At 34.1% G+C, this 45,256-nt stretch carries 49 protein-coding genes and 2 pseudogenes (1 of these 51 running past the window's edge); 33 read left to right on the top strand and 18 right to left on the bottom strand.

From position 1 onward, the window contains the following. The coding region (locus tag ABH966_RS16780) for a DUF1266 domain-containing protein (protein ID WP_370080310.1) at positions 1–678 on the bottom strand (678 nt) is incomplete at its 3' end. Positions 679–1,083: 405 nt separating this feature from the next. Between ABH966_RS16780 and ABH966_RS16775 the strand changes: the two genes are divergently transcribed. Continuing rightward, complete coding sequence (locus tag ABH966_RS16775; protein WP_370080308.1) at positions 1,084–1,929, top strand: MBL fold metallo-hydrolase; 846 nt, start codon at positions 1,084–1,086, stop codon at positions 1,927–1,929. A 108-nt stretch (positions 1,930–2,037) separates the two neighbouring features. Here the strand turns inward: ABH966_RS16775 and ABH966_RS16770 are convergent, their stop codons facing one another. Beyond that, a complete protein-coding gene (locus tag ABH966_RS16770; RefSeq protein WP_370080306.1) occupies positions 2,038–3,444 on the bottom strand; it encodes a sodium:solute symporter family protein in 1,407 nt (468 codons plus the stop codon). Continuing rightward, entirely contained in the window at positions 3,445–4,761 is a 1,317-nt protein-coding gene (locus ABH966_RS16765; RefSeq protein WP_370080304.1) for an aspartate aminotransferase family protein, read from the bottom strand. Between the two features lie 244 nt (positions 4,762–5,005). On the opposite strand from ABH966_RS16765, the gene ABH966_RS16760 reads away from it, so the two are divergent. The 4 genes from ABH966_RS16760 to ABH966_RS16745 all read left to right on the top strand — a co-directional run bounded on the left by ABH966_RS16760 (position 5,006) and on the right by ABH966_RS16745 (position 8,232). Next, positions 5,006–5,905 carry a LysR family transcriptional regulator gene (locus ABH966_RS16760; protein WP_370080302.1) on the top strand — a complete coding sequence of 300 codons (900 nt, stop codon included), beginning with the start codon at positions 5,006–5,008 and terminating at the stop codon, positions 5,903–5,905. A 300-nt stretch (positions 5,906–6,205) separates the two neighbouring features. Beyond that, positions 6,206–6,754 (top strand): PadR family transcriptional regulator, encoded by a 549-nt coding sequence (locus tag ABH966_RS16755; RefSeq protein WP_370080300.1) that lies wholly within the window; start codon positions 6,206–6,208, stop codon positions 6,752–6,754. Between the two features lie 63 nt (positions 6,755–6,817). Beyond that, positions 6,818–7,513 (top strand): ABC transporter ATP-binding protein, encoded by a 696-nt coding sequence (locus ABH966_RS16750; protein ID WP_370080298.1) that lies wholly within the window; start codon positions 6,818–6,820, stop codon positions 7,511–7,513. 11 nt (positions 7,514–7,524) lie between these two features. Next, positions 7,525–8,232, top strand: coding sequence for an ABC transporter permease (locus tag ABH966_RS16745; RefSeq protein ID WP_370080296.1), 708 nt, complete (start codon positions 7,525–7,527; stop codon positions 8,230–8,232). Positions 8,233–8,857: 625 nt separating this feature from the next. Here ABH966_RS16745 and ABH966_RS16740 read toward each other — a convergent pair. The 3 genes from ABH966_RS16740 to ABH966_RS16730 all read right to left on the bottom strand — a co-directional run bounded on the left by ABH966_RS16740 (position 8,858) and on the right by ABH966_RS16730 (position 10,980). After that, positions 8,858–9,211 carry a cupin domain-containing protein gene (locus ABH966_RS16740; RefSeq protein ID WP_370080294.1) on the bottom strand — a complete coding sequence of 118 codons (354 nt, stop codon included), beginning with the start codon at positions 9,209–9,211 and terminating at the stop codon, positions 8,858–8,860. Between the two features lie 20 nt (positions 9,212–9,231). Next, positions 9,232–10,146, bottom strand: a complete 915-nt coding sequence (locus ABH966_RS16735) for a class I SAM-dependent methyltransferase (RefSeq protein WP_370080292.1) — start codon at positions 10,144–10,146, stop codon at positions 9,232–9,234. Between the two features lie 147 nt (positions 10,147–10,293). After that, complete coding sequence (locus ABH966_RS16730; protein WP_370080290.1) at positions 10,294–10,980, bottom strand: DUF421 domain-containing protein; 687 nt, start codon at positions 10,978–10,980, stop codon at positions 10,294–10,296. A gap of 368 nt (positions 10,981–11,348) precedes the next feature. Between ABH966_RS16730 and ABH966_RS16725 the strand changes: the two genes are divergently transcribed. The 14 genes from ABH966_RS16725 to ABH966_RS16660 all read left to right on the top strand — a co-directional run bounded on the left by ABH966_RS16725 (position 11,349) and on the right by ABH966_RS16660 (position 22,829). Next, a complete protein-coding gene (locus ABH966_RS16725; RefSeq protein WP_370080288.1) occupies positions 11,349–12,155 on the top strand; it encodes an aminoglycoside adenylyltransferase domain-containing protein in 807 nt (268 codons plus the stop codon). 232 nt (positions 12,156–12,387) lie between these two features. Continuing rightward, positions 12,388–12,945, top strand: coding sequence for a cysteine hydrolase family protein (locus tag ABH966_RS16720; RefSeq protein ID WP_370080286.1), 558 nt, complete (start codon positions 12,388–12,390; stop codon positions 12,943–12,945). A 379-nt stretch (positions 12,946–13,324) separates the two neighbouring features. After that, positions 13,325–14,128: a hypothetical protein gene (locus ABH966_RS16715; RefSeq protein WP_370080284.1), complete on the top strand. Its 804-nt coding sequence runs from the start codon at positions 13,325–13,327 to the stop codon at positions 14,126–14,128. 696 nt (positions 14,129–14,824) lie between these two features. Then, complete coding sequence (locus ABH966_RS16710; protein ID WP_370080282.1) at positions 14,825–15,298, top strand: GbsR/MarR family transcriptional regulator; 474 nt, start codon at positions 14,825–14,827, stop codon at positions 15,296–15,298. A gap of 11 nt (positions 15,299–15,309) precedes the next feature. Further along, positions 15,310–16,128: an alpha/beta fold hydrolase gene (locus ABH966_RS16705; RefSeq protein ID WP_370080280.1), complete on the top strand. Its 819-nt coding sequence runs from the start codon at positions 15,310–15,312 to the stop codon at positions 16,126–16,128. Between the two features lie 25 nt (positions 16,129–16,153). Next, a complete protein-coding gene (locus ABH966_RS16700) occupies positions 16,154–16,714 on the top strand; it encodes a DUF1697 domain-containing protein (protein ID WP_370080278.1) in 561 nt (186 codons plus the stop codon). 345 nt (positions 16,715–17,059) lie between these two features. Then, a complete protein-coding gene (locus tag ABH966_RS16695; RefSeq protein WP_370080276.1) occupies positions 17,060–17,827 on the top strand; it encodes a GNAT family N-acetyltransferase in 768 nt (255 codons plus the stop codon). 426 nt (positions 17,828–18,253) lie between these two features. Continuing rightward, positions 18,254–18,574 carry an ArsR/SmtB family transcription factor gene (locus ABH966_RS16690; RefSeq protein WP_370080274.1) on the top strand — a complete coding sequence of 107 codons (321 nt, stop codon included), beginning with the start codon at positions 18,254–18,256 and terminating at the stop codon, positions 18,572–18,574. Positions 18,575–18,659: 85 nt separating this feature from the next. After that, positions 18,660–19,568, top strand: a complete 909-nt coding sequence (locus ABH966_RS16685) for a DMT family transporter (protein ID WP_370080272.1) — start codon at positions 18,660–18,662, stop codon at positions 19,566–19,568. Positions 19,569–20,046: 478 nt separating this feature from the next. After that, complete coding sequence (locus ABH966_RS16680; RefSeq protein ID WP_370080270.1) at positions 20,047–20,319, top strand: hypothetical protein; 273 nt, start codon at positions 20,047–20,049, stop codon at positions 20,317–20,319. Between the two features lie 14 nt (positions 20,320–20,333). Next, positions 20,334–21,026: an ABC transporter permease gene (locus ABH966_RS16675; RefSeq protein WP_370080268.1), complete on the top strand. Its 693-nt coding sequence runs from the start codon at positions 20,334–20,336 to the stop codon at positions 21,024–21,026. Positions 21,027–21,132: 106 nt separating this feature from the next. Beyond that, the gene (locus ABH966_RS16670; protein WP_370080266.1) at positions 21,133–21,318 is read left to right on the top strand and encodes a hypothetical protein; all 186 of its coding nucleotides are present in this window, start codon (positions 21,133–21,135) and stop codon (positions 21,316–21,318) included. 197 nt (positions 21,319–21,515) lie between these two features. Further along, positions 21,516–22,259, top strand: coding sequence for an amidohydrolase family protein (locus ABH966_RS16665; protein ID WP_370080264.1), 744 nt, complete (start codon positions 21,516–21,518; stop codon positions 22,257–22,259). Positions 22,260–22,406: 147 nt separating this feature from the next. Further along, complete coding sequence (locus ABH966_RS16660; protein ID WP_370080262.1) at positions 22,407–22,829, top strand: hypothetical protein; 423 nt, start codon at positions 22,407–22,409, stop codon at positions 22,827–22,829. A 208-nt stretch (positions 22,830–23,037) separates the two neighbouring features. On the opposite strand, the gene ABH966_RS16655 is transcribed toward ABH966_RS16660, so the two are convergent. After that, positions 23,038–23,949, bottom strand: a complete 912-nt coding sequence (locus ABH966_RS16655; protein WP_370080260.1) for a DMT family transporter — start codon at positions 23,947–23,949, stop codon at positions 23,038–23,040. 119 nt (positions 23,950–24,068) lie between these two features. On the opposite strand from ABH966_RS16655, the gene ABH966_RS16650 reads away from it, so the two are divergent. Both ABH966_RS16650 and ABH966_RS16645 read left to right on the top strand, forming a co-directional pair. Beyond that, the gene (locus ABH966_RS16650) at positions 24,069–25,484 is read left to right on the top strand and encodes an aminotransferase-like domain-containing protein (RefSeq protein ID WP_370080258.1); all 1,416 of its coding nucleotides are present in this window, start codon (positions 24,069–24,071) and stop codon (positions 25,482–25,484) included. Positions 25,485–25,504: 20 nt separating this feature from the next. Further along, the gene (locus ABH966_RS16645; protein ID WP_370080256.1) at positions 25,505–26,131 is read left to right on the top strand and encodes a DUF3267 domain-containing protein; all 627 of its coding nucleotides are present in this window, start codon (positions 25,505–25,507) and stop codon (positions 26,129–26,131) included. Between the two features lie 335 nt (positions 26,132–26,466). Here the strand turns inward: ABH966_RS16645 and ABH966_RS16640 are convergent, their stop codons facing one another. After that, a complete protein-coding gene (locus ABH966_RS16640; protein ID WP_370080317.1) occupies positions 26,467–26,916 on the bottom strand; it encodes a putative iron-sulfur cluster-binding metallochaperone in 450 nt (149 codons plus the stop codon). Positions 26,917–27,513: 597 nt separating this feature from the next. On the opposite strand from ABH966_RS16640, the pseudogene ABH966_RS16635 reads away from it, so the two are divergent. Both ABH966_RS16635 and ABH966_RS16630 read left to right on the top strand, forming a co-directional pair. Beyond that, positions 27,514–28,001: pseudogene (locus ABH966_RS16635) on the top strand (dihydrofolate reductase). An 88-nt stretch (positions 28,002–28,089) separates the two neighbouring features. Beyond that, positions 28,090–28,566 (top strand): GNAT family N-acetyltransferase, encoded by a 477-nt coding sequence (locus tag ABH966_RS16630; protein WP_370080254.1) that lies wholly within the window; start codon positions 28,090–28,092, stop codon positions 28,564–28,566. Positions 28,567–29,384: 818 nt separating this feature from the next. Here the strand turns inward: ABH966_RS16630 and ABH966_RS16625 are convergent. After that, positions 29,385–30,290, bottom strand: a complete 906-nt coding sequence (locus ABH966_RS16625; protein ID WP_370080252.1) for a DMT family transporter — start codon at positions 30,288–30,290, stop codon at positions 29,385–29,387. A gap of 207 nt (positions 30,291–30,497) precedes the next feature. Here ABH966_RS16625 and ABH966_RS16620 point away from each other — a divergent pair, with 207 nt between their 5' ends. The 5 genes from ABH966_RS16620 to ABH966_RS16600 all read left to right on the top strand — a co-directional run bounded on the left by ABH966_RS16620 (position 30,498) and on the right by ABH966_RS16600 (position 35,139). After that, entirely contained in the window at positions 30,498–30,983 is a 486-nt protein-coding gene (locus tag ABH966_RS16620) for an Lrp/AsnC family transcriptional regulator (RefSeq protein ID WP_370080250.1), read from the top strand. A 76-nt stretch (positions 30,984–31,059) separates the two neighbouring features. Next, complete coding sequence (locus ABH966_RS16615; protein WP_370080248.1) at positions 31,060–31,629, top strand: histidine phosphatase family protein; 570 nt, start codon at positions 31,060–31,062, stop codon at positions 31,627–31,629. A 140-nt stretch (positions 31,630–31,769) separates the two neighbouring features. Then, on the top strand, positions 31,770–32,984 hold the full coding sequence (locus ABH966_RS16610; protein ID WP_370080246.1) for a phosphoenolpyruvate hydrolase family protein: 1,215 nt from the start codon (positions 31,770–31,772) through the stop codon (positions 32,982–32,984). Positions 32,985–33,092: 108 nt separating this feature from the next. Then, a complete protein-coding gene (locus tag ABH966_RS16605; protein WP_370080244.1) occupies positions 33,093–34,352 on the top strand; it encodes a Tm-1-like ATP-binding domain-containing protein in 1,260 nt (419 codons plus the stop codon). Then, on the top strand, positions 34,318–35,139 hold the full coding sequence (locus ABH966_RS16600) for a phosphoenolpyruvate hydrolase family protein (protein ID WP_370080242.1): 822 nt from the start codon (positions 34,318–34,320) through the stop codon (positions 35,137–35,139). The genes ABH966_RS16605 and ABH966_RS16600 overlap by 35 nt, the downstream gene beginning before the upstream one ends. Before the next feature lie 302 nt (positions 35,140–35,441). Here the strand turns inward: ABH966_RS16600 and ABH966_RS16595 are convergent, their stop codons facing one another. The 3 genes from ABH966_RS16595 to ABH966_RS16585 form a co-directional block, all read right to left on the bottom strand. Continuing rightward, positions 35,442–35,624, bottom strand: coding sequence for a hypothetical protein (locus ABH966_RS16595; protein ID WP_370080241.1), 183 nt, complete (start codon positions 35,622–35,624; stop codon positions 35,442–35,444). A 230-nt stretch (positions 35,625–35,854) separates the two neighbouring features. After that, complete coding sequence (locus tag ABH966_RS16590) at positions 35,855–36,316, bottom strand: hypothetical protein (protein WP_370080239.1); 462 nt, start codon at positions 36,314–36,316, stop codon at positions 35,855–35,857. A 65-nt stretch (positions 36,317–36,381) separates the two neighbouring features. Next, a complete protein-coding gene (locus ABH966_RS16585) occupies positions 36,382–36,543 on the bottom strand; it encodes a hypothetical protein (protein ID WP_370080237.1) in 162 nt (53 codons plus the stop codon). Positions 36,544–36,920: 377 nt separating this feature from the next. On the opposite strand from ABH966_RS16585, the gene ABH966_RS16580 reads away from it, so the two are divergent. After that, entirely contained in the window at positions 36,921–37,175 is a 255-nt protein-coding gene (locus ABH966_RS16580; RefSeq protein WP_370080235.1) for a hypothetical protein, read from the top strand. A 187-nt stretch (positions 37,176–37,362) separates the two neighbouring features. Here the strand turns inward: ABH966_RS16580 and ABH966_RS16575 are convergent, their stop codons facing one another. The 3 genes from ABH966_RS16575 to ABH966_RS16565 all read right to left on the bottom strand — a co-directional run bounded on the left by ABH966_RS16575 (position 37,363) and on the right by ABH966_RS16565 (position 38,954). Next, positions 37,363–37,512: a YjcZ family sporulation protein gene (locus tag ABH966_RS16575; RefSeq protein WP_370080233.1), complete on the bottom strand. Its 150-nt coding sequence runs from the start codon at positions 37,510–37,512 to the stop codon at positions 37,363–37,365. A gap of 435 nt (positions 37,513–37,947) precedes the next feature. Then, entirely contained in the window at positions 37,948–38,574 is a 627-nt protein-coding gene (locus ABH966_RS16570; RefSeq protein WP_370080231.1) for a LysE family translocator, read from the bottom strand. After that, complete coding sequence (locus ABH966_RS16565) at positions 38,538–38,954, bottom strand: hypothetical protein (RefSeq protein WP_370080229.1); 417 nt, start codon at positions 38,952–38,954, stop codon at positions 38,538–38,540. Before ABH966_RS16565 ends, ABH966_RS16570 begins: the two co-directional genes overlap by 37 nt. A 544-nt stretch (positions 38,955–39,498) precedes the next feature. Between ABH966_RS16565 and ABH966_RS16560 the strand changes: the two genes are divergently transcribed. Further along, positions 39,499–40,056 carry a helicase gene (locus tag ABH966_RS16560; protein WP_370080227.1) on the top strand — a complete coding sequence of 186 codons (558 nt, stop codon included), beginning with the start codon at positions 39,499–39,501 and terminating at the stop codon, positions 40,054–40,056. A gap of 207 nt (positions 40,057–40,263) precedes the next feature. On the opposite strand, the gene ABH966_RS16555 is transcribed toward ABH966_RS16560, so the two are convergent. Beyond that, positions 40,264–40,899: a GDSL-type esterase/lipase family protein gene (locus ABH966_RS16555; protein WP_370080225.1), complete on the bottom strand. Its 636-nt coding sequence runs from the start codon at positions 40,897–40,899 to the stop codon at positions 40,264–40,266. 336 nt (positions 40,900–41,235) lie between these two features. On the opposite strand from ABH966_RS16555, the gene ABH966_RS16550 reads away from it, so the two are divergent. Continuing rightward, positions 41,236–41,490: a hypothetical protein gene (locus ABH966_RS16550; RefSeq protein WP_370080223.1), complete on the top strand. Its 255-nt coding sequence runs from the start codon at positions 41,236–41,238 to the stop codon at positions 41,488–41,490. A 484-nt stretch (positions 41,491–41,974) separates the two neighbouring features. Here ABH966_RS16550 and ABH966_RS16545 read toward each other — a convergent pair. Further along, positions 41,975–42,259, bottom strand: a pseudogene (locus tag ABH966_RS16545) (MerR family transcriptional regulator); the annotation flags it as partial. Positions 42,260–42,650: 391 nt separating this feature from the next. On the opposite strand from ABH966_RS16545, the gene ABH966_RS16540 reads away from it, so the two are divergent. Beyond that, entirely contained in the window at positions 42,651–44,045 is a 1,395-nt protein-coding gene (locus tag ABH966_RS16540; RefSeq protein WP_370080221.1) for a hypothetical protein, read from the top strand. Positions 44,046–44,468: 423 nt separating this feature from the next. On the opposite strand, the gene ABH966_RS16535 is transcribed toward ABH966_RS16540, so the two are convergent. After that, the gene (locus ABH966_RS16535; RefSeq protein ID WP_370080219.1) at positions 44,469–44,729 is read right to left on the bottom strand and encodes a DUF7669 domain-containing protein; all 261 of its coding nucleotides are present in this window, start codon (positions 44,727–44,729) and stop codon (positions 44,469–44,471) included. 403 nt (positions 44,730–45,132) lie between these two features. On the opposite strand from ABH966_RS16535, the gene ABH966_RS16530 reads away from it, so the two are divergent. Further along, a protein-coding gene (locus ABH966_RS16530) for a DUF3953 domain-containing protein (protein ID WP_370080217.1) crosses the window boundary here: on the top strand, positions 45,133–45,256 show its 5' portion. The gene runs 107 nt beyond the window's last position; the window shows 124 of its 231 coding nt (coding positions 1–124); it begins with the start codon at positions 45,133–45,135; its stop codon lies off the right edge, out of view.

Below are 45,256 nucleotides of genomic sequence, written 5' to 3'. Positions count from 1 at the left end.
GTCGTAAATGTCACCCTCGTAAGCAATGGCTCGGCCAAATGCAAATGAAATAAAATAGTCCTTCCAGGATTGGAATGCATGGCTTCCGGCATCAGCTGCTCGCGTTATATAGCTCCATGTCTGTTCCTCGGTAATATAACCAACTATGTAGCTCCATCTTGCAACATTTACAGCTCGGTCAAAATCCCAGGCAGCAATAGTGTCCACCCGTTCAAAATCGGATTTCGTAAAGGAAAGTTTCTTCATCATCGCTTCTTGGGCTGATTCAAAGCATTCCTGCGATTTTCCCACTTCCTCTTCTGTAAAAGACTGGCCAGCTTTCAATGCCATAAAAAGCTGACCAAACTTCGTACGATGGCCTTCAGTAAGCAGCCATTCCAGGGTTTCTACAGCCTCTTCCGGATTATTAACGTCCCAATATGAAGAAAGGACCTCCCTCAAAGTTTCATTATCTACATCTATCGGCAGTATCCGTGGCGAATCAGTGCGGTAAAGAGCGAGATTGGCACCGTAGGCTAGTAAATGCTGTTTCTCCTTCGGTAAAGGGTTAGCCATCTCCATTTCTAATCGTAATTTTTTTTCATTTTTCTTAATTCGCTTGCTCGCTGTAATTAAACCTACAATAAGTAAAAACACAATCACTACGATAATTCCTACAATATACATAAGGATCTTCAAACTGGTACATTCCTTTCCATGCTTTTTATTTGTCGCAGTTTAAATCATGCAACACCAACTTTTAACAAATGATAGTAAAATTATACATTTACAGGTAATGTTATGCAATCAGACTATTTTATTACTTGTCTCTGATAGTTAGTATGTCAATAGTTGATGGGCGTAGAGGCTTCTGGAAGAACGATTAAAAGGAACTAAAGAAAGGGGACTGGAAGTTTCTTAATTCCTTATTTGAAAAGGGATAAAATGTTGGTTCATGCTGATATATATATTTATTTTGAAACCTCATAAACTGGATCAATCAATATAACTACTAGACACAATCCATTTTTTTCTTGCTTTATTTTTACTGTATAAAGGAAAAATATGATTGTCTATATTTCAATGAAGGAAGAAGGGTTTTCCATGCATAAAGATATGAATTATGGTAGCGACTTTAAATATATTCCAGCAACATCAATTTGGAGTGGAGATGGTGTAGAAGTATTACCAGATTTATACCAACATACGATTCAAATTGTTAATATCGTACTTTACGGTGAACCTCATAAGAAAGAGTTCGTATTAGTTGATGCAGGCATGCCAAAAAGTGCAAAGGAAATTATTTCAATAGTCGAGGAGAGATTTGGATCAAATTGTCGACCTAAAGCATTAATTTTAACGCACGGGCACTTTGATCATGTTGGAGCGATAATTGATCTAATTGAACATTGGGGTATGCCGGTTTATGCCCATCCTTTAGAATTACCTTATTTAACTGATATAAAAAATTATCCTGAACCTGATACTACTGTAAATGGTGGCTTAATAGCAAAAATATCATCCATTTTCCCGAATGAAGCTATTAACTTAGGAAACAACATTGAGGAGCTCCCGTCCGATGGGAGTATTCCATATATGGATGGTTTTCGTTGGATTCATACTCCGGGCCATACGCCAGGTCATATATCTTTATTTCGCGAAGAAGATCGAGCGTTAATTGTTGGAGATGCATTTGTTACGGTAAAACAAGAGTCTCTTTACAAAGTCGTGCTACAAAAAAAGGAAATTAGCGGACCGCCACGATATTTCACAACGGATTGGCAGGCTGCTTGGGATTCTGTAAAAAAATTAGAGGCATTAAAACCTTTAGTTGCTATTACAGGACATGGATTACCGATGAAGGGGGAAGAGCTTACTAGAAATTTGCATAAGTTAGCGACTGAATTTGAGCAGATTGCTTTACCTAATCACAGCAAATTCTTGAATTAATGATTCCGAATTATAAAAAACTGCATCTCCAATTGTTAGTTGTGTCTAACTATTGGAGTGCAGCTTAATTTAGATTGTCTTATAAACTTGAAGCTTTTTAATATTTACTTATAAATTGTCGTATTTTTCCTTGTTCACCTCAATGTTATTTTCGGGAATAATAAGTGTGAAACCAACAATAACGACGAGTCCAGTAATTAAACCATAAATAATCGGTAATGTAGAAGTAATTCCAAAAATTATAAATGAAATAAAGATAACTAGTGAACTAGCAATAATAGAATAGAAAGCAGCTTTACTTGTTACACGCTTCCAATAGAGACCGATGATGAGTGGTACGAAGATAGCACCTGATAAAATTGCGTAGGCCATATCTAATGCAACTAGTATGTTTTGAATCCATACTGAGAAAATGATGGCTAACATACCTAAGCCAAGTATGACAATTCGCGATGTATTGATGATATCTTTATCAGTCATATCTTTTTTTACGTATACCTTAATAATATCGTTAGTGATTAGGGTCGCAGAGGCAAAAATAGCACCCGAAGCATTTGACATAAGTGCAGAACAAACACTAGCAAGAACTAGCCCCAACAAGCCTGGTGGGAGAATTTCTAATGCAAGGCTAGTAAACGCTGATTGAGAGTCTCCTAAATTTGGAAGTAGCACAAGTGCGCACATACCTACAATGCTTAGTACTAAACCATATAAAACACTGTAAAGACCGGCCGATATGGCACTGCTTTTCGCTACTTTTTGATTTCTCGCTGTAAATACACGCTGCCAGATGTCTTGAGAAACCATTAAACCGAAGAAGTACAATAAAAAATATTGGAAGATACGATCCCAGCCGATATTTGTAAGGCTAAGATGCGCTTCTGGCACACTACTAAATAGAGCAGTTAATCCTCCAACACTGTTTACGCTAAACGGGAACATAATAAAAAATACGCCGATAGTCATTACTATAAATTGTATAATATCGGTTAAGGTAATACTCCACATTCCACCTAAGATTGTATAAAAGAGCACGATCCCTCCGCCAATAATCATAGAAGGAATAAGGGACCAGCCTAATAACACGTGAATAACATTTCCCATACCAATTACTTGTGTTACTACGACCATAAGGGTATAGATGGCTGTAACAATAGCACTGATAAGCTGAGTTCCTTCTCCAAAGCGCTTTCCGAGTAACTGACTAATAGTAAAAACCTCATAACCGCCAATTTTATTAACGACGAAAAGACCCAAGGCAGCTATACCAAAGCCCATCATCGAAACAAACCAAAGACCAGAAACCCCGTAATTATAACCTAATGACGTGGAACCCATAGTAGCCGCACCACCAATAATAACAGCTGCTAAACAGCCGACATGGCTGTAGTACCCTAAACGACTTCCTGCGAGGACAAAATCTTTTTCAGATTTCGCTTTTTTAACTCCTATTATTCCAATAATCATTAAGACACCGAAATATAGAAGAAGAACAAAAGTATCTAGTGTATTCATTTATTCACCCCCGAAACTTAACTCTAATTCGTATTCGGTAATCGCTTCGTCAAGCAAGGAAATTCCTAAGTCTAAATGTTCCTTATCTATATTTAATGGAGGCATCATTCGAATTACCTCTCCCTTATTACCGCTCAAATAGTAAATAACCCCTTTGTCCAGACACTTCTCGAGGATTTTCATTAAGCCCTGACCATTTGGTTCTAGGGTAACAGGATGAATAATTTCAATTCCTAGCATTAAACCAATTCCACGAACATTGCCAATCGTGTGATGTTTTTCTTTTAAGTGTATTAATTTATTTAATGCATAGTCACCTAATATTCTAGCATTTTCCACTAAACCTTCTTCTTCTAAAACGTCTATTGTAGCGCATGCAGCTGCACATGCGACAGGATTTCCGCCAAATGTAGTACTATGACTACCAATTGTCCATTGTTCCATTAACTCCTGTGAAGCTACAGTTGCGCTAAGGGGCAAGCCACTGGCAATTCCTTTTGCAATCGCCATAATATCTGGTGTCACACCAAATCGATTGGCCGCAAACCAGTCACCTGTTCGACCAAAACCAGTTTGAACTTCATCAAAGATTAGTAAAATTCCGAATCGGTCACAGATTTCTCTTATTTTTTGTAACCATGCTTTTGGAGGGATAACATAACCGCCTTCTCCGAGAACAGGTTCTAAAATAACTGCTGCCACTTCATCTGGAGATACTTGATGATTGAATAAACGTTCAAAATCTTTTTCAACATGTTCTGACCAATATTCTTCGTGGTTTAAACCCTCTGGTGTTTCCGTTATTTGAGCATATGGTAATTGATAGGTCATGTTTGCTCCAACCGGTAAATTCCTTCTGTATTTACTTTTCGATGTAGTAAGACTCAACGCTCCCATCGTTCTGCCGTGGAATCCTCCAAGGAAAGAAACAACGTAAGGTCTCTTGGTTACATGTCTTGCTAATTTTACTGAACCTTCGATTGCTTCTGCTCCGCTATTTCCAAAGAAAAAACAATCTAATGACTCTGGTAAAATCTTTTTCAATTTCTTAGCTAATAGAATAATTGAATCATAATTAATAATACCGATAGGACCATGAACTAAACGATCTACTTGATCTTTAATAGCTGTAATTACCTTTGGATGTCTATGCCCTGTATTTTCTGTAGCAATACCAGAAGTAAAGTCTAGATACTTTCTACCATCTACTCCTATATAAAATAATCCCTCAGATTTTACTACCTGCAGATTCGGAAAATCCTTCGCCATTGTGGGTGCTAATAGGCCTTCTTCGTTAATATTTTTCCAATCAATCATAATCTCATCCCCATTTCATTGGTGTTGAAGGAATTTTCTCTCAATTCAGAAAAAACGTCAAATGCCTACCATAAGAAATTTTAATAGTTGAAAAATAGTTGATAAAGAGGGATAGAAATAAAAACTTCTAATTCGACCTTGCATAACACTCATAATTTCTTAAATGGAAGAAGGGTAATTATTACTTTATAATAGAAATACAGATTTAATATGTAGGAATTAGGGGAAAGTAGACGGTGATTAAATGGAACTAAGGAATTTGAAAACCTTTCAAGTGGTCGCAGAAGAATTAAATATCACAAAGGCTGCCAAAAGATTAGGGTATACACAGCCAACTATTACGCTACAAATACAATCTTTAGAAAAAGAACTGAAGCACACTTTATTAACAAGAGTTGGTAAAAAGACTCTTCTAACAGCTGCTGGAAAAAAGCTAAAAGACCATGTCGATAACTTATTTATCTTTATAGATAAGTTAGAAAAAGACATGGAAGAGCTACATGGACCGTCTGGCATTCTGACCATTGCTGCCTCAGAATATTATTGTACTCAACATCTTTTACCGATTGTAAAAGCTTATTTGGAAATCTACCCGACTGTGAAAATAAGTCTTCTACCACTAAATAGTATACATGCTATTAAAAGTGTAAGAGACCACGTAGCGGATATTGCTATTATTGCGAATGAATGTAATGATATTGATATTAGTAAAACTTTTTTAGAAGAGGAAAAGGCTTATTTAGTTGCTTCTTCTAGAATTAGTAAAGAAAGAAGTTTTCAAGAAATTCTATGTGAAGATACCTTTATCTCCTATGACTATCATTGTAGTTTCAGTAATATCATTGAACAATACTTCAAAAAAGCCGAATTTCAACCTCAGTCCACTATTATGGTTGGTGGAAGTGATGAGATGATAAAGCGTGCCGTGTTGAACGGAACAGGCTATGCGATTTTAGGTCAAAATGCTATAGAGAATGAAATACAGGATGGTTCGATCAGCATCCTCCAACATGTTTCAGAATCTATCATTACATCAGCCATTAATTTAAAAGTTCGCTCAAATGAACCGAATATACTAACGTTTAATGAATTTTTACAAAACGCCTGGCCAGTTAATAATAATCTTAGTAAATCATTTGATTAAATTGAGAGAATAATTAGAAAATTATAGATGCAAGAGTGCAGTCCCATTTTTTATTTTTCTAATGCGGGATATATATCTAAATTTATTTAAAAAGAAAAGCTGTAGCAAATAAATTTGCTACAGCCTGAATTGGTTCATGCCCCTTGATGGCGCAATATCATATATTTTATCATAAAAAACGTTATTGTAATATATTTTGTTTTTTGCAACATTTCAATAATAAATAAAAAATTATTGACAAAAAAATGCAGAACCGTTATATTCAATTTATTCAACGTTGAATATAAAAAGGTGATTATTATGACAAGACTATTAGTTCTTGCTATGTTGGGGCTAAAACCAATGACTGGCTATGATATTAAAGTAATGCTTGAATTAAGCGACGCTGAACGCTGGGGTGGTGTGCTAATCGGCTCGATCTATAATGCTTTGAAGAAACTTGAAAAAGATGGCTATATAGAGGTGGCTAGTATTGAATCCACAGGTCACAGACAAAAAGCAATTTACCAAATTACTGAAAAGGGCAGGGCACATGAGCAAGAATTAATTATCGAGGCTCTTGAAAAATCCTCTGTAGTTTATCCTACAACTTTATATTCTGGTGTCTCTTTTGCATTTAAACTACCAAAAGCTAAAGCGGTGAATGCATTAGAAAAGCAGAAAATAATTTTGGAACAAGAAGAAAAGGCGATCAATGCTGGCTATGAGGCGAAATTAATTGCTATGCAAGGAGAACTACCAGCATTAACACAACTAGCATTTGATAATATGCTTGAAATTGTTCAAGTACAATCAAAATTTGTACATCAAGCTATTGAAATTATGAAAAAAAGTGACTCTCTCGAATGAGGGAGTTAAAAATTAGCCATATATTCAACGTTGAATATACAATGTTAAGTAAGGGGAGATAATGTGAAAGAACTCATTAGCGCTAGTCAATTAACGAAAAGTTATAAAGCTAGATGTGTCGTTGATCATATAAATATTGCCATTAAAGAAGGGGAGGTAATAGCTTTAGTGGGCACAAATGGTGCTGGGAAAACTACAACGATCGGTATGCTTCTTGGCATTATTCCGCAGGACAGTGGAACGATTGAATACTGGACATCCGACTACAAAAAGGAAATAGGTACGCAGCTTCAATCAACCCCTTTTTTTGAAGGTTATTCTGTAGAGGATAATGTGAAATTATTTGGGGCATTCTATGGAATTTCGCTCACAAAAAATGATATTGATGAAAAACTCGCTGCTTTTGATTTATTGCAGGTCAAAAAAACGCCTGCTATCAAACTGTCATTAGGACAGCAAAAACGGCTAGCTATTATCGTGACAACTTTGCATAACCCGAAACTAGTAATTTTGGATGAACCTTCTGCTGGATTGGATCCTAGAGGCCAAAGAGAAATTCAACAGATCATTAAACGATTGAAAAATAGCGGGGTTGCCGTGTTATTTTCTTCCCACGATATGTTGGAAGTAATGAATGTAGCTGACAGAGTGTTGGTTATGCATCACGGAAAAATAATGGCAAATGGCTCACCTGATAGTTTAATGGAGCACTACCAAACGCAAAATTTAGAAGAATTATTTTTTGAATTAACGAAGTGAGGAGCGAGAAGATGAAGGCTATTTTCGTATTAAATTTGAAATCTAGCGTAAAGGATATGTATTTACTCTTTTGGTCAATATTAATGCCATTTGCTGCGATTATTGCGTTAAGGATATTTTTACCGAGTTATGCAGGAAATTATGTAGAAGGAATCATTGCCATTAGTGTATTTTTCTATTCATTTATGACCACTGCTTTTATAGCATTATCGCAAAGAAAAAGAGGGGTTTATAATTTACTTCACGCTACACCAATGCCATTATGGAAATATATCGTCAGTATTTCTAGTGCATGGGCTATAGTAGCGATTATCTTATCTTACATCGTGCTTTTATTCGCTATCGTTATCAATCAACTGAATTTTACTTTTAAAATCCTCTTATATATGACACCGATTATCCTAATAGCTTCATTAAGTTTTGTTTTTTTAAGCTTTTTTATTTCAAGTCTCGTGAAAAACGAGGGGCATTTAAGTATGACTGCAAACGTACTGATGATACCAATGCTACTTTGTAGTAATGCATTTTATACAATGGAAAAAGCGCCAAACCTTATACAATATGTTAGTCTGGTAAATCCATTTGAATGGTTTGTAAATGGAATTAAAGCCGCGTTTCTAAATAATTTTAGTACATGGGGAGAATCTTTACTTCTTTTATCGGGATGCTTAGCCGTGACACTTATCATTTCCTTAAAAACATTCAAGTATAGTGAATAATAATTGAAATATAATAAATCAAGTGACTAGAACTCGAATTTGAGTCTAGTCATTTCCAACGTTACTTTACAAACCCAGCGTTCATGGAGAGTTACAAGGATGGAGAGTAAACCATATTGAAAGGAGTAGAAGTGATATTTATTCCGATTTCACTAAATTTTCCAGACAATTATTTGGAGTTGGGGAATGATAGAGAAGGAGAGACGAAATTTTATCTTGTATGATCGAGATAGAAATACTCTAAGAGTTTGTCAATAAACTATATAAAAACACTATTTCCTGAACAGAAAACTTATAGAGGGCCACTTAATATTATAAGTGACCCTTAGTAACAAAGCTTCGGAGGTGTAAGACTAAACCAATCTTACATTACTAACATATGATACGATGTTATTCTTGCATAGTTAATTGCCTGAGAAATAGTTTAACTTCCTTCAGCGGGTCGCTGAAAGAAGTTAAAGCCTCCGGCGGATGTCACGGAATCGGAAAGGAGTGCTTAAAGGATGTTAGCCTAAAACCATCGCATCCATGCGATAACGGCTAACTGACCTGCATCGTGCAGGCCCAAGCACAAAGCCGATTCCGGACGCAATTATGCCGAGGCATAATTGATAATATTAGTAAGTCACTTTAAAGGCATAAAAGCCGCGGGATTTAATTGTTCAGATTCTATCACGATGCCGGTTAATCCTTTATCCGTTTTAGTTTCATGCCATTCACCCTTTTCCCAATAAACTGCATCTCCAGGCTGAACTTGATAATATTGCTCCTGTTCATTTCTTACAAATCCTTCGCCTTCTATAATTAAGAGAAGCTGGGGAACTACCGCTTGATGATAGCCAATAACACCGTTTTCTTCTAAATACATACACCCGAGACTAGCTGATGCTTCAGTTTTGATAATACGAGACATAATAAAACTTGACTTAAACTGTGTTATATTTTTGCCATTTTCTTTGGACAATTGATAAAATTTCATTTGATTCCTCCGAACTTAACTTATTTTTTCACGGCATGGACGTAGTGAATCGTTTCAAAGGCTGTTAAATAATCTTTTCGATTGTCAAAATAAAGCTCATTAATTGTATCTGGCGATAGATGTTCGTAAATAAGCAGACCTGAGTTCTCTAACATTTTTTCCATTTCTTCATAAGTAAAACATGATTTCATCGGTTCACCACTTGCTGCAGCCATTTTTACCATGTTGTTTACTCGGTTTGATATTCCTTGTTCTTTAAATAGTTTTTCATCTGCATAGTCCAACACTATCGAACTTCCTGTTGGTACATTGGCAAACAAGTGATCAATTAAACTTGAAATTTCAACTTTCGTTAAATAATAGGAAACACCTAGTAGACTAAAGAAAGTTTTTTTATTGTCAAAGCCGCTATCCATTAGATTTTGATATGAAAACTTTTTTGTGAAATCCATCGAAACGAAATGTACATTACTTGGAAGCTTTAAATTAACTTTAGCTAATCTTTTCTTTTTAAATTCTTGCGTTGCAGGGTGATCAATTTCAAAGATTTCCAAAATGCTTTCAAATTCCGGGTGTCTTAAGCTAAATGTATCTAACCCTGCACCGAGTATGACGTATTGCTGTAAACCCAGCAAAACTTCATTCAGTAAAACTTTTTCACAATATGCTGCACGCGCCAAGGGTGTGGGGGAGAGCTGTGTTTGCACAATCCATTTTAATAGCTCTTCAGTTTGTCCATTTAGTTTTTCTGCGATTTCTTTGTTAAAAAACTGGATGCCTTGTACCATATTTGTTTGAATGTCATGGAACTCTTGTTGTGTGATTAATTTTTGAGCTAGATAGTCATCAAAAATTTTAGGGGTATCAAATTGACTATGATAGGCTCTACTAAAAGCTGAGATTAATGAAGTTAAACTGGATTCACCTTTGTTCATGCAAATACACTCCTTCAAAAAAAATAGGATTCCCCTGGCCAGGAGAATCCTATTGTACAGATAAATTATTTAAAAGTAAATTATTGCATAAATAACTTTTTTTGTCAAGTTTTCAGTACCGATAAGCCATTAGATTTAGAAATCTCCTTAATCAAATTTTTGGATAAATATTTTACCGTTCGGTTGAATTTCTGCATAAAATACTTCTTCGATTGTTTTTATATGTGCTTTTTTTAATTCGCTATCTAGCCATTCTCTACTTTTTCCAACTTCCAGTAAATTTCGTTTCAATAGCTTACCATCTGTGATCACTTCAATGGGGATAAAAGCTGGAGATGAAGGAGAGATATTTAAATCGATCTTCTGTGTGCCTAGAAATTCAGGCTTTTTCAAAATACTAAGCATGCCATTTGGTTCTAATATTGCATAGTCAATTTCTGTAATTGAAAAAACTTGATACTGTCTAATCATCATCGTCAGGTCATCAATATTAATTTTAGTGTTTGCTAAAGCTTTTCTATCTATTTTTCCCTTTTTAATAACGATTGTCGGTTGTCCATCAAGTAATGTTCTTGCTTTTCCGGATTTTAGAGCGATGTAACTAATTAAAGTAGTAAGCGCACACCAAACAATTAAGCTTACTAAAAATTTTGTGTATACAATTGTTTTTAAAACTACCATATTGGCTGCCATTGAACCAATTGTAATACCAGTTACGTAGTTAAAGAAGGTTAAGTGACTTAGTTGTTTTTTACCTAGAAACCTCGTAAGTGTCAGAAGAACAAAAAAACTAATAATCGTTTGAACAACTACTTGTATATAACCTGTGTACAAATTCTCCCACTCCTTATCTAATCACTAGAATACCCAATGAATTTCCAAAAGATACGTCGTTACAGGGCCGAGTTCGAATTGATTAGTGTTCTATTTAAGTTTTATAAGAAAATAAATGAATCGATACAATGTTGATTCATTATCAAAAGTATAGATAACCTTTGTATAAAACGTATGCTATGTAATTAAGTTAATTGAAGTGGGGAATGGGCGACTCCTTGAGGCTCATCGGACGTCCCCAAAGAAAGCGCCCAGTCGGAATGGAAATCAACAATACGTTTTGATGATAATCATATTAGTATCAATAATGGAAAATATAGTTGGTGTTTTGGTAATATAAGTATTATTTGATTAAAAGGAGAGTTTTTATGGATTCTAGAGTTTCTATTCAGGTTCAAAAAATTTTAAATGAATATACTACCCTATTTCAAAATAAAATACCGAATACGCTTGAAGGGTTCTATTTACATGGCTCAATTGCTCTTAACGCTTACATAAACGGTTCTAGTGATATCGACTTTATTGCAGTTGTTAATAGATCCTTAACCGAAGAAGATGCGAAAGTAATATCGGCTCTTCACAAAGAATTAAATCGAAAATACAAGAATACAGGGATGGATGGATGTTATTTACTTGTTGAGGATATTGGCAAGAAACAGAGTGAGGTAAATGGTTGTTTAAACGTCAACGAAGGTAAAACAAATTGGAGTAATGATCATATTAACCCAATTACTTGGTGGATATTAAAAAATAAAGGGATTACCATTTTAGGGGCAGATGTAGCTACATATAACTTCAGTGTAGATGAAAGAGTGCTTGATGATTATGTTTTAGAAAATATGAACAGTTATTGGTCGAGTAGATTGGAAAAAATTAAAAAATATAAAGCATTTTTAATACCAAAAAATTTAGTTGATTCAGAAGTAGAGTGGTCAATAACAGGGGTTTTACGGCAATTTTATACACTGCAAGAACATGATATTGTTTCGAAAGTTGATGCTTGTAAATATGCAATACATCATTTACCAGAAGAATATCACAATATTATTAACGAAGCCATCAGTATTCGAGAAGGTTCTAATAAACGCTATTGTAATTCGAAAAAACAACGCATTGATGACACTATTCAATGTATGGATTATATACTTAAGCAATGTAATAGTGTTAAAAACTAATGAAATGTGGTTATCACCACATGTTTTGGTGATGAGATTGAAATGTTCTGATTTGCCTATTATTACTTTTTGTGGAAAATGTGATAATATTAATTCTTAAATGACAATTTCATTTTAGGGGGTAGATATTATGAACAAAAATTATGTTAGCACCGTGATAAACAAAAAGGGGAAATCGTCTAACTAAAAAATAATTATATAGCGTTTCCTCAAATTGAAAGGGGAAAATTTTTTGAATCAAGCACTACTTATTATTGATGCTCAGCAAGAATTAATGGATGGTAATGAGAAAGAAAGGGCTGTTTTTAAGAAGGAACAGCTTATTAGAAATATAAATTTAGTCATTGACAAAGCAAGAAGATCCAATGTTCCAGTCGTCTTTGTAAGGGATCTTGATGTTGCTGAAGGTAAAGGGACAGGGTTCGGTATTCATAATGGCATTAGCGTACCTAAGGAAGCGAAGATATTCGATAAAAAAGCAACGAATTGTTTCCATGGGACTGAACTGCTAAATCATTTACATTCTCAAGAAATTAAACATGTTGTTGTGATGGGATGTTCGACACAACACTGTATCGATAGTGCAGTAAGAACCGCGACTATTAGTGGTTTGGATGTCACGTTAGTTGGTGATGGGCATTCAACAACGGACAGTGATGTTTTAAGTGCAGAACAAATTATCAAGCATCATAACAATACACTTCATGGTCATTACAATGTCGAACACTTTTCTGTTGTTAGAAATTCAGAAGAAGACTTGTTTCAACCTACACATGATTCGTATCGATAAAAAAGAACATTCAAGGGCACTCAGATAAAATTAAATATACATTGATCCCTTCGGACTTGATAAGAAAAGCTTATATCTAAGTAATAAAAGATATAAGCTCTTTTTTATGGTCTGTACGTAGAAATTGTTACTTCTTAATTCCTTTTCTTATTCCACAAACAGAGGATAGTGCAATAAGGAATGAGGGAATTATAGTTGTGTTATGATGATTCTATATAAAATAATTTATTTAGGGGTTTTCTACATAATGTTTAAATTGAACACCATTAAAAAATTCTAAACTTCGTTTCAGCTATGTCTTTCAAATGATTATCAACTATTATGTCATACAATGGGCGGAAAGACGATTGTTTATAACACTATTTCTTGGGAGAAAGTGGTGGAGATTCCTAAACCTAAAAATCCTGGTGAGATAAAATTCTCTGCTGATGATAAATATCTATTTATTAAAAGAACTACTGGTACGGTGTATGTTTATGAAACGACTGAATTTAGTTTAGTTGCTATATTTCAATCGAATAAAGCTATACATCTGACTGAAGGGAATTTTGCTTTAACTACTAACCCCTTTATTATTCTTGATGAAATAAGAATAAAAGCAGATATTCAATTAGCTTCTATCAATACAGAAAATGGAGAAATTAATATCTTGACTAATTTCGAAGAGCCTATCAGATATATGAGTTACCATCATCATATACAAAGTGAAAATGCGCATCTATTTACAATAGCTTTTGAAAATGAACTATATCATGAACTTAAAATACTAAAAGTCACTGAAAAAAATGGTACATTTTATACTTCATTGATTTGCTTTCCAGACGAGCTTTTTTGGGATACATTGATTTATAACCCAGTTTATCGGGTATATATTTTAGTGGAAAAAAATAACTTAATCATAGTGAATGCGGAATTCAATAAAATATTGATGAGAAAAAATCTATTAAAGGATGAAAAATTAGATGATATCGGGTACTTCACACACATCCATCTGTCTGATAATGGCTTATTCATTGTATTAGCTTATAGTAAAAAGGTTCTGATTGTACGTTCTGAGGATTTACAGGTTATTTTAGTTGAAACATTTTCTTATGCTTGTTTCGCAGAATTTAGTAAAAATGATGAATTACTACTTATAGGTACTTGGAACAATGGTTATGTTTTAGAAACTAATCTGAAATAATATGTTACTGATTGCGCCGAAATATGTTACTAATTTTAAGCAATTGTTTATCTATACTATTAATATAATGATTATTATGTGAAACATTACACTTAAACAAACAGGTGGTTTAGTTGAACAAAAGAGACAGTACAAGAGCTGTCTCTTTTCAGCCGTTAACAATGTTTCTTTTTACTAGAGTTTATTAGAATGGAACTTCATCGTTCGATATATTAATTTGTTCGTTTCCAAATGGGTCATTTGCTAGTTTTCCAAGTAAGATTGCATTATCTTTTTTAGTTTTTGGTTTTCCACTTCTATTGTGGCTAATCTTCGTTTCAGTGATAACTTATTTCTATTGAGTGTTTCTGTAATGGGTTCTTCCTTTTTTATCAACGATTTCCCTGAAAAGATACTTTTGTTCATTCGATTTAGTAGAGGGTAAGTCTTTGACTCGATATTTCTGACGCAAAATAGCTCTTTCACTTCAAAACTTCTTCCTGTGGTCCTTAAAATTAAGTCCTAATAAGCGGGTGATATGATTGGTGTATCCTCTCCATCTTTTAAGTTATCGTCCCATTGCACCTTAATGTAAAGTGGAATAGGTTTTGGTAAGGTTTCGCTTTATTTTCTATTTGAAATGCATTCATTTAATTTACAAATTGCATTCAGTATGTTTAATATATATTAAACATACTAAACGATACGAGGTGTACTATGAAAGGCATACTATTAAACGACGAGCAAAAGGTATTAATTGAGGATTTTGGTACTTATATTGAGTCCACAGGTGGTGCAAGGTCACTAGGTAAAATATGGGGATATTTGTTGATATCAGGTGCTCCCAAATCACTTGACGACATGGTGAATGACTTGCAAATAAGCAAAGGTATGGCATCATTGTCCGTTAGACAAGGTGTTCAGATTTCTTTATTTCGTAAAGTAGGGATTCCCGGTAGCAAGCGAGATTTTTATCAGTTGCATTCAGATGCATGGACATCGACTTTGCATACGAGCATTGCCCAAGGTGCAATGATGGCACAATATTTGCGTAGAGCAAAAAAATTAGTTCTTGGGGAGCAAGCTGTATCAACCATCGATGAGAGTATCGAGTTTTTTGAATTTGTGATCCAACAGACGGAGCAAATTTTAGTTCAGTGGGAAGAGAGAAAGGGTAGTAATACAAAGTAGGAGGAGTCTTTATGCCAAAAGTTAATGTGAACAGTATCACAATCCATTACGAAATCAAAGGTCAAGGGACGCCCATTTTGTTTTTACACGGGAGCGGAGCATCATGGAAGATGTGGGAACCTCAATTTGAAGCATTCTCTTCACGCTATCAAATGCTTATGCCAGATTATAGAGGACATGGTGATACGACAAAGGAATTCCCGAATAATAAATATGATCATCATATTATTGTGGAGGATATAAAATGTTTTTTAGATGTACTTGGAATTAGCAAAATTCATGTAATCGGTGTATCGCAAGGCGGTCAATTGTCTACTCTACTTGCAATGAAATACCCAACATACGTAGATAAGCTCGTGGTCTCTAATAGTTATAGTGAGATGCCCACAATTGCTGCAGGCTGGGTACTGTCGATTTCAAATTTTATATTTAGTCTGCTTCCATACAGTACAATAATAAATATTATGATGAAATTTTATAAGGAGGATCTCTATACACAACGGATATTAAGAGAGTCATTTTCGATTGATAAGAAGATGCTGCTTGCAATGAAAAAAGCACCATTTCCAACTCATACTGATCAATTGCATAGAATAAAGTCAAGTACGCTTGTAATGGGTGGCGAAGGAAAAGTTATAACAGGCGTTGATGAAGGGAAAGGATCCCGAACTATTTTTAACCATATTCAAAATGCAAAACTAGCATTATTCAGAAATGCATTCGACCCATTAAGTACGATGCGCCGAGATATTTTTAATGAAATGATTATTGATTTTCTAGAGGATAAGCCTTTGAAGCAATATAAGGATGTAACTATTATTAGTAAATAAATTATAAATGGAAAGGGTGGTTTGTATGACTATATATATTGCACTACTTAGAGGAATTAATGTAGGCGGGCACAATAAAATAATCATGGCAGAATTAAGAAGTTCTCTTGAGTATCTAGGATTACATAATGTAAAGACTTATATCCAAAGTGGAAACATCCTTTTTGAATCAGACGAAACTGAAGAACTTTTGCAAACGAAAATTCACGATAAAATTAAAGAGGATTTTGGGATCTCTAGTGTTGTTGTCATTAGGACAGCAGAGGAAATACAGCAGATCGTAAATCAATCCCCTTTTTCAGATCAGGACATTTCAGAAGCGGAGCAATCATGTAAGGGGGAATGCTTGCATGTTGCTTTGTTACCGGCAACTCCTTCGAAGGTCAATAGTGACCAGTTTTTATCCTATTCAAATGAAAGAGAACTTAGTGTAATTGATGGAAGAAATGTGTATCTTTTATTTCATGACAGCATTCGAAACTCCAAACTCGCTAATAATTTGAAAAAGCTTGAGATTCCAGCAACTGTCCGTAATTGGAAAACGCTCATGAAGCTTTCGAGTATGGTCGAAGAGCTCAAACATTAAAAAAAGTAAATACAAGAAAAAAACTATGATGGTAAGATGGCTACAACGCATAGATTTAATATTCCATCTGCTAAATTTAGGGACTTAAAAAATGTTAGGTCAATTGACTTTTTTATATTTTTCCTATATACTAGAAAAAAATGAAGGAAGAGGGTGATGGGTAATGTCAAACAAACGTGTAAACAAGTTCTTGCCATTCAGTTTGTCCAATTTCCCTCACTGTTTGTGTACGTTGTAAACTAGACGTATACTCTCTTAAACGTGGATGAAACCTTGTGACTGCTGAAGGGCAGAACACGAGGTTTTTTATTATGTACAAAAAACGTATAAGGGAGCATATTATGTATGATTTATGAGGTAAAAGGGCCAGTAATAGAACACGTAACTAAGATATTTGAAAGTGTAGAGGATACATTAGTTCAGTCGTATTTACAAGGGCATATGGGAACTGCTTATGTTGATAGTTTAGAAAATCCGAAGGTAGCTCAAATTATTGTAGGTATATTTGTTTTTTATGCAGGAGATGCAGGTGTACCAGGTACCAAGGAATTATTACACAATTTACCGGACTATCCATTAGTTATTGTAAATACGGATGAATGGAAAAATAGTATTGAGCTTGAATACAAAGAACAGGCACATAAATTTAAGCGCTATCGATTTAATAGAGACAAGACCCATTTTAATCATGAGAAATTAACACAATTGATTAATGATTTACCAGAAGAATATAAGCTACAAAAAATAAATGCCACAATTATCAATAACTCTTCATTTTCAACACTTTCTGAAGATTTTTTCAGTCAGTTTGAGTCACATGATGACTTTTTGGCGCGTGGAATTGGCTATTGTGTTACGTGTAAAGATGTTCCAGTTTGCGGTGCAACTTCTTTTAGTATATACGATGCTGGCATTGAAATTGAAATTGCAACTGACGAAAGACACCAGCGTAAAGGTTTGGCGGCGGCAACAGCTGCATCGCTAATTTTAGACTGTTTAGAGCAACGAATTTACCCGAACTGGGATGGGGCAAATTCTCCGTCAGTTAAGTTAGCTGAAAAGTTAGGTTATGTGTTGAAGGAAGAGTACGATACGTATTTTATAGAAAAATAAAGTGCTATAAAATATCCATCTAAAAGGCTGAAGGTTGAAAGTAATGAGTAAAAATGCATTGTGACTTGAAAGCTAAATGAATAGAAGGCACTCTCGATGTCATTTGTCGTAGTAAAACAAATATACATTATAAGACCAAAAAATAGAGAATTTCATGATTTGTTCAGAATTTGTTGAGAATGATGTGGTAACCTAGTTATGTCATGGTTAACAAATGAACACGCATAAAAACGGCTAGGTATTCACAAATCTTTTGTGAGCCTAGCTTTTTTTGATGAATGGAGCTTTAAAAAGCTGTATTGCTGTAACCATTTGGAAATAGTTTTCTAAAAGGGTTTCATAGAGTAAATAAAGAGTATCTTGACAAATTATGTTTTTTAATTTAAATTAAATATGTTTAAAAATTTAAACATAGGGGTGGGAATTATGGAGAATTTTAATTGCAATAACAAAGAACAAGTTTTAGAAAAATTTAAATTATCAACCCCCATTTTCCAAGCACTTGGTGATGAAAATCGTCAACAAATTATCATGCTATTACTCACACATGATAGCCTGAATGTAAATCAATTAACAGAAAGAATAGAGCTTTCTAGACCAGCCGTTTCCCATCATTTGAAAATTTTAAGACAAGCAGGTTTAGTTACTTTTAACCGAAATGGGAATGAAAAATATTATTCATTGAGTTCTAACGAGTTTCTAAAACAAATCAAAGAGCTAATTCAAACTATTGAGCAAAGCTATTGATTTGTTCTTTTTTACAAAACAATGTTCGTATGTTTAAAAACTTAAACACACAAACGTTATTCGAATGTTTAGGAGGATTTAAATCATGGGGAATAAGAACAAAAATCAATCGAGAAATATGTATTTATTAATGCTGCTCGTTCCTTTGTTTTGGGGTGGGGCCTTCGCGACAGCGAAGCATGTCATTACGGAAGTTCCACCACTTGTTGCAGCTACACTACGTTTTGGCATAACAGGAATAATACTCGTTACATTCATAACAATTAAGAAAGAATGGCAGTGGCAAGTAATCAGAAATCAATGGAAAGGCTTATTATTTATTGGCTTTATCGGAATTTTCGGTTACAATGCTCTTTTCTTCACGGCATTGAAGTATACTTCAGCAACAAATGGTGCGTTAATTATAGCTGCGATGCCTGCATTCACTATGTTAGGGGCAGTCTTATTAGGTAAAGAAAAATGGAGTAACAAATCTGGAACAGGTTTAGCTTTATCGATGATTGGAGTAATTATTGTTATTGTCAAAGGGTCGCTTTCTGATTTTTTTTCTCTTTCTTTTAACTTAGGAGATATTCTTTTTGTCGGGGCACTTTTATGCGGAGTTATTTATGCATTAATAGGTGAATCAATTCTTAAAGGTATACCAGTAATGCTATCGAATACTATTATGATGTTATCTGGTGCTGTTTTCCTAGCGATTAGCACGGTATTTGAAGGTGGTTGGGATCAAGTAGTTAATATGTCGGTTCAAAGTTGGATTGAAATGTTTTATATGGTCGTTTGTGGGACATTGATCGGCTATGTTATTTTTAACAAAGGTGTAGAGAGCTTAGGAGCTAGTAAAGCAAGCTTGTATTTAAACTTAACGCCTATAGTCGCAACATTACTTGCAGTTATTGCGTACGGCAGCTCAATTATATTGATACAAATCGTTGGGATGGTGATGGTGCTGGTAGGTGTTTATATTGCTACTAATACTCAGGTAAAAGCCTAATAGAGAATACATAATCATTTTGAATTGGGTAAAGAAATTTAAATACTTCTGTCTTAACAAATAACTCGACTCCAAATGCTTTATTCAGAACGACGTGCTATTCAATAAATGTAAACTTTTCAATGTCATAAGGTAAACCCAAGATACCAGGTACTCATTAAATTGAGCCGGGTATTTTTTTATTATATCGTTTCTCTCGCTTTAAAACGAATCAAATTTTCTTTTTCAGATTTTCCAACAAATTAAATCAGCAAAGTTAGAACTGCTTACCAATTGTATTAGTTTATTACAATTAATAATTTTGTAAGGAATGAGTAAGAAAAAAGAGATGATCGATTCGTACAATTAAAGTACATGAAAGGGGGAAATTCTATTACGGATTAAGAGTGCTAAAAGGATATTAATTAATATCAGATACTCTTAAAAAACATAGCTCTTTTGGAAGTATTTCTTAAATAAACGAACGGAGAGAAAATCCATGCTTAAATCGATGGAACTAGGATGGAAAAAATATCGATTATCTAACTATTTTATAGAAATAATCATTTGTTTTGTGGCGGCCTCCTATCCTGTTGAACTTGTGTCGTGGGGATTTAAAGATGGGAGCGGACTAATGCCATTATTGAATATTCTTATCAAAACAACAGTGACTATTATTTTAGCTATACGTTTAATAATTGATAAATACAAGAATAGTTATGGTCTACCAATATTCAACATAATGAGTATTGTTTATATTATCATGCAATAAGGAGAGATGGTTCTATGCTACAATTACTGAAGTTGGAAATGAAGAAATATAACTTAGGTTGGTATGTAAAAGGTGCGATTATTGCAAACATCATTATAACTGCAGTAGTGTGTTTCGTAGTTTATATAGCACAAAGAGAAGGGGATATACCCATTTCAACATATGAAGATGTTTATGTACTAATTGGTGCAAGTGTGAGGGCAACGTTTATTGTGTTTGCCTCTGTATTAATTGCAAAACTAGTTATTGAAGAGTATAAAAACAGAACAATTTTGATTATGTTCACTTATCCGGTTAGTCGTAAGAAATTGATTGCTAGTAAACTGGCCTTGATCGCTTTTTTAATCTTAATGACTATGATGTTGTCAAATATCGTTGTAGCTGGTCTTTTTTCGATCATTAATATTTATTTTCCTTTCGTTCCATTTACAATAACTGCAAACCAGTTTATTGGAGAAGTCATAAACATAGTTCCTTTTGCTATTGCGGCAACAGGAACAAGCTTAATTCCATTGTATTTTGGGATGCGTAACCATTCAGTTCCGGCTACAATTGGTTCATCTTTACTTGTGGTGGCAATTGCTTGCGCTTATAACCCAGAAATATCATTAGTAACCTTCATTCCACTGCAATTAGGACTTGCAGCAATTGGAGTAATTATTGCGTACATAGGTATTCGTAATATTGAAAATGTAGATGCAATGTAATTTAGAGTAAAGTAAAGCAGAATCAAAAGACTATCGAAATCGAAGAGTTTTAGTAATTAATATTGGTGTTTACAATAAAAAATGTAAAGAAAGAAGGCAACAAGAAATGGGAATGATTATAGGTATTATTACAGGGGCAGTTCTGGGTGTGGTTTTATTATTAATTAGCATGATATTATTTTGGATAAGCAAGAGAAGACAAGAAGAGAGTCCCTATGCAATATGGATACTGGCTGCGGGTTTGCTAGCGTTAATTACATCTGGGAGTAATGCTTTAAAGTATCTCTTATAAGGTACTAAATTTTAATGTAGCTAAATGATATTTGACTTTCATTTTGGCTCACGATATTTGTGATACTGAGGGGATTTTTGTAAGACTTTTAAGATTCGAACGGGCTGATGATAAGGAAAACTTATGTATTTATATAAAACATCATAAATTTACTTTATATTCTTTGTTTGATAACGTAAAAGAAAGGAGGCGGTAAGATGAGAATTTTTGATGCACATTTTCACATTATTGATTTTGATTACCCTATTACTGAAAATCAAGGATATGTACCACCTAGCTATGTTGTAGAGGATTACCAAAAAGAAACAGCGACTTATAATATTGTCGGTGGTGCAATTGTTTCAGGTTCTTTTCAAGGATTTGACCAAGCTTATTTAGTGAATGCTTTAGAGAAAATGGAATCTACATATTGTGGAGTTACACAGCTACCATTTGCGGTGACAGATGATAAGATTATGGATTTACATAAAAAAGGTGTTCGCGCACTACGATTCAATGTGAAACGTGGCGGTTCCGAAGATTTAACGAAGCTCGATTACTTTGCGAGACGTGTCTATGATTTAGCTGGTTGGCATAGTGAATTATATATCGATGCAAAAGATTTGCCTGAAATTACACCAACGATTGAAAAATTACCAGCGATTTCAATTGATCATTTAGGGTTATCTGAGGAAGGCTTACCTCATTTGTTGCGCCTAGTAGAAAAAGGTGTACGAGTAAAGGCGACTGGTTTTGGTCGTGTAGAGCTCGATGTAGAACAAGCTTTGAAATCAATTCAAGCTGTTAATCCAGAGGCGTTAATGTTCGGCACAGACTTACCGTCCACACGAGCAAAAAGACCTTTTGCTTATGCAGATATTGAACTAATTCAAGAATTGTTTGATGCAAAGTCAGCTGAGAAAATTCTTTATCAAAACGCGATGGATTTTTATTTCAAGTGAGTTTTTTTCGTATATAAATCGATAATTGCCTTTCACATCAATAGTGAAGGTTTTTATTGTACGATTTGAGAGTAATCGTATTGGTCAACAATCCTTTTTAAGTTAGGTAAGTCCTTTCTTTCATATGTAATTCATTAGGAGGTAGAAATGGCCACTTTATATGATAGATCATATGGTGCTTCAAAAGTAAGTCTTGAATTATTAAATATAGAAAGTGATTCTATTTCAAGTGATATAAAGATTATCCTCAATTGTGGTGCACATCAATTGGATTTTAAATTTCCCGTTCTACGGAGTGACCTTGAAACTTTATCTATACTGATTTTAAATAATTGGGATGAAATTTTAAGGGTCGGTGTATGGGACTCAACGGAACCTGCGTTTTCATTTTCACTCCAGGAGAATAAAAGCGAGCTAGTTGACGAAAAGATTTATCAATTTCAATTTTGGATAGATGCAGGAGAATTTTATTCACATAGATGTACTCGTTCTGGTATTGGTATTACAATCTATCAGGATAGAGAAGCCATTGAACAGTTTGCTTTGCAGGTGAAAAGTGAATTAAACTAAAGTGAAACCGAGTTAACTCATAAAAATTTGAGTACTCGGTTTTCTATTTGTGTGGATTGAACTGCACTACTTGTTATGTGAGCACTTAGTAAATACTTCTAAAAAGGTTGTCAACAGTCTATTGATTAGCGAGTCTAATAGACTTTAACTTCTTTCAGCCATTCCGGACGCAATTATACTGAGACATAAGATTATGCGATCGAGCCAGTTAGTGTAAACGCTGCGCATTCTTATCATCTTTCATAATATCTTCTTTCTTTATATTTGCAATAAATACACCTACTAAAGTAATCAAACCACCTGTTATGGCAGAAAAATGCGGAACCTCACCAAGCCAAATCCATGCGATAAGAAATGCAAAAACAGAGGTTAAATAAAGCGTACTTGTTGCTTCAGCTGCTCCTGTTCGCGAAGTAACATAAGCTAGTGTAAAATAAGGAATGATTGTTGGAAAAATTCCAAGATACAAAATGACTAATGTTGCATTTAACGGGGCATCCATTATTGCTTCACTTAGGCCAGGTGAGAATAGTAACATAAAAATAGTACCTGACCAAATGGCGTACATCGTAAAGGGGATAGCGCCGTATTTTTCTAGATAACGATGTTGAAAAACAAAGTAAATACTTTCTGAAAGAGATGCTATTAAAACGATAATAATCCCAGTATTAAAAGAAAATCCTTCAGTTGAACCACCTATTGTAATAAATGCTACACCACAAAAACCAACAAGTGAACCAAGCCATCCCCATAATCCAAGCTTCTCACGATAAAAGAATACAGCTAACAAAGCAGTGAATATAGGAGTTGTGGAAACAAGTAAACTTGCAACCCCGGCACTAATCGTTTGTTCTCCATAATTTAGTGCTACTTGGTACACGGTGAAACCTAAAAAGCCAAGTAATAAAATAATGGGGATATCTTTTAACGCAGGCAAAGGAGTTTTTGTAATAACTGCTATGATTATTAAGACGAATGAGCCGACTAATAATCGTAAAAGTGAAATATGCTCAGGTGAATAGGCCGTTAATGCCACTCGAATTCCTGGAAAAGCTGATGCCCATAAAATGATTGTTATGAAATGAGCGGAAATAATCTTAAGATCTAATGTTTTTAACATGAATACACCTCGTTATCCAACCAATTAAATTTATGATTTCAATATTAATAGGATTTTGGTAAAATTTCTCCAACAGGTTAAAATAAAAAAAACCAACCAGTATAGAAAAGAGCGTACATATGAAAAAACCAAAATATCAATTGATTATTGATTTTATAAAAGAAAAAATTGCTAAAGGGGAGTGGGCGATCGGAAGTCCCATACCAAGTCAACGTAATTTGGCAAAACAGTTTGAGGTTAATCGTAGTACAGTCATAACGGCATTAGAGGAACTAATGGCAGATGGGTTACTAGAAGGTAAAGCAGGGAAGGAAACAGTCGTCACCAATAATACTTGGACTTTGATGGGGGCGAAATCCTCGACTAACTGGAATGAAAATGTCACTTTAGGCATTCATAAACCCAGTGTATCTATGGTGCAGGAGATTAACGAAGCGGAATCGAATACGAATCTTATTCAATTGAGTAAAGGGGAGCTATCACCAGAGATGTTCCCTTTAGAAGAGATGAAAGTCATTGTTCAAAAGGTATCGAATCAATTAACCTCTTTTGGCTATGAAGAGCCAAAAGGAAATATAAAATTACGGCAAGCCATTAGTGACTATTTAAAGGTAAGAGGGGTCGAAGCGTCTCCGTCGTCCATTCTCGTTGTTTCTGGTGCGCTCCAAGCTTTACATTTAATTTCAATTGGACTACTAAAAAGAGGTTCTACGGTATTGCTAGAGATGCCGTCCTATCTTTATTCGTTGACTGTTTTTGAGTCTGCGGGTATGGAGTTGCAAGGATTAGCGATGGACAATGAGGGGATTATCATCGATTCAATTTATCCGACGAAGGAAAAAGGAAAAAATATTTTATATACGATTCCAACCTTTCACAATCCAACAGGCGCCTTAATGCAAGAAGAGAGACGAGAGAAATTAATTGCCTATTGTGAAAGAGAGCAGCTGCCAGTTATAGAAGATGATGTGTACCGTGATTTATGGATTGACACCCCACCACCTAAACCACTGAAAGCAATGGACCTTTACGGAAATGTGTTATATGTTGGAAGTTTATCGAAAACCCTTAGTCCAGGATTACGAATTGGTTGGATAGTTGGCTCGGAGTCAGTCATCAATCGATTAGCAGATTTAAAAATGCAATCCGATTATGGATCAAGTACTCTTTCACAACTCGTTGCTGCGGAGTGGTTATCTAGTAATTTCTATGATGATCACCTTGATAAAGTAAGAGAACAACTTAAGGTTCGTAGAAAAGTTGCTTTAGATGCACTGGATAAATATTTGAGTCCTTACGCATCGTGGGACATCCCAAATGGTGGTTTGTTCATATGGGTGAAAATAAAGCCTGAGTTTAAAGTAAAAAGGCTATTTGAGAAAGCATTATCCGACAATATTCTTCTAAATCCCGGTAGCATTTATGCTGAAAAAACAGGACAATTTATACGAATCTCCTATGGGTATGCTTCACTCGATGAAATGAAGGAAGGGATTTTCAAATTAAGTGAAATTATTAAAAACAATAGATCGTAAAAATGGAATGGAGAGGTTAAATGAAAATACTAAACAAATTACCAAAAAGTAACCCAAATTTACATGAAGACTTAATTAACAATGGCTGGATTCCAATGAAAGAACCTAAAAATTTAACTAGTGCTATATTGTTATCTATCCCTTTAATGATTATCGCTTCAATGATCTCTATTGGGGTAATAAATATTTTTTCTAGTATCTCTTTGAGAGATTTTGGATTTACATCTGGTGGAATATCAATAACCATTAACTTAAGCGTTATTTTGGGGATCGTCTTACTATTAATCATTCACGAATTACTTCATTTGATGTTCATTCCTAATTTTATGAAATCAGAAAAAACTTCTGTAGGGCTTACTCTATTCGGGGGTTTTGTCATTACGGAAGAAGAGATATCGAAATCAAGATATATATTCATTACGATTGCACCTTTTATGATACTTTCAATAATTTTCCCACTAATTTTTAGTGCATTTGGACTTTTATCAACGACATTAAAGTTCCTAATCATACTAAACTCATTGGGATCGTCAGTTGATTTACTAAATCTTCTTCTAATAATGAAACAGGTACCGAAAAATGCAACTTTAAAATGTAATGGACCAAACACTTATTGGAAAAGCGCTAAGACTGAACAAGAAGGGTAAAGATAACGAATAAGTCAGTAATAGAAACATTGAAAGAGGAAGAAGAAATGAAATCAACCCGCATGTTTAGTATTTTAAATTTATTAGTTAATCATCAAAAAATCACTGCTTAAGAATTGGCTGAAAAACTTGAAGTGTGTGGGCGCTTTGCTGCTGACGCTTCGCTTTCGCACAGATAAAACATTTGCTGCTGACGCTTCGCTTTCGCACAGAGCAAAGCTTCCTTGGGGCGTCTGTAGCCTCTTCACAATGATTCAAAAAAGTCCTAAAAGCCCTGTTTTATAAAGGCTTTTAGGACTCGCGACTTATAACTTTTTTCCACTAAAGAAAGATGGTTAAGCTAGACCTTTTATATATTTAGTAACATTCCCTAAACAACAACTACCTTGTGGATTGTTTACCTCACAGCCACAACGGTTTTCTTTTATATTTGCACGAATATGTTCTAATGGATTAGGCGTAAGCTCATTTTCAAGATATTGTTTAATTTTTTCTTTAGTCCAATCAAAACAATAACAAACCGGTGTACTTAATGAATCATCCTTTTGATGTACATCTACCTTTATATCAGATAAATGGTACTCCTTATTGCTCGTATCAAAATAAACGACATGACAATCTTTAGTAGCACAAAAATAGTGATTTTCCATAGCGTTTATTGATCCTAATACAGATGGTTTCATCATTGATTTAATAGTTATTAGCTGTACATTTTTAGCTTTATTATTACAAGAGGGACAAATATTAGTGTTTTCATTTTTAAGGCTACTGCAACAATGTTCCATAGTCATTCCACCTCGTATATTTTATTTTCAGCCGCTAAAGGTAAATACCCGGAATTAGTACTTAATACACCTTATTTAAAGTATAAACCATGTACGCAGGTAAAGGGGAACGGAGATTCATTTGCCACATTAGTGAAACATAATATTGTCAAGACAGTGAACACGCAACGAGCTCAGCGTTATAATTCTTTTTTGAAAATAATTAACTGTTATTTTACAATGAAATTAATTCCAAAAGAATAAGCGAATTATTTAGGGCGAACTACATTCTGATTTGTTTAAGGTGATAAATATTATATTTTAGGATTTGAATGGCTCCCTAAAAAATGGGGGAAAAGAAAAGTTTCGGAGCGGTTTCTTCAAGCAAAATTTACTGAAAAAGGTAAAGGGATTACGATTACTACATATGCTATTGATTTATATATAATATCGATTCCTTTAGAAGTGAAAAAATATAATTCACTTTAATTTCTTTTAGCGGGTGTCCAAACCTCCGCTGAAATAGAGGAACTTGGGCTAAGAACGCCACGTCCTTGATTAAAGCAACGAAAAACAAGTTAAAATGGATTAAAACCAGAAATAAAGGCTGTGAAGATATTGATTATTTCACTTATTGTAGCTATGGACAACAATAGGGTTATTGGTAAAGATAATAAGCTACCATGGAAATTGCCAAAAGAATTGCAGTATGTAAAGAAAACTACTTTAGGACATTCGCTTATCATTGGCAGAAAAAACTTGAATCTATTGGAAGAGCATTACCTAGAAGAAGAAACATTATTTTAACAAGAGATATGAACTATTCTGTTGAAGGCTGCGAAATTGGGCATTCTACTGATGATGTATTTAAAATGTGTGAAGATGAAAAAGAAATTTTCATTTTTGGTGGTGAACAAATTTATAAATTGTTCTTGCCATATGCTAATAAACTGTACGTTACAAGAATTGATTTTGAATTTGAAGGGGATACATTCTTTCCAGAATTAGACTTTGCAAAATGGAATGAAATTTATGTACAAAAAGGGATTACTGATGAAGAAAATCCATACCCTTATTTTTTTTACATTTACGAAAGAGCTGAGTAATTGTTATTGAACTAACGATGTAGTTTAGTGAAATATGGACTTTGATGATAAAATATACTTATCTTAATGCAGAGAGGTATATGGGGAAATGAATATTATGAAATTTGAGGAAGCTGACATTGAAGAAATTGTTTCTTTGTTCTATGAAACAGTTCATTCAATTAATTTAAAAGATTATTCACAAACAGAATTAGATGCTTGGGCACCAAAGGAAGAAAAAGAGTTAAAGATAGATGCTTGGAAGATTTCATTAGGTCAGAACATATCTTATGTCGCAAAAATTAATGATAAAGTAGTAGGCTTTTGTGATATGACGCATAGCGGGCACCTAGATAGACTGTATATTCATAAAGATTTTCAAGGTCAAGGTATAGCTATGGCTTTAGTTGATAAACTAGAAGACGAAGCGAAAAAATTAAATCTATTTAAAATCGAAACAGATGCAAGTATTACAGCTAAACATTTTTTTGAACACAGAGGTTACAATACTATTTGTTCACAAACTGTTGAACGAGAGGGTGTTAAATTGACCAATTTCAAAATGATAAAAAAAGTAGAATCTTAATTTTGTGTTCTTCTTTAACTAATGGGGGCTTTAATTAATTATTCGATTCGCGAAATATTAAACCAAAAAGACAGAGTTCACTGAAACGTTATGTATAATATAGGATCGTAAAGGAAATTGTGGGGAAGAAACCGGAACAAATTGAAGACTTAGGTGATGTGTAAATGTGCCTATTTTCACGCTACACGTAAGCTTAAGAGGTGATTTGTCGATAAGAGCAATCCCCTCTTAAGCTTACGGTGCAGGTAGTTTTAATAAGAGTCTCGTCATAATAATGCGCTTTTACAATTAAGAAATGGTCTATATATACATGGTTTTATTTAGACAGTGCACCAGCAGCGTTTTTCTGCAAAATTCCAAAAAGGCTTATAGCAACTGTGTTCATACGCCTTTACATAATACTTTTTTTATTGTGGTTGAGTTAAACATCGGAATTTTGATTATTATATTTTAAGTTTTTTAACTTAATAATGAATAGAATTATGACTAAAATCATCAGAAATAGACCTAGATAGAGTAGCCCTTTTCCTAAGGGATAATTTATTGCATATTCTTTTTGAAATTCCAATAGCTCTTTACTACTTATAGAATTAATATCTTGTAAAGGGATAAGGATTGTTTGTAATATATATCCAATTACTATTGAACAAAATGATAAAAAAATTATGCTGAAAAGTGTTATCTTATTAAAAATAAATCGCATAATGTCACCTCAATTTTTTCTCTATATCTTTCATAGACGTTTTCATTCAATAAAGGTTGTTCAATACAAAAAAGTTCCCAAAGCAAGGTTCGGGAACTTCTTATTTATAAATGACCTAGACTTGAAGTGGTATTTTTTTTAATTGATTGGTTTTTGTTTTAAAATGCGAAAATAAAAAACATCCAATAATAACAATCAATCCCCCGATCCCTTGCTTCCAAGATATGCTCTCTCCTAAAAATAAAAGCGCTAGAAGTGCAGTGAAAATCGGATTGAAATTAAGGAAAACACCGGATGTTGTAGCCCCTAATTTTTGAATTCCAATGCCCCAAAGTACCATACAAACGACAGTGGAAATAAACCCTGTATATAAAAGCGATAGTATAAAAGAATGATTAACATTAGAAACGGTAAAATCCCTAAGGTTAAATGGCAATAGGATAAGAAGTCCAAATATTCCTGAATACAAAGTTGACATTAGTGGCGAGGTAGTTTTCATTGCCCATTTATTACAAACAGAATAAATTCCCCATACACATACAGCTGCAAGCATCCATAAATCACCCAAATTAAAATGGAAAGACAATAATTGGCTGATATTGCCCTTCGAAAGTACGAGTAGAACACCGAACAACGAAAGTAGCATTGAAAGTGCTTGAAGTATATTCATCTTTTCCTTTAGAAAAACAATTGAAAAAATCGCAATTGAAATTGTATTTAAAGTTGAAATAAAGCCAACATTCGTCGACGTAGTTCTTTCCAATGCTAAAAATTGAAAGATATTGAATAATACCACACCTGTAACGCCCATTAACAATAAAGGTAGGAGGGCATTTCGAGAGGGAAGCAATCTTTTTTCTTTCCACCATACCATTGGAAGAAGCGCAGCGACGGCAATGAGCCATCTTAAGCTCGTCAATGTTAACGGAGATGCATGATCAACAAGGGATTTGGCAACTACAAAATTGCCTCCCCAAAGTAAACTAGTTAAAAGCATTAATAAAACATAAACATTTGGCAAATCACGATCTCTCCTTTGATTATCGTATGTATAATTGATTTTTTAGATAAAAGAATAATAACATTTTTACCTTTTTAACTGTATAATATTTTGTGTGATGAACTAAAAACAAAATAACAATAAGAATAACTGGTTTTCTCAGAATATAATTAGTAATCGGTGCCGAATGAAGCTGAAATTTCGAATATAAAAAAGGGGGAAAAATGCATGAAAGATGTTGAAAGAAAATTATTAGATAGTATTGATACCCAATTACTAGATATTTTGCAGAGGGAGGTCCAGATAAGTAATGCAGAGATAGCGAGACGGGTGAATTTGTCCCCACCAGCAACCCATACAAGAATAAAACGTTTAGAAAGTGAAGGGTTTATTGACAAACAAGTTGCCATTTTAAATCAAGAGAAACTGGGATTCGATTTACTGTGCTATGTATTCATGAGTACAAATATTCATCAAGCTAAGGAATTAGAAGCTTTGGAAAAGGCCTTAAAAATAATGCCGGAAATATTAGAATGTCATTGTTTAACAGGAGAGTATGATTATCTTTTAAAGGTTGTTATTCGAGATCGAAAAGAATTAGATCGCTTTATAAGAAAATTAAATAGACTGGGCATTTCCCGAATTCAAACGAATTTATCTTTACGAGAAGTTAAATATTCAACAGTCTTACCGATATCAGAAGTCGAACAGTAGAAGTTCTTCCGAGCAATATTGATTTTTAGTTTCGTTTCATAAATGATTCAAAGACTCAAGCACTATAGGAGGCATTATGAAAACATTCATATATATGGTACGACATGGAGATTCACCGAAAGACGGAAATGAGAGAACGAGACAATTAACTGAAAAAGGTAGAATAGACGCACAACGAATAACTGATATTCTAAAAAAAGAGAGAATTGATACTGTTATCTCTAGTCCGTATAGTCGTTCAATCTTAACTGTTCAGAAAGTAGCTGAACAAATAGCAAAAGAAGTAATTGTATTTGAAGACCTTAAAGAGCAAACATTTATTGTTGGTGATAAGCGAATATCTGACAAGGAATTATTCCCTTTATTAGAAAAGTCATTTTCTGACCCAACCTATGCTTTAGAGGGAGGTGAGTCAAATGCTGACTGCCAGAAACGTGCTATAAATGTTTTAAAAGAAATATTAAATACATATCAAGGACAGAAAGTAGTAATTGGCACACATGGTGCAGTTATGACTTTAATGATGCGGTTTTATGATAGTAAATACGATCTGAACTTTTTATTACATACAACAAAGCCAGACATATACAGAATGGAATTCGATGGGCAAGAATTGGTCGATGTAAAGAGATTATGGGAGATTTAAGTGAGGGTTTTTATTAGTTCTAAAAGCTGAACTATACTGCCATTTAAGAAGAGTTTTGAATTAAATACTAGTGATTTTTGCCGCATTTTAAAAGTTAGGAAATCCGTAGTAAACAATGTATTAGTAGAGGTGAAAATTATATGGAGGACAAGCTAAATAATAAATATGAAATAAAAAATAATATAAGAAAACAAATTAATAAAAATAAATATATTTTAGGTGTTGCTGCTGGTTCTGGAATGACGGTTAAATATGCAGAACAAGGCGGCGCAGATTTTATTTTAGCTCTAAATTCAGGACGATTCAGATTAATGGGTGTAAGTTCATTAGCTGGTTTCTTACCATATGCAAATAGTAATGATGTAGTAATGGATTTTGCAAGTAAAGAGATCATTCCTATGATCAAAAAAATTCCAGTTTGTTTTGGTTTATGTGCTACAGATCCAACAATTGAATTAGATAGTTATATCGATTTAATTAAGCAAAGAGGATTTTCGGGCATTAATAATTATCCAAGTATAGGTTTAGTAGATGGGCTTTTTAGAGAAGCTTTAGAGGAACAAGGGATTACTTATGATAAAGAGGTAGAAGCTATTCGTATCGCTAATGAAAAAGGGCTGTTTACAGTGGCCTTTGTATTTAGCGAAGAACAAGCAATAAGTATGATAGAGGCCGGTGCAGATATAATTTGTGTTCACTTAGGTTTAACAAATGGCGGATCACTTGGAGCTAAAAAGATTTTATCTTTACAGGCTGCCAAAAGGTTGGCGGTAAATATTTTTAATAGATGTAATGAACTAAATCCTAACATTATTAAAATGATTTATGGAGGCCCGGTTAATAAACCAATAGATGTTCAATATATGTATGATGATACTACTATTATGGGTTATATCGGAGGTTCTGTGTTTGAAAGGATTCCAAATGAACAAGCTCTCATACATATTACGAAATCATTTAAGCAAACGAACGATTTTCAGTTGGATGATTTAATCGGTAAAATTACTGATGGTCTAGGAAGTCAAGCTGATTATATTAATTTTATCAAGAAGTACATTAGTTTACATTATATGGATGAAATATCATTGAATGAAGTGGCAGAAATATTAAATTTGTCTCGTTCTTATTTAAGCACATTATTCAAAAAAGAAGTGGGTATTTCATTTACAGAATATCTTATTAACTTTCGACTTAATAGGGCAATTGAAATATTAAAATTAGAAAAATTACCACTAAATAATATTGCCGAAATGGTAGGTTATCCCGATTATACTCACTTTAGTAAAATATTCAAAAAATATAAAGGTGTATCACCTCAAAACTATATAAAAAATAACAAAGAGACAATTTTATAGAACAAAAGCACATTAACTCACCTAAAAGAAAACGGTATTATGAAATGGAGTAATAAATGAAACCGCTTTCTTATATGATTTTAAAGATCAAGAAGGGAGAGAGTTGATATGAAAACAATTGCTTTGGCTGGAACATTTGATTCAAAAGGAAAAGAATATTTATATGTAAAAGAGTTGATAGAATCGTTAGGTTTTAATACTTTTACGATCCATACAGGTGTTTTTACTCCAGCATTTGAGCCTGATGTATCAAATGCTGAAGTAGCTGCTGCAGCTAGAGAAGATATACAAGAAATTGCAGCGAAAGGAGACCGAGCAAATGCAACCGCAGTTCTTGCAAAAGGGATGGAAGTGCTTTTACCGAAATTGTATGAAGAAGGTAAATTCGACGGTGTACTATCCTTTGGAGGCACTGGAGGGTCATCTATTGTAACAACTGGCATGAGGGCATTACCAATTGGTGTTCCAAAAGTAATGGTTTCAACAGTCGCTTCTGGCAATACGGAGCCGTATGTAGGGACTAGCGACATTATGATGATTCCGTCAGTAGTAGATGTAGCTGGTTTAAATGTAATTTCGACAAAAATATTTACGAATGCAGTATTTGCGATAGCAGGAATGCTTAACTTTGAAAATAAAACTATAGAGAAAAAGAAGCCTCTTATTGCCGCAACTATGTTTGGAGTGACAACACCTTGTATTAATCAGGCTAAAGATTTCTTGGAAGCTAAAGGATATGAGGTATTAATTTTCCATGCAACGGGTGTTGGTGGTCGTACAATGGAGAATTTAATTGCTAATGGATTTATAGATGGTGTTCTTGACATTACAACTACTGAATGGGCAGATGAGTTAATTGGGGGTGTATTGAAAGCTGGACCGCATCGTTTAGAGGCAGCTTCAAAAAAACAAATTCCTCAAGTTGTATCAGTGGGTGCAATAGATATGGTGAACTTTGGTCCATTTGATTCTGTCCCTCATAAATTTGTAGGAAGAAAATTTTATAAGCATAATCCGACAGTAACTTTAATGCGTACATCTGTTGAAGAGAACAAGCAAATAGGTGAAGTGATTGCTGAAAAATTAGCTTTAGCTAAAGGGTACACGGCTTTACTTTTACCGTTAAAAGGGCTCTCAGGTCTTGATGTTGAAGGACAGCCTTTCTACGGTTTAGAGGAAGACAACATGTTATTTGATACATTAAGAGAAAAGGTTGACCAACATAAAGTGGAAATGATTGAAATCAATGCGGATATAAATAGCGAAGAGTTTGCACTAGCTTCAGCGAAAAAATTGATTGAATTAATAGAAAATAAAGCGAGGGACAACGATTATGTTACAGAGACAAGAAATATTGAATCGTTTTAAAGAAGAAATTAAAAAAGGCAATATTCTTCTAGGTGTTGGCGCGGGTACAGGAATTACAGCTAAAAGTAGTGAAGCTGGGGGAGCAGACATGTTGATTGTCTATAACTCGGGTCGTTATAGAATGGCTGGTCGTGGTTCACTAGCAGGTTTATTATCATATGGTGATGCTAACCAAATTGTTGTTGAAATGGGTAATGAGGTATTACCCGTTGTAAAGGATACCCCAGTACTAGCAGGTGTTAATGGAACAGACCCTTTTAAAGTGATGGGAGTTTTCTTAAAGCAGCTGAAAGATCAAGGGTTTAGTGGCGTTCAAAATTTTCCTACAGTTGGATTAATTGACGGTGTTTTTCGTCAAAATCTAGAGGAAACAGGAATGGGCTATGATTTAGAAGTAGATATGATTAGAGAAGCTCATAAATTAGATTTACTAACTACTCCATATGTTTTCGATGAGGAGCAAGCAAAGAAAATGGCTGAAGCGGGTGCAGATATTTTAGTGGCCCACATGGGATTAACAACAAAAGGAACGATTGGTGCACAAACTTCATTAACTTTAGATGACTGTGTCGATCGAATCCGAAAAATTATTAATGCTGGTAAGTCTATAAATCCTGATATATTAGCGATTTGCCATGGAGGTCCAATTGCAGAACCGGAAGATGCTGCTTATATTATTGAAAGAGTAGATGGAATTGTTGGATTCTTTGGTGCATCTAGTATTGAAAGATTTGCTGCAGAAAAAGGAATTAAGGAGCAAACTGAAGCTTTTAAGGGTATAAAATAATTAGCTCGTTTTCTCTCACGATAGTCTAGTCACTCATAAGTAAACATGAGTGACTTTTTTGTATGCTACGAAGCCCTCTTGCTATGCGAGGGGATTTAGAAAGAAAAGTGAACTGTAAGTGATGAAGCGGAATGACGTGTTGAGCTGACGTTCAAAAAAACTTCAACTAAAGAATGTCCGAAATATTGGCAGTGAAAAAGAACCGGAAAAGAGGTTATTAATTTGTGTAGGTAAGCTAAGAGAATCTTGAGAGAAAATGTGCAATAGTAATAAGAAAAGCGTTGCAATAAAGCAACGCAAGTTCAAGAAATTCTAGACAACTTTACAACACTAGAAATAAAACCAATCAAACCGCAAATAAAGAAAATATATGCTACTAGCATTGACATACTTTCTAAGTTGTTTGTAAAAATTCTATATCCTCCTACTGTACCTAATGCCAAACCACTAACCGAGCTAAGTAATGTTCTATTCTTTTCTGTCAAAAAAACACCTCCAATAATTGGATTGATAATATGTTAACATAAATTTTGTTGTTAGTTAACTTATTTCAGGAGATTTTTCCTTGAAGAATGTCATGCAAGCATTATGAATACAGGTTATATTATAGGTACATTTTTCTTTTAACTGGTAGTTTTAAGTTGTTCATGCACAGACTGAGTAGCCGAGGCGGTCCGGTATTTAGTCAGTTTGCAGATGATACTATACATATGAATTATGAATTATAAGTACATTCTTTAGGGTTCATACTAGTGGGTTTGATTTTTATATTACCGGAATATGTAAATAAAAGATTAAAGGAAAGAAGGTAAAAAACACTAGAAATATTTATGTTTCTGAGAATATTATCGAAGTAAAGATAAAAAGAAGAAACAGCATAAATCATCACACCAATACCTATGATTGCCAATCCCATATCGATCAGTCTAAAATAGCTCGATTCTTTTTGCATCTCCTTATAATTACTTATCGTCAAAAATGCACCAGTCATCATTATGACCGCACAAGCTATATACGAAACAATTCCCCCGCCATCAATCTTACCTTGATGGATGATTGTCATCGCTATGTAGTTTATACCAGACACAACTGAAAAAGACGACATTTCCTTCTTTTCTAATTTTCTAGCATTCTTTTTCGATACTTTATACCATTGCATCACATCTTCTTGCGACATATACTGCTCAACAATAGCTTTTACTTGTTCCTCATATTTTTTTCGAACTTTGACTGTATAAAACGCTATGTATACTTCATCATTTTTTTCGAGCGGAATCTTCCAGACGATTGCCTTAAAATATCTTTGATCCCTAGTTCAAACGGAACGCTACTTCTCTTTAAGTGTTCGATAATTGCCGGGAAAGCATCTTCTGAATGTCCAACTAATATTTTCTTTTTAAACAAACTCAGCACCTCTTACGAAATAAGTTAAATACGCTTAATTATACTATTTCGTTAGACCTTTCCAATAATCAAAAATATAACATTCCCTTTAAATATCTAATGCTATTTAGCAACAATCTTTGAGAAAACAGTCTTAAATTACATGTGAATATGTTTTTATAAACTAATCAACTTAATTGGTGGGAATAAAATCTGTATGTATGGAATGGACTTAATTTTTTTTATAAAAATCCACGGCATTTATACAAAAGACAGCGGTTTGGGTGAAGACTATTTACTACATCAGATACATATTGAAAATAATTAAGAAAACGAGTGAATCAACATATTTTTTTGAATATAATGTTTGAAACTATAAGAATTAGGGAGATGGTGAAGTGAGCGAAATAGATAAACGAAACAGATTAAGTGAAGAAGAACCGTTTGATTATCAAATAACGAAAAAAGGAACGGTTGTCATATATTACGAAGGGAAACAAATAAAAACTGTAAAGGATGGGGAGGCTGTGCGTCTTATTGCGAGGATCAAAGAAGTTGAAGATAATCTAACAGCCGTACAGTTATTATTAGCTAAAATTACGGGTAATTTTAAGCGGGGAAACGAGAAGTTTGGAAAAAATAAAAGAAAGTAAAACAAAGACTTTACTCCCTAAATTTACGAAGGCTGTGTAATTCAATCTGAAACATTTTTAGTGTAACCTCCGCTGTTGTATTAGAATAATGTGTATTTTTACATTAGCATTGATTACAAAAAATGTGAAATAATCTTATTGAATAAAAGGGTCACCAGGCTGGGGGGCGACCCTTAAATCGAAAATGTTAATACTCTCTATTCATAAAAGTAGCGCCGATAATAATTAGAAGTATAAATAGAACTACAATTAAGGCAAATGTTGAACCATTACCATATCCGCCGCCGTAATAGCCGCAGTTATTAATTCCACCAACATTTCCACCATAGTATCCCATAAAGCACACCTCCTTTCTACAATATATAATATGTTAGCTGTAGAGAAGGAGTGGGGTGTTAAACCATGCAGCTATAGGCATTAAAAAATATTTTTTTGTGAGATAAGAAAATAAAAAAGGGTCACTTGGGATAGGAGTGACCCTCAGTAAAACCTTCGGAGGTGTAAGGCTAAATTAGCTTTACCTTACTATTATTATGAAGTGATAGCTATGTTTGTATAGTGAATTGCCTGTGAAATAGATTAAAAAATAAAAAAGCCGTAGCGTCTTCACATGCTACATAAACTAATGAACAATATGAGAGACATGTTTAATAAAAGAAGTGGATAAATAAGAAAGCAGTCCTCTCAATTTGAAAGGACTGTTCAATAAAAGTGAACTATTTAACATTCAATATAACATTTTTATAATAGGGGGCATTTTTATATAAATTTATTAAGGGGCTTTCGTTTGAAGCAACTTTATCCCCATTCCAATAAATATCATTCCGGTTATCTTATTCAGGATCATTCCTACCTTTTGGTTTCCTCTTAGTTTTTTAGTAATGTACGAAGAGAAATAAGCAACAAATAAGCACCATAGTAGTCCAGTTGCTGTAAAAGTAAGTCCTAAAATTAAAAAAGGAATAGGACCTGATGCCTTAATATCTATAAACTGTGGGAGAAACGCAATAAAAAATAAAGAAACTTTTGGATTCGTTAGACTTGTTAAAAGTCCCTGTATATAAATTTTTCTTAAGTTTAATTTATTTGACGATGCTTCGAAACCGATGTTTGACTTATCACGTATCATTTTAATCCCTAAATAAACGAGATACATAACACCAATAAATTTAATGGTATTAAATAATACAATAGATTTTGTAAGTATGAGCGATAAGCCAAAAGAAACTAATAACGTATGAACTAAGGAGCCAGTAATAATACCAAACACAGAGTAAATACCAGCTTTTCTACCTTGCGAAATACTTCTACCGACAATATACATGGTGTCCGCACCAGGGATTAGATTTAATAAGATCCCTGTTAATAAAAACATTTCATAATTAATAATACCGTACATTTCAGCACCTCTATCTCTTTTTTTGGGGTGCCCTTATCGATATTAAAGTAAATGAATGAAAAATAAAAGCCTTTTTTACAAATGATAAAAGTAGTTTTAAACGAATGAATCTGCGACATAGAAAAAAAGAAATAGACATATTCGTCTATTTCCTGTTCCATAGCTTTTAATTTTGCTTTTTGTTTTGCTTTTGGAATCGAGTGATACTGTTCGTATCTACACATTCTACAAGAGCAATGAACTTTACCTTTGCTCAATTTGCCACGTATAGGTTTGTACTCATTTCCTGGCAATGAAAAAACATTTTTAACAATGGTCAATTTTTTTCGAATAATTCGCTCTCTCTGATGGCGAATATAGGCTTTTGAACGATTTTTCATCAAATATCAGCTCCCAAGCTTGCAAGGAGGTCAAGGGATGTTACGGCACGCCCTACAAGCTTGGTCGGTAGTTGATATACTGGATTAATTGATTCATAGTATCATTCCTTTTTATGAAATTATTCTAACAAAATTATTTTTTTAATGCTAACAATAGCTACATTGGTCCAAAGTCAGCAATTTACCAGTGATCCGGTGTTTGCAGAAGTTCAACGCCGTGTTTATGCATTGAATTATCGCATTAAGGAATACGCAAAAGGTTGTAGAAGTCAGAAACGCATTCCTTACGTGATTGGTGTTAGGGATGTAGAAGCTCTTCATACCGCTAGAGGGAAATAGCATGCGAGCAATTGCCAAGTAGATGAAACTATCTAGTACGACAATTTATAGAGAAAGAAATAGTATTTTGAAAAGTAGCCGGATTAAATCAACAGCACAGGTTAGTTAACAAGGGAAATTATTGGTGATTGTAGAATAACTAAATATAATCTTCTATAGTATTGTATTTTCAAACTGTTACCAAATTTGATAGGAGTGACTACAATTGTATTTTGAAAATAATGAAATATACCCACATTGCCCATTTATTACCAGAACAGTGGAAGTTGGCGGCCTTACTAAATCACAGCTTATTAAGAAATTGCAACAGTACTCTATCTTGATGAATGAGTATGGAGAGAAGTTATTTACTGATGATAAATTTACGACTTCTGATAAGAAGTACAGCCTGCAGACTGTTGAACTAACTGTTGGAGACCTTGGCTTTCCTGATGGAGCTAATACGGATCGAATCTTTAAAAGAGCTGAGGAACTTGGTTTGAAATTATGTCCGCTTGAGCTGGGACCTCACCTAAGGATGGAGTATCTGGATCAAGCTGAAGGTTATTCAGGGAATTCTTTACAGCAACAACAAGCTCCATCTGGTTCCATAACAATAGCATCCGAAAAACTAACTGAAGACGATCATTTTCCGAAAGGTTTCTATCTTAGACGAATTAATGGAGTTTTATGGCTTCGTGGATACTGTGCAGATCATCTACACGTTTGGAATCCTAACGATCATTTTATCTTTTGTCAAAAAGACACTACAAGGAAAGACTAAAGAATTTGAAAATGTGAATAAGGTGAATGCGTTGTGATTTTCCTGAAAAAGGAATTAAAAATTCCGTCATTTCCATTTCTGATATGGTTCAAAGATTCATTTTTATTACATTGTAAGAGGCTGACAATGATAGTCAGCCTCTTGCTTGAAAAATAATAAGTAATAGCTTAAAACAAACAGGATTAGATTAACTGACAGCCATTAGCCTTATAAAGGGGAATATCCGAGCCTACTTAGAGCTAATGCCATTTGATAGTATCCTCTACTATTAGGATGAATTCCTCCTGATGATAATAAAGCTTTTTCATTCCCCTTAAATACACTATAGATATCAGCTACTTTAACATTCAATTCCCGACTAAAACTGTTAATTAATGAATTAAAAGCTCTAATGCCCTCATCTGCTATAGGAATATCGCTAAATGGATTGTATAAATTCTGTAACCGTAAAATATATTTATCTTGTTTGTCTAGATGGTGAATTTTTTCTAATATTTTTGAGATGTTTTTCCCTGATTGCTTAATAGCTCGATATATACTTTCTTCATTTTTACTTATTCGAAATTCTTTAGCAGCGTTTATTAAATCATTCCCTCCAGCTGTTATCGTGATGATATTTGCACACTTTACAGCTTCCGTCACAATCGGGGCATTAAGCATAGCTAAAACATCCTCTGTCGTTGCTCCTGACCTTGCATGTTTTTGATAAGAAATACGCTTTTTTAAAATTTGCTGGCTTAGACATCTATAATATTCAACAAATCCAGGGTCCAAAAACGGAACGCCGATACCTACAGTAAGTGAATCGCCTATCGCAAGATAACGTAAATGATTGAAATCCATATTTCACCTCAACTGATTAGTTATGTTCTTATAATATTCAGTAAAAGATGAATGTGGAAACGATGCCTAGACAAAGTTAGCATTAAGCGAGGACAAACATTAAAAAGCAATTGAATTGATAAAGGTTGAGGAAAAGCAACGAAAAGAGTATGAAAATCAACTCAAAATAATCATGTGAGGTTGCAGAAGGGCACTCTAATCACTTCAAGGTCACTTTTAAAACAGTTCAAACTAATCGACTTGATAGTAACGCTAAAAGAAGAACAACCAATTTTTTATGAAAAAATATCAAAGAATCGTTATCAAGACGTATATCAATTAAGAAGGCTACTAAAAATGGTAATTACAACTGCAATGGCACAGGCTTTACCAAAACACATGGATGTTGACCGTTTAATGCGACTAGCTATGACTACAATTCGTACTACACTAGTGCTCAAATATGTAGATGTTTCTAGTTTACTAGGTACAGAGGATGACGAAACGATTAAAACCGAGGTAACAGAGGATATGAACGATGTTATGGACGTTACGGATTACTCAGTAATTGAAGATGATCCTACTCAAGAGAAATTAATCATTGAACAGTAATATACCTCACAAAGTCCTTCTGCTGCTGATAAGGTAAAACTTGTCGTTTCTTGCGCTTACCCGGGAAATTATTTTTTATTTCATACCATACAAAGTCCTTCTCCTGTAGGAATATCCAAACAGGAGAAGGATAAATCAGACGCTTGGTACTAGATTAGATCACTAGGTATCCAAACTATTGTTATCAAAGTAAGTGGTAGTTTTGCAGTAGAAAGCTTTCTATAGCAGACCTCATTAGTACATTATTTATCTAGCTTTTCAGCTATACTGTTTAGAATTCGAGTTTGTTCATTATGTATGCTAATAATTTTGAATACGAACCAAACGACAAATACTAAGGGGACAACATAGAAAATTATTAGAAAAAGAATAGGTATAAAGGCAAATAATACTTCCATAATTGTATAGAAACCTCCTTGTTGGATTATTATACCTTAATATTTTGCGGTTTAAATGTCAACTCGCCGATAGAAAATTTCTAATATTGTAGATTTTGTAAATAAGTCCGAAGTTGGAAATTTGAATATTGCGACACAAGGAGAGGCGAATCATGAAAGTATTTCAGCAAATCTAGGCTATACCCTAGGAATTTTAGGCTAATAATTTTTTGTAGGGTAATAATATCTTGAAAATAGTACGTGCGATGCCCTGAAGAAGGATTTTTTTCGGGTTGTAATAAACCAATTTCATCATAGTAATGCAAAGTAGGAATTGGAATTCCTGTCTTTTCTGAAAATTCACCAATAGAAAACTTTTTATCCTTATTCATCAAAATTCCTCCTATCTAAAGTATAGGTTTATCATATAACCTAAAGTAACTTGAGGTTCAAGAGGAAATTTTAAAAGTTCTTGAATAAATGTTGTAAAAGTTACAAATGTGATAGATGTTACAAACGGTGCATATGTTACATTCGTTTACTTCGTGCATTAACTAAACAAATGAGAGATAATTGGGGTAGGGGAGGTAACAATATTTTACTAATCTGGTATTTAGCATTCCCTTAATATTAGGGAAAGACAGACTGACGACCAACCTGCGCTTGGCAGACTAGTTCGGAGCGCGACAAACTTGGCCGACACATATTTAGAGATTGTGTGACTTAATTAGTATAGAAATCTAAATATTGGTAATGTGATGAATGATTCGAGAGGTGAAAAAAATGGCAGTATTAAACACAGTAAACGAAGCATTAAAATTCTTTAACGAACAATTCCCAGAAGGTTCTTCTTATAGAGGAGCTGGAGAAGCACAAATTGCACAGGGGCGAGTTTTCGAAGGGCGAGCAGTTCCGGGAGTTGGTTTACAACGCATGGGATGGCAAATTCAATTCTTGACAACGCTTTACGACAAAATTGGTTCAAATCATTCAGATTCTTATCGAGTGATGAGTGCAATTGTTAATAACTTAAATATCTTCTATACAATACCTATTCATACTAAAATAGAGGCCACAATTGAAATTCCGAGTGGTAGTACAGCTTGGGATGCGGGGGTTGTTGAAATTGATCCAGGTTATCCAATTATGTTAGTAGCATTATCTATGCTTCGTAAATCAACTCATGCGTATAATAATTTAGGTGTAAATGGTTCAGGAGATTCACAAGCAGCATACTTGAATACAGCACTTACTCGACACTATCAAAAAATACTATATCACTGCCAAAATTCGGGTCACGGTAAAACTCTTATGACTGATCCGGGATCATTTGGTACAACAAGTCCAACTGTTCGTTCATTCAAAACAGCTGATGGATCAACTTTTAAAGTGGCTAATGGTGTTGTTAATACTACGTATGCGATGTTAGGTTCTTTAGCTTACTACCATGACGTTGTTCTTGGCCATTCTCAAACTGAAATTGAAAAAGATCCTCTTTATACAAATATTTTTAACGCTGGAGTTAACTTGATTAACGCTTTTGGTAACGCTATTGATTCGAATTCTGTTTCGATTGCAATTGGTGGTGGTGCTAAAGGTACTACTTGGGCACAATTGCGAGCACCGTATGTTTCATCAGGATATGATTCATATGTAGGTGCATCTCTCGTTTGGTTAGGTCATGGTGTTGTTCCAACAAATAATATTTATGTACTTACAGAATCGAGTCTAGTTACTTCATCTAAAAAACTAAGCAACTATTACAAGAATTATGTACTTGCTAACAGATCAAAAGCTCTGATGGCTATGGTCCCATTAACTAATGGCTCACCAGCTACTTTATCTGGATCTACTTTCACGGCTGCCAAAACATTCTTTGGGACTCAAACTCCAACTAGTGATGATGTTTTAAACCTTACTGGATTAATTAATGATCATCCGTATTCAACAGGATATTTATATACATTCGCTAATAACGGAGATTCAGAATTCATTCACAAAGTCGATAAAGCGGTACGAGAAACTGGTGAAGGTTTATGGAGAAGTACAGTTGAGATGGGAACAACTTCTTCAATCGTTGCTTATGGCCGACGAGGTGAAGCAGCTGGACATCGTACATTATCTGGTTTAGCCGGACTTCTTCAACGTGGTATCCCAACAGTGACAAACGGGCAGTAATATCTAATTAAGTATAATACCTAGTCTGAAATAGAAACATTAAGTCACGTTCATTTGAGCGTGACTGTTTTTTTGCTCTGAAAAGTGAGTGTCGGGCAGTTTCCCTCTTGGCTGCTAGGGCAATAGAACAACAGTTATTTTATAAACAACTTATTGATAAGATGGAAGGGATACAATTCTTGGAACATAAACAATGGCTAAATGAATATATTGACCACTTAGAGAAACGAATAAAAAAGGTGAAAATTAGAGAGCTAACAGAAGATTTATATTGAAATCCTAACTGGCGAGATCGAGCAAGAGGTACTTTACTGGTTGCTAGAAGGTATGCTTTTCCGTTGGATTGGGGCTAAACATGAGCCATACAAGCTTACAACGAGTAAGAGAACGATTAAAATGAAGTGACCTTCGGGTTGCTTCACATTATCTTATTATTAAAGAATAAAAGCCTTTTCTTAATTTTAATAAATCATCATAATTACTTGCATGATAACGTTTTGTAGCATTAGCACAACATCTATATCTAACATGATTTTCTATAGTACCTTTTTTAAATTTAGTCCCTAGACTATTCATGAAAATAACAACTTCCTTAATAGAAAATTCATTCTTACCTTTCGAATCAATTAATTTTTGAATAGCAATTAGTAATTCGTCTCGACATGTTTTCTTTTCAGTTAACAATTTCATCACCTCTTAAATGTATTTGAGAATAATCTAACAGATTTTAGATAAATGCGTAAGTAATTGGAGAGGTATGATTTGTGCGATGTGATTAGATGAATAGGTGTTACAGATGTTCCAAACGTATCATTTTAAACAATTGGTAGTGTGAAATCGGAGGTAAGATAGCAAGGGTTTTCCTCCCTTGGTATTTATGAAATCCTAAATATTAGGGAGAGACAGACCGACGACCGATCTGCGCTTGGCAGACTAGTTCGGAGCGAGACAAACTCGGCCGGCCCATAGTTTTTAAGAGATTAGGTATCTTAATTAATATATAAGGCTAAAAATTTACAGTCATTTCCATGACCTCTTTGTTAATGTATGATAAATGAAAATGAAATTTAAAGAGGAGTGGAAAGGTATGCTGAAAATTTTACAAATTGTTTTTGCAATCATAGTAATATCTCTATCAGCTTATGGACTTATCACACGTGATTACCAACTGAACTTCCTAATGATATTCTTCTTAGGTTTATTTATGTTAA

Source organism: Lysinibacillus sp. RC46 (assembly GCF_041262385.1).
Classification (GTDB): domain Bacteria; phylum Bacillota; class Bacilli; order Bacillales_A; family Planococcaceae; genus Lysinibacillus.
The sequence above is the reverse complement of the archived record's forward strand: the minus strand, read 5'-3'. Positions and strand labels throughout refer to the sequence as shown.

What these genes read in the sequence shown, in the direction of transcription:
- ABH966_RS16565 (WP_370080229.1), bottom strand. Translation starts at nt 38,954, where the DNA reads ATGAAAAATCGTTCAAAAGCCTATATTCGCCATCAGAGAGAGCGAATT.
- ABH966_RS16540 (WP_370080221.1), top strand. Translation starts at nt 42,651, where the DNA reads ATGGCAGTATTAAACACAGTAAACGAAGCATTAAAATTCTTTAACGAA.
- ABH966_RS16690 (WP_370080274.1), top strand. Translation starts at nt 18,254, where the DNA reads ATGGAGAATTTTAATTGCAATAACAAAGAACAAGTTTTAGAAAAATTT.
- ABH966_RS16655 (WP_370080260.1), bottom strand. Translation starts at nt 23,949, where the DNA reads ATGTTAAAAACATTAGATCTTAAGATTATTTCCGCTCATTTCATAACA.
- ABH966_RS16765 (WP_370080304.1), bottom strand. Translation starts at nt 4,761, where the DNA reads ATGATTGATTGGAAAAATATTAACGAAGAAGGCCTATTAGCACCCACA.
- ABH966_RS16645 (WP_370080256.1), top strand. Translation starts at nt 25,505, where the DNA reads ATGAAAATACTAAACAAATTACCAAAAAGTAACCCAAATTTACATGAA.
- ABH966_RS16590 (WP_370080239.1), bottom strand. Translation starts at nt 36,316, where the DNA reads ATGTCGCAAGAAGATGTGATGCAATGGTATAAAGTATCGAAAAAGAAT.
- ABH966_RS16710 (WP_370080282.1), top strand. Translation starts at nt 14,825, where the DNA reads ATGAAAGGCATACTATTAAACGACGAGCAAAAGGTATTAATTGAGGAT.
- ABH966_RS16640 (WP_370080317.1), bottom strand. Translation starts at nt 26,916, where the DNA reads ATGGAACATTGTTGCAGTAGCCTTAAAAATGAAAACACTAATATTTGT.
- ABH966_RS16570 (WP_370080231.1), bottom strand. Translation starts at nt 38,574, where the DNA reads ATGTACGGTATTATTAATTATGAAATGTTTTTATTAACAGGGATCTTA.
- ABH966_RS16705 (WP_370080280.1), top strand. Translation starts at nt 15,310, where the DNA reads ATGCCAAAAGTTAATGTGAACAGTATCACAATCCATTACGAAATCAAA.
- ABH966_RS16660 (WP_370080262.1), top strand. Translation starts at nt 22,407, where the DNA reads ATGGCCACTTTATATGATAGATCATATGGTGCTTCAAAAGTAAGTCTT.
- ABH966_RS16700 (WP_370080278.1), top strand. Translation starts at nt 16,154, where the DNA reads ATGACTATATATATTGCACTACTTAGAGGAATTAATGTAGGCGGGCAC.
- ABH966_RS16600 (WP_370080242.1), top strand. Translation starts at nt 34,318, where the DNA reads ATGTTACAGAGACAAGAAATATTGAATCGTTTTAAAGAAGAAATTAAA.
- ABH966_RS16775 (WP_370080308.1), top strand. Translation starts at nt 1,084, where the DNA reads ATGCATAAAGATATGAATTATGGTAGCGACTTTAAATATATTCCAGCA.
- ABH966_RS16695 (WP_370080276.1), top strand. Translation starts at nt 17,060, where the DNA reads ATGATTTATGAGGTAAAAGGGCCAGTAATAGAACACGTAACTAAGATA.
- ABH966_RS16605 (WP_370080244.1), top strand. Translation starts at nt 33,093, where the DNA reads ATGAAAACAATTGCTTTGGCTGGAACATTTGATTCAAAAGGAAAAGAA.
- ABH966_RS16735 (WP_370080292.1), bottom strand. Translation starts at nt 10,146, where the DNA reads ATGAACAAAGGTGAATCCAGTTTAACTTCATTAATCTCAGCTTTTAGT.
- ABH966_RS16550 (WP_370080223.1), top strand. Translation starts at nt 41,236, where the DNA reads ATGGTAATTACAACTGCAATGGCACAGGCTTTACCAAAACACATGGAT.
- ABH966_RS16650 (WP_370080258.1), top strand. Translation starts at nt 24,069, where the DNA reads ATGAAAAAACCAAAATATCAATTGATTATTGATTTTATAAAAGAAAAA.
- ABH966_RS16575 (WP_370080233.1), bottom strand. Translation starts at nt 37,512, where the DNA reads ATGGGATACTATGGTGGAAATGTTGGTGGAATTAATAACTGCGGCTAT.
- ABH966_RS16755 (WP_370080300.1), top strand. Translation starts at nt 6,206, where the DNA reads ATGACAAGACTATTAGTTCTTGCTATGTTGGGGCTAAAACCAATGACT.
- ABH966_RS16615 (WP_370080248.1), top strand. Translation starts at nt 31,060, where the DNA reads ATGAAAACATTCATATATATGGTACGACATGGAGATTCACCGAAAGAC.
- ABH966_RS16770 (WP_370080306.1), bottom strand. Translation starts at nt 3,444, where the DNA reads ATGAATACACTAGATACTTTTGTTCTTCTTCTATATTTCGGTGTCTTA.
- ABH966_RS16745 (WP_370080296.1), top strand. Translation starts at nt 7,525, where the DNA reads ATGAAGGCTATTTTCGTATTAAATTTGAAATCTAGCGTAAAGGATATG.
- ABH966_RS16680 (WP_370080270.1), top strand. Translation starts at nt 20,047, where the DNA reads ATGCTTAAATCGATGGAACTAGGATGGAAAAAATATCGATTATCTAAC.
- ABH966_RS16685 (WP_370080272.1), top strand. Translation starts at nt 18,660, where the DNA reads ATGGGGAATAAGAACAAAAATCAATCGAGAAATATGTATTTATTAATG.
- ABH966_RS16620 (WP_370080250.1), top strand. Translation starts at nt 30,498, where the DNA reads ATGAAAGATGTTGAAAGAAAATTATTAGATAGTATTGATACCCAATTA.
- ABH966_RS16670 (WP_370080266.1), top strand. Translation starts at nt 21,133, where the DNA reads ATGGGAATGATTATAGGTATTATTACAGGGGCAGTTCTGGGTGTGGTT.
- ABH966_RS16610 (WP_370080246.1), top strand. Translation starts at nt 31,770, where the DNA reads ATGGAGGACAAGCTAAATAATAAATATGAAATAAAAAATAATATAAGA.
- ABH966_RS16760 (WP_370080302.1), top strand. Translation starts at nt 5,006, where the DNA reads ATGGAACTAAGGAATTTGAAAACCTTTCAAGTGGTCGCAGAAGAATTA.
- ABH966_RS16675 (WP_370080268.1), top strand. Translation starts at nt 20,334, where the DNA reads ATGCTACAATTACTGAAGTTGGAAATGAAGAAATATAACTTAGGTTGG.
- ABH966_RS16725 (WP_370080288.1), top strand. Translation starts at nt 11,349, where the DNA reads ATGGATTCTAGAGTTTCTATTCAGGTTCAAAAAATTTTAAATGAATAT.
- ABH966_RS16740 (WP_370080294.1), bottom strand. Translation starts at nt 9,211, where the DNA reads ATGAAATTTTATCAATTGTCCAAAGAAAATGGCAAAAATATAACACAG.
- ABH966_RS16665 (WP_370080264.1), top strand. Translation starts at nt 21,516, where the DNA reads ATGAGAATTTTTGATGCACATTTTCACATTATTGATTTTGATTACCCT.
- ABH966_RS16630 (WP_370080254.1), top strand. Translation starts at nt 28,090, where the DNA reads ATGAATATTATGAAATTTGAGGAAGCTGACATTGAAGAAATTGTTTCT.
- ABH966_RS16555 (WP_370080225.1), bottom strand. Translation starts at nt 40,899, where the DNA reads ATGGATTTCAATCATTTACGTTATCTTGCGATAGGCGATTCACTTACT.